This is a genomic window from Pseudomonas sp. GD04091, assembly GCF_029836165.1.
Lineage (GTDB): Bacteria > Pseudomonadota > Gammaproteobacteria > Pseudomonadales > Pseudomonadaceae > Aquipseudomonas.
This window is the reverse complement of sequence record NZ_JAOEBG010000014.1, coordinates 55,900-112,766: the sequence shown is the minus strand read 5'-3', so window position 1 is coordinate 112,766 and position 56,867 is coordinate 55,900. Positions and strand designations below refer to the sequence as shown.

At 65.1% G+C, this 56,867-nt stretch carries 51 protein-coding genes (2 of these 51 only partly in view); 29 read left to right on the top strand and 22 right to left on the bottom strand.

Features of this window, described 5'->3' with window-relative positions; all coding sequences use genetic code 11:
- From N7422_RS17525 to N7422_RS17495, 7 genes are all read left to right on the top strand, one after another.
- A protein-coding gene (locus N7422_RS17525; RefSeq protein WP_279807720.1) for an acyl-CoA dehydrogenase crosses the window boundary here: on the top strand, positions 1-554 show its 3' portion. 334 nt of this gene lie to the left of the window's left edge; only the last 554 of its 888 coding nucleotides appear in the window; its start codon lies beyond the left edge, outside the window; its stop codon occupies positions 552-554.
- Positions 555-621: 67 nt separating this feature from the next.
- Entirely contained in the window at positions 622-1,698 is a 1,077-nt protein-coding gene (locus tag N7422_RS17520) for a serine hydrolase (protein ID WP_279807742.1), read from the top strand.
- Positions 1,695-1,991 carry an amidase gene (locus N7422_RS17515; RefSeq protein ID WP_279807719.1) on the top strand — a complete coding sequence of 99 codons (297 nt, stop codon included), beginning with the start codon at positions 1,695-1,697 and terminating at the stop codon, positions 1,989-1,991. The genes N7422_RS17520 and N7422_RS17515 overlap by 4 nt, the downstream gene beginning before the upstream one ends.
- Before the next feature lie 44 nt (positions 1,992-2,035).
- Positions 2,036-2,617 (top strand): YceI family protein, encoded by a 582-nt coding sequence (locus tag N7422_RS17510; RefSeq protein WP_279807718.1) that lies wholly within the window; start codon positions 2,036-2,038, stop codon positions 2,615-2,617.
- Between the two features lies 1 nt (position 2,618).
- Positions 2,619-3,776 carry a phosphatidylserine/phosphatidylglycerophosphate/cardiolipin synthase family protein gene (locus tag N7422_RS17505; RefSeq protein ID WP_279807717.1) on the top strand — a complete coding sequence of 386 codons (1,158 nt, stop codon included), beginning with the start codon at positions 2,619-2,621 and terminating at the stop codon, positions 3,774-3,776.
- 74 nt (positions 3,777-3,850) lie between these two features.
- Positions 3,851-4,429, top strand: a complete 579-nt coding sequence (locus N7422_RS17500; protein ID WP_279807716.1) for a DJ-1/PfpI family protein — start codon at positions 3,851-3,853, stop codon at positions 4,427-4,429.
- 120 nt (positions 4,430-4,549) lie between these two features.
- Entirely contained in the window at positions 4,550-5,140 is a 591-nt protein-coding gene (locus tag N7422_RS17495; protein ID WP_279807715.1) for a GNAT family N-acetyltransferase, read from the top strand.
- 19 nt (positions 5,141-5,159) lie between these two features.
- Here N7422_RS17495 and N7422_RS17490 read toward each other — a convergent pair whose 3' ends face one another.
- From N7422_RS17490 to N7422_RS17475, 4 genes are all read right to left on the bottom strand, one after another.
- Complete coding sequence (locus N7422_RS17490; protein WP_279807714.1) at positions 5,160-7,577, bottom strand: RHS repeat-associated core domain-containing protein; 2,418 nt, start codon at positions 7,575-7,577, stop codon at positions 5,160-5,162.
- Positions 7,574-10,156: a hypothetical protein gene (locus N7422_RS17485; RefSeq protein WP_279807713.1), complete on the bottom strand. Its 2,583-nt coding sequence runs from the start codon at positions 10,154-10,156 to the stop codon at positions 7,574-7,576. The genes N7422_RS17490 and N7422_RS17485 overlap by 4 nt, the downstream gene beginning before the upstream one ends.
- 38 nt (positions 10,157-10,194) lie before the next feature.
- Positions 10,195-11,157: a hypothetical protein gene (locus N7422_RS17480; RefSeq protein WP_279807712.1), complete on the bottom strand. Its 963-nt coding sequence runs from the start codon at positions 11,155-11,157 to the stop codon at positions 10,195-10,197.
- A gap of 138 nt (positions 11,158-11,295) precedes the next feature.
- Positions 11,296-12,819: a fumarate hydratase gene (locus N7422_RS17475; protein WP_279807711.1), complete on the bottom strand. Its 1,524-nt coding sequence runs from the start codon at positions 12,817-12,819 to the stop codon at positions 11,296-11,298.
- A gap of 272 nt (positions 12,820-13,091) precedes the next feature.
- Here N7422_RS17475 and N7422_RS17470 point away from each other — a divergent pair, with 272 nt between their 5' ends.
- On the top strand, positions 13,092-14,012 hold the full coding sequence (locus N7422_RS17470; protein WP_279807710.1) for an iron-sulfur-binding ferredoxin reductase: 921 nt from the start codon (positions 13,092-13,094) through the stop codon (positions 14,010-14,012).
- Positions 14,013-14,106: 94 nt separating this feature from the next.
- On the opposite strand, the gene pyk is transcribed toward N7422_RS17470, so the two are convergent.
- Positions 14,107-15,561: a pyruvate kinase gene (pyk, locus tag N7422_RS17465; protein ID WP_279807709.1), complete on the bottom strand. Its 1,455-nt coding sequence runs from the start codon at positions 15,559-15,561 to the stop codon at positions 14,107-14,109.
- 182 nt (positions 15,562-15,743) lie between these two features.
- On the opposite strand from pyk, the gene N7422_RS17460 reads away from it, so the two are divergent.
- From N7422_RS17460 to sbcB, 3 genes are all read left to right on the top strand, one after another.
- Positions 15,744-16,130 carry a tetratricopeptide repeat protein gene (locus N7422_RS17460; RefSeq protein ID WP_279807708.1) on the top strand — a complete coding sequence of 129 codons (387 nt, stop codon included), beginning with the start codon at positions 15,744-15,746 and terminating at the stop codon, positions 16,128-16,130.
- Positions 16,131-16,253: 123 nt separating this feature from the next.
- The gene (locus N7422_RS17455) at positions 16,254-16,613 is read left to right on the top strand and encodes a PilZ domain-containing protein (RefSeq protein WP_279807707.1); all 360 of its coding nucleotides are present in this window, start codon (positions 16,254-16,256) and stop codon (positions 16,611-16,613) included.
- Positions 16,614-16,674: 61 nt separating this feature from the next.
- Positions 16,675-18,105 carry an exodeoxyribonuclease I gene (gene sbcB / locus N7422_RS17450; RefSeq protein WP_279807706.1) on the top strand — a complete coding sequence of 477 codons (1,431 nt, stop codon included), beginning with the start codon at positions 16,675-16,677 and terminating at the stop codon, positions 18,103-18,105.
- A 72-nt stretch (positions 18,106-18,177) separates the two neighbouring features.
- On the opposite strand, the gene mvaT is transcribed toward sbcB, so the two are convergent.
- Entirely contained in the window at positions 18,178-18,555 is a 378-nt protein-coding gene (gene mvaT, locus N7422_RS17445) for a histone-like nucleoid-structuring protein MvaT (RefSeq protein ID WP_279807705.1), read from the bottom strand.
- Between the two features lie 297 nt (positions 18,556-18,852).
- On the opposite strand from mvaT, the gene purU reads away from it, so the two are divergent.
- Positions 18,853-19,704: a formyltetrahydrofolate deformylase gene (purU, locus tag N7422_RS17440; protein WP_279807704.1), complete on the top strand. Its 852-nt coding sequence runs from the start codon at positions 18,853-18,855 to the stop codon at positions 19,702-19,704.
- Between the two features lie 15 nt (positions 19,705-19,719).
- Complete coding sequence (locus tag N7422_RS17435) at positions 19,720-19,953, top strand: hypothetical protein (RefSeq protein WP_279807703.1); 234 nt, start codon at positions 19,720-19,722, stop codon at positions 19,951-19,953.
- On the opposite strand, the gene N7422_RS17430 is transcribed toward N7422_RS17435, so the two are convergent.
- The 4 genes from N7422_RS17430 to N7422_RS17415 form a co-directional block, all read right to left on the bottom strand.
- Positions 19,859-20,851, bottom strand: a complete 993-nt coding sequence (locus N7422_RS17430; RefSeq protein ID WP_279807702.1) for a lysylphosphatidylglycerol synthase transmembrane domain-containing protein — start codon at positions 20,849-20,851, stop codon at positions 19,859-19,861. The genes N7422_RS17435 and N7422_RS17430 overlap by 95 nt on opposite strands.
- Positions 20,848-21,612: a polysaccharide deacetylase family protein gene (locus N7422_RS17425; RefSeq protein ID WP_279807701.1), complete on the bottom strand. Its 765-nt coding sequence runs from the start codon at positions 21,610-21,612 to the stop codon at positions 20,848-20,850. Before N7422_RS17425 ends, N7422_RS17430 begins: the two co-directional genes overlap by 4 nt.
- On the bottom strand, positions 21,605-22,726 hold the full coding sequence (locus N7422_RS17420; protein ID WP_279807699.1) for a glycosyltransferase family 1 protein: 1,122 nt from the start codon (positions 22,724-22,726) through the stop codon (positions 21,605-21,607). Before N7422_RS17420 ends, N7422_RS17425 begins: the two co-directional genes overlap by 8 nt.
- Positions 22,727-22,885: 159 nt before the next feature.
- Positions 22,886-24,760: a methyl-accepting chemotaxis protein gene (locus tag N7422_RS17415; protein WP_279807698.1), complete on the bottom strand. Its 1,875-nt coding sequence runs from the start codon at positions 24,758-24,760 to the stop codon at positions 22,886-22,888.
- Positions 24,761-24,935: 175 nt separating this feature from the next.
- On the opposite strand from N7422_RS17415, the gene N7422_RS17410 reads away from it, so the two are divergent.
- On the top strand, positions 24,936-26,411 hold the full coding sequence (locus N7422_RS17410) for a helicase HerA-like domain-containing protein (protein WP_279807697.1): 1,476 nt from the start codon (positions 24,936-24,938) through the stop codon (positions 26,409-26,411).
- Between the two features lie 120 nt (positions 26,412-26,531).
- Here N7422_RS17410 and N7422_RS17405 read toward each other — a convergent pair whose 3' ends face one another.
- Positions 26,532-28,004 (bottom strand): inorganic phosphate transporter, encoded by a 1,473-nt coding sequence (locus N7422_RS17405; protein WP_279807696.1) that lies wholly within the window; start codon positions 28,002-28,004, stop codon positions 26,532-26,534.
- A 312-nt stretch (positions 28,005-28,316) separates the two neighbouring features.
- Positions 28,317-28,517: a hypothetical protein gene (locus N7422_RS17400; protein ID WP_279807695.1), complete on the bottom strand. Its 201-nt coding sequence runs from the start codon at positions 28,515-28,517 to the stop codon at positions 28,317-28,319.
- A 577-nt stretch (positions 28,518-29,094) separates the two neighbouring features.
- On the opposite strand from N7422_RS17400, the gene pcaR reads away from it, so the two are divergent.
- The 9 genes from pcaR to pcaC all read left to right on the top strand — a co-directional run bounded on the left by pcaR (position 29,095) and on the right by pcaC (position 38,789).
- Positions 29,095-29,964, top strand: coding sequence for a pca regulon transcriptional regulator PcaR (pcaR, locus tag N7422_RS17395; RefSeq protein WP_279807694.1), 870 nt, complete (start codon positions 29,095-29,097; stop codon positions 29,962-29,964).
- A gap of 353 nt (positions 29,965-30,317) precedes the next feature.
- Complete coding sequence (locus N7422_RS17390) at positions 30,318-31,664, top strand: MFS transporter (protein ID WP_279807693.1); 1,347 nt, start codon at positions 30,318-30,320, stop codon at positions 31,662-31,664.
- Between the two features lie 201 nt (positions 31,665-31,865).
- Complete coding sequence (locus tag N7422_RS17385) at positions 31,866-32,726, top strand: CoA transferase subunit A (RefSeq protein ID WP_279807692.1); 861 nt, start codon at positions 31,866-31,868, stop codon at positions 32,724-32,726.
- On the top strand, positions 32,723-33,502 hold the full coding sequence (locus tag N7422_RS17380) for a CoA-transferase subunit beta (RefSeq protein WP_279807691.1): 780 nt from the start codon (positions 32,723-32,725) through the stop codon (positions 33,500-33,502). Before N7422_RS17385 ends, N7422_RS17380 begins: the two co-directional genes overlap by 4 nt.
- Entirely contained in the window at positions 33,499-34,704 is a 1,206-nt protein-coding gene (gene pcaF, locus N7422_RS17375; RefSeq protein WP_279807741.1) for a 3-oxoadipyl-CoA thiolase, read from the top strand. The genes N7422_RS17380 and pcaF overlap by 4 nt, the downstream gene beginning before the upstream one ends.
- Before the next feature lie 218 nt (positions 34,705-34,922).
- Positions 34,923-36,212 carry an MFS family transporter gene (locus tag N7422_RS17370; RefSeq protein ID WP_279807690.1) on the top strand — a complete coding sequence of 430 codons (1,290 nt, stop codon included), beginning with the start codon at positions 34,923-34,925 and terminating at the stop codon, positions 36,210-36,212.
- A 9-nt stretch (positions 36,213-36,221) separates the two neighbouring features.
- On the top strand, positions 36,222-37,574 hold the full coding sequence (locus N7422_RS17365; RefSeq protein WP_279807689.1) for a 3-carboxy-cis,cis-muconate cycloisomerase: 1,353 nt from the start codon (positions 36,222-36,224) through the stop codon (positions 37,572-37,574).
- An 11-nt stretch (positions 37,575-37,585) separates the two neighbouring features.
- A complete protein-coding gene (gene pcaD, locus N7422_RS17360; protein WP_279807740.1) occupies positions 37,586-38,377 on the top strand; it encodes a 3-oxoadipate enol-lactonase in 792 nt (263 codons plus the stop codon).
- Between the two features lie 10 nt (positions 38,378-38,387).
- Positions 38,388-38,789, top strand: coding sequence for a 4-carboxymuconolactone decarboxylase (gene pcaC / locus N7422_RS17355; RefSeq protein ID WP_186713129.1), 402 nt, complete (start codon positions 38,388-38,390; stop codon positions 38,787-38,789).
- Positions 38,790-38,912: 123 nt separating this feature from the next.
- On the opposite strand, the gene N7422_RS17350 is transcribed toward pcaC, so the two are convergent.
- A complete protein-coding gene (locus tag N7422_RS17350) occupies positions 38,913-39,437 on the bottom strand; it encodes an Mpo1-like protein (RefSeq protein WP_279807688.1) in 525 nt (174 codons plus the stop codon).
- 91 nt (positions 39,438-39,528) lie between these two features.
- Here N7422_RS17350 and N7422_RS17345 point away from each other — a divergent pair, with 91 nt between their 5' ends.
- A complete protein-coding gene (locus tag N7422_RS17345) occupies positions 39,529-40,215 on the top strand; it encodes a Crp/Fnr family transcriptional regulator (RefSeq protein WP_279807687.1) in 687 nt (228 codons plus the stop codon).
- On the opposite strand, the gene N7422_RS17340 is transcribed toward N7422_RS17345, so the two are convergent.
- From N7422_RS17340 to ttgA, 5 genes are all read right to left on the bottom strand, one after another.
- Positions 40,115-41,098 carry a LysR family transcriptional regulator gene (locus N7422_RS17340; protein WP_279807686.1) on the bottom strand — a complete coding sequence of 328 codons (984 nt, stop codon included), beginning with the start codon at positions 41,096-41,098 and terminating at the stop codon, positions 40,115-40,117. The two genes, N7422_RS17345 and N7422_RS17340, sit on opposite strands and share 101 nt — an antisense overlap.
- A gap of 193 nt (positions 41,099-41,291) precedes the next feature.
- The gene (locus tag N7422_RS17335; RefSeq protein ID WP_279807685.1) at positions 41,292-42,545 is read right to left on the bottom strand and encodes an OprD family porin; all 1,254 of its coding nucleotides are present in this window, start codon (positions 42,543-42,545) and stop codon (positions 41,292-41,294) included.
- A 336-nt stretch (positions 42,546-42,881) separates the two neighbouring features.
- The gene (locus N7422_RS17330) at positions 42,882-44,324 is read right to left on the bottom strand and encodes an AdeC/AdeK/OprM family multidrug efflux complex outer membrane factor (protein WP_279807684.1); all 1,443 of its coding nucleotides are present in this window, start codon (positions 44,322-44,324) and stop codon (positions 42,882-42,884) included.
- The gene (gene ttgB / locus N7422_RS17325) at positions 44,321-47,473 is read right to left on the bottom strand and encodes a multidrug efflux RND transporter permease subunit TtgB (protein ID WP_279807683.1); all 3,153 of its coding nucleotides are present in this window, start codon (positions 47,471-47,473) and stop codon (positions 44,321-44,323) included. The genes N7422_RS17330 and ttgB overlap by 4 nt, the downstream gene beginning before the upstream one ends.
- Positions 47,474-47,476: 3 nt before the next feature.
- Positions 47,477-48,631 (bottom strand): toluene efflux RND transporter periplasmic adaptor subunit TtgA, encoded by a 1,155-nt coding sequence (gene ttgA / locus N7422_RS17320; RefSeq protein ID WP_279807682.1) that lies wholly within the window; start codon positions 48,629-48,631, stop codon positions 47,477-47,479.
- Positions 48,632-48,890: 259 nt separating this feature from the next.
- Here ttgA and N7422_RS17315 point away from each other — a divergent pair, with 259 nt between their 5' ends.
- On the top strand, positions 48,891-49,523 hold the full coding sequence (locus tag N7422_RS17315) for a TetR family transcriptional regulator (RefSeq protein WP_279807681.1): 633 nt from the start codon (positions 48,891-48,893) through the stop codon (positions 49,521-49,523).
- A 99-nt stretch (positions 49,524-49,622) separates the two neighbouring features.
- Here the strand turns inward: N7422_RS17315 and N7422_RS17310 are convergent, their stop codons facing one another.
- A complete protein-coding gene (locus tag N7422_RS17310) occupies positions 49,623-51,074 on the bottom strand; it encodes an MDR family MFS transporter (protein WP_279807680.1) in 1,452 nt (483 codons plus the stop codon).
- 403 nt (positions 51,075-51,477) lie between these two features.
- Here N7422_RS17310 and N7422_RS17305 point away from each other — a divergent pair, with 403 nt between their 5' ends.
- A complete protein-coding gene (locus N7422_RS17305) occupies positions 51,478-52,347 on the top strand; it encodes an oxaloacetate decarboxylase (protein WP_279807679.1) in 870 nt (289 codons plus the stop codon).
- 6 nt (positions 52,348-52,353) lie between these two features.
- On the opposite strand, the gene N7422_RS17300 is transcribed toward N7422_RS17305, so the two are convergent.
- Complete coding sequence (locus N7422_RS17300) at positions 52,354-52,527, bottom strand: hypothetical protein (protein WP_279807678.1); 174 nt, start codon at positions 52,525-52,527, stop codon at positions 52,354-52,356.
- A gap of 69 nt (positions 52,528-52,596) precedes the next feature.
- Complete coding sequence (locus N7422_RS17295) at positions 52,597-53,508, bottom strand: LysR family transcriptional regulator (RefSeq protein WP_279807677.1); 912 nt, start codon at positions 53,506-53,508, stop codon at positions 52,597-52,599.
- A gap of 103 nt (positions 53,509-53,611) precedes the next feature.
- Between N7422_RS17295 and N7422_RS17290 the strand changes: the two genes are divergently transcribed.
- Positions 53,612-54,487 (top strand): MBL fold metallo-hydrolase, encoded by an 876-nt coding sequence (locus tag N7422_RS17290; RefSeq protein ID WP_279807676.1) that lies wholly within the window; start codon positions 53,612-53,614, stop codon positions 54,485-54,487.
- Positions 54,488-54,515: 28 nt separating this feature from the next.
- A complete protein-coding gene (locus N7422_RS17285) occupies positions 54,516-55,130 on the top strand; it encodes an NAD(P)-dependent oxidoreductase (RefSeq protein ID WP_279807675.1) in 615 nt (204 codons plus the stop codon).
- 56 nt (positions 55,131-55,186) lie between these two features.
- On the opposite strand, the gene N7422_RS17280 is transcribed toward N7422_RS17285, so the two are convergent.
- Positions 55,187-56,053, bottom strand: coding sequence for a LysR substrate-binding domain-containing protein (locus tag N7422_RS17280; RefSeq protein ID WP_279807674.1), 867 nt, complete (start codon positions 56,051-56,053; stop codon positions 55,187-55,189).
- 113 nt (positions 56,054-56,166) lie between these two features.
- On the opposite strand from N7422_RS17280, the gene N7422_RS17275 reads away from it, so the two are divergent.
- Positions 56,167-56,867, top strand: partial view of a 5-guanidino-2-oxopentanoate decarboxylase gene (locus N7422_RS17275; RefSeq protein WP_279807673.1) — the start only. Its footprint extends 937 nt past the window's final position; the window shows 701 of its 1,638 coding nt (coding positions 1-701); its start codon is at positions 56,167-56,169; the stop codon falls past the right edge of the window.

Here is a 56,867-nt window from a genome sequence, read left to right as displayed (position 1 = left end):
GGCTGCTGGTGGCGGCACGCAGCGAAGGGCAGGGCGAATCGCCACGGTTGCAGTTGGCGGTGGTCTATCCCGGCGAGCCCGGCGTCACCCTCGAAGCCTTGCCGACCCTGCCGTTGATGCCCGAAGTCGGCCATGGGCGCCTGCTGTTGCAGGAGGCCGCGTGCGAGCTGCTGGCCGGCGATGGTTGGGACGCCTACGTCAAACCGTTCCGCTCCCTGGAAGACCTTTACGTGCTCGCCGCCCTGGTGGCCTGGTTGCACGGTGTCGCCCAGGAGTGCGCCTGGCCGCAGGCATTGCGTCTGCGCCTGATCGGGCTGCTCGGCGGTTGTGCCGAAGGCAGTCGCCAGTGCCCCGACAGTGTGGCCTGCCACCTGCTGCTGGGCGGGCTGTTCGCCGAGTTCCAGAGCCTGCGCGGCGAGATCGATCAGGCGCTGGCGGCAGGCCCGGAGCACTGGGCGCAGCTCTGGCTACGCGATCAGGGTGTGCTGGCGCTGGCTACCGTCGCCCGTGAAAAGCGCCTGACCAAGGCCTGGGTGGCCGCCGGACTGTCATGAAAGCCTGGAAGGCTGGACGATCCTATGAACCCGGGGCTGCACGAACAGCCCCATGCAGGCGATCACCATGAAGGCATTGCTGTTTTTCCTGGCCATGGCTGCCGGAGCAGCCTGGGCCGAGGACTGGCCCACCTCGCAATGGCCGGTCGACGACGCCGCCCTCGACTGGCAAGCCGTCGACACCTACGCCTTCCCAGCGCGCGACGCCGAGCGCGGCGGCATCCGTACCGACGCGCTGCTGATCATCCGCGACGGTCGCATCATTCATGAACGCTACGCGGCGCCGACGCGTGCCAAAACACCCCACCTGACCTGGTCGGTGAGCAAGAGCGTGTTGGCCACGGTCATGGGCGTCGCCTACGGCGAGGGGCGTTTCAGGCTCGACGACCCAGCCGCCCGCTACTACCCGGCACTGCAGGCCCATCCGGCGTTGCGCCTGACCGACCTGTTGCACTGGGCCAGCGGCCTGGCCTGGCAGGAAGACTACGAATACGCGCCGCTGAAGTCGTCGGTGGTCGCCATGCTCTACACCCGAGGCCGGCGCGACATGGCCGGCTACACCGCCGCCATGCCCGCCGCCAGTGAACCCGGCCGGCGTTTCGCCTATTCCAGCGGCGACAGCAACCTGCTGGCCGCGACGTTGCGCGGCATGCTCGAACCTGGCCGCTATGGCGACTACCCCTGGCAGGCCCTGTTCACACCATTGGGTATCGACAGCGCCGTGTGGGAGAGCGACGCCGAAGGCACCTATGTCGGATCTTCCTACCTTTATCTGAGCGCTCGCGATCTGGCGCGTATCGGCCTGCTGATGCAACGTGACGGGCGCTGGCACGGCCAGCAACTGCTGCCGAAGGATTGGGTGGCGTTCAACCGTGCCTTGTTCGTCGCTGCCGAACCCATCCCCGGCGAGGCCAACCCAGGCGGTCACTGGTGGCTGAACCAGCCGTTGCCAGGCCAGCCGACACCCTGGCCGGACGCGCCAATCGATACCTTCGCCGCGCTGGGGCACTGGGGCCAGGCGCTCTATGTGCTGCCCACGCAGAAACTGGTGATCGTGCGTTACGCCGATGACCGCGACGGCCGCTACAGCCACAACGAACTGCTCAGGCGAGTGCTGGCCACCGTCGCCGGGGAGGGCGCATGAAGCGGATCCTGCTGCTGTCGCTGGCGCTGCTGCTGGCCTGGACCTGGCACGAGCGCCAGGCACTGGCGGACTTCCCGGGCATTCTCTCGGCCTATTCGGCCAAGGAGTACTGTTCCTGTCGTTTCGTCATGGGCTTCGATCCGGCGTATTGCCGGGGCTATGTGAAGCAGTATCTGCCGTTGGCGCGGCTCGACGAGGACGGCGCCCGGCGTCTGGTCACCGCCGAGGGCCTGGGCCAGCGCAACCAGGCGGCGTGGCAGGGGACGCGGGAGGGCTGCCGCTTGCTGCCGTGAAACCGTGCGGGTAAGGTTGACGGCCTTGATTTACAGGATTTCACATGTTCAAAGCGTCCCGTCTGCTACCCGCGCTACTGCTCGCCCTGTGCCTGCCCGCCCACGCCAACTGGCATCTGGACGGCGAGTCTTCGCGCCTGTCCTTCGTCACCGGCAAGAATGGCAAGATCGCCGAGGTCAACCGTTTCCTGGTGCTGCACGGCAAGGTGGACCGCAAGGGTGGGGCCGAGGTGAGCATCGAAATGGACTCGATCAGCAGCGGCATCCCGCTGCGTGACGAGCGCATGCGCGATGAGCTGTTCGCGTTCGAGCAGTTCCCCGAAGCCAATGTGCAGGCACAGATCGACCTGCGCCCGATCAACGACCTGGCCAATGGCGCGCAACTGGAGCTGCGCCTGCCGGTGAGCGTCACCCTGCATGGCCAGACCCGCAGCTACAACACCTTGCTGCTGGCCACGCGCCTGGACGAGCGGCGTTTCCAGGTGGTCACGCTGGAGCCGCTGATCCTGCGGGCCGCGGACTTCGGCCTGCTGCCGGGGCTGGAGAAACTGCGCAAGCTGGCCGGGCTCAAGTCGATCAACCCTTCGGTGCCGGTGAGTGCGGTGCTGATCTTCACCGCCCGCTGACATGCCGGGGCCGGTCTTCCCCTGGCGGGACGGCAACCAGTTCGAACTGCTGATCGACGGCCCCGAGTTCTTTCCGCGCATGCTGCTGGCGATCGTGCGCGCCGAGTTCCAGGTAGACCTGGAGTTGTATCTGGTCGAGGGCGGCGCCTGTGCCGAGGCGGTGGTCCAAGCCCTGGAGCAGGCGGCGCGCCGCGGCGTGCGGGTGCGCTGCCTGTTCGACGACTATGGTTCCCTGGCCTTTCCCTTGGCACTGCGCGAGCGGCTGCAGTGCGCCGGGGTCCATCTGCGCTGGTACAACCGCCTGCGCTGGCGCCGGGGCTTGCGCAACCTCTATCGCGACCATCGCAAGTTGCTGCTGGTGGACGAACGCTGGGCCGTGGTGGGCGGGACCGGTGTCACCGATGAGTTCTGGACGCCGGGCCTGGACACCAGCGAATGGCACGAAGTGATGGTGCGCATGGAAGGGCCGATCGTCACCGACTGGCAACTGCTGTTCGACCGCCAGTGGCACGCCAACCAGCGCCGTACCGCCTGGCGCCCGCCCGAAGGCTTCGGCCTGCCGCGCCTGCCCCAGGTGCCGGTCCAGGGCCAGGGCATGGGCCGGGTAGCCTACGCCGACGCCCGCCAGCACAAGGACATCCTGCACGCGCTGGTGCGGGCCCTGAACAGCGGCCAGCGCCGCATCTGGCTGGCCACGCCTTACTTCCTGCCGACCTTCAGCGTGCGTCGCTCGCTGCGCCGCGCCGCGCAGAAAGGCATCGACGTGCGCCTGCTGCTCACCGGGCCGCGCACCGATCACCCGGCGGTACGCTATGCCGGTCACCGTTACTATCCACGGCTGCTGCGCGCCGGGGTGCGGATCTTCGAATTCCAGCCGTGCTTCCTGCACCTGAAGATGGTGCTGGTGGATGACTGGGTCAGCGTGGGCTCGTGCAATTTCGACCACTGGAACCTGCGTTTCAACCTCGAGGCCAACGTCGAGGCGCTCGACCCGCCGCTGACCGCCGCCGTGGCCGCCAGTTTCGAGCGCGACTTCGCCCTCAGCCAGGAGGTCGACCTGGCGCGCTGGCATGCCCGTCCGTTGTGGCGACGGGTGCAGCAACGCCTGTGGGGCTGGCTCGACCGATTGGTGGCCAACCTGCTCGACCGACGCAACTAGCGGCGTATATCGCTGTTCGGCAAAGCGGACTATCGTGCTGGGATTGATCCCATGCAATGGAAGGAGTGGATGCGATGACGGCGAAGAAGATTCTCATGCTGGTGGGCGACTATGTGGAGGACTACGAGGCGATGGTGCCGTTCCAGGCCCTGCGCATGGTCGGCCACACGGTGCATGCGGTGTGTCCGGAGAAGGTCGCGGGGCAGACCGTGCGCACGGCGATTCACGACTTCGAGGGCGAGCAGACCTACAGCGAGAAGCCTGGGCACAACTTTGCCCTGAACTACGACTTCGTCCAGGTCAGGGCCGAAAGCTACGACGCGTTGCTGATCCCGGGCGGGCGTGCGCCGGAGTACCTGCGCTTGAACGACAAGGTGCTGGCGCTGGTCAAGGCTTTCGATCAGGCCGGCAAGCCGATCGCCGCGGTGTGCCATGGGGCGCAGCTGCTGGCGGCGGCCGGGGTGCTCGAAGGGCGCGAATGCAGCGCCTATCCGGCGTGCGCGCCCGAAGTCCGGCTGGCGGGCGGACGCTTCATCGATATCGCCGTGGACCAGGCGCACGTGGACGGCAACCTGGTGACGGCGCCCGCCTGGCCGGCGCACCCGGCGTGGCTGGCGGCGTTTCTCAAGGTGCTGGGCACGCGCATAGCCTGATGCGCGCCGCTTCGGTAGCGGTCATGGAGAAATACCTGTCGCGCAGGGGAAAGGCCCGGGCGCGGCGCGGGTGCTAGGGTTGGCCTTCAGTCATGCACATCGACAGGACGACCGCCCCGCATGGAAATACGCCTGCTCCATGGCGCCGCCATCGCGCCTCACATCGATGACCTCGCGCGCCTGCGTCTGACGCTGTTTCGCGAGTTTCCCTACCTCTGGGACAGCTCCCTGAATCACCAGGCCGATTACCTGGCCAGCTACGCGGACTCCGGGCGCAGCCTGGTGGTGCTGGCGCTGGACGGCGACCAGGTGGTGGGCGCCGCCACCGGGCTGCCGCTGGTGGATGTCGATACCGAGTTGCAACAGCCGTTCATTGCCCAGGGGCGCGACCCGGCCTCGGTCTACTACTTCGGTGAGTCGGTGCTGCTGCCGGCCTATCGCGGCCGGGGGCTCGGCGTGCGTTTCTTCATCGAGCGCGAGTCCTATGCGCACAAGCTCGCCGAGTTCGACTACTGCGCGTTCTGTGCGGTGGAGCGTCCCGCCGGGCATCCGCGGCGCCCGGCGGACTACAAGCCGTTGCAGGGGTTCTGGCGCAACCGTGGCTTCCTCCACGAACCGTCGTTGCGCACCGCCTACCGATGGCGAGACCTTGACGAGCAGGAGCAGTCGGCCAAGATCATGTCGTTCTGGCTCAAGGCGCTGCCGGCGTGATCCGCGCGGGCGGGGCGGCTCAGCGGGGGTAGTAGGTTCTCCCGGTGGCGACCTCGCGTTGGGGATAGAAGGAAAACGGCCCTTTCGCTCCCTGCAGGCGCTGCCAGCGCGAGATGTTCTGCGAAGGCAGGCTGCTGGTGAAGCTGTCGACCCTGAGTGACTGGATGAAGCCCGCGCGGTTGACCCAGATGACCTTGTCGTAGCCATAGACCGGGCGTTGCAGGATATCGGCGATGCGCTGCGCCGCGCCACTCTTGCCGCCATGGCAGGCCAGCAGCACCAGCGGCACGTTCTGCTCGACCCCGGCCAGGCGTGGCGCGATCTCCCTCAGGGCGATACGTGCCGGGTCCTCCATCTGGCCCACGGCGTTCATCAGTTGGCCGCCTTTGCTGCCGTGGGTTTCGAACGCGCGAATACCCTGGCCCCACAGGTTGTAGTGCATGGCGACATCGTTCTGGCCCGGCATTTCGGCGTAGAGGATTTCGCTGCGCTGCTCCCAGTAGGCCGGTCGGGTGAAGCGGGGCTCACGCAGGCGGATGGCGTTGGCCCCACGGGTCAGTTGCGTTGCCCGTGCGGGGGCCGCCGTCATGCGTGCAGCCGCGCCAGTCCCCAGGCTGGCCAGCCCGCTGCCCAGGGAAATCCAGCCGAGCACGCCCGCGCTCTGCTGGTCCCTGCCACTGGCCTCGAGGGCCATGGCGGCGACGCCGGTGGCGAGTGATACGGCATTGAGCGCCGCCGTGCCGATCGCCCAGGCGCCGCTGGCGCTGAGGCTGCCGGCGAACAGGGCGGCGACGGCGGGCATGGCGGTGCCGAGGCTGGCCAGGGCGACCGCGGCGCCCAGCGCCAGCCCGGCACCCGCCAGGGCCCAGCTCACCCAGCTGTGACCGTCCGGGTCGACACGGTTGACCGGATCGCCCGCGCAATAGGCGTAGGGATTGATGCCGCCTCGACCGAACGGGCTTTCGCTGTCGGGGGCGAGAAAGCACATGAGCATCGGGTCGTAGGGGCGATAGCCTGCCGGAATGTACCAACCGCTCAGCGGTTCACGGCGCAGGCCGGCGTAGCCGTAGGGCTGTTCGCCCGTATCCGTCCCGGCGCCGTGGGCGCTGTAGTGGCGACTGTGCATAGGCTCCATGGCCTCCAGGCGTACGCTGCCCTGGGCATCGCAACCGAGCAGGGTGGTCTGGCGTATGCCGTCTGCCACCTTGCTCAGGGCGAACAGGCCGCTGCCATCCCCGATCAGCTCCAGCCGTTGATCGGCCTGTTGTACGTGGGTCAACTGCGCGGCGCTGTGCAAGCTGCGCTCGAGCTCGCCGTCGAGTATCCGGTCGCACAGCTGGCCGCTGGCGTCGTAGCGATAGCGGCAGGTCTGCCCGGCGATGCTGACGCTGGCCAGACGGTCGTCGGTGGTCCAGGTCATGTGACGGCCTAGGCTGTCGCCAATCACCCGGCCGCAGGCGTCGTAATGCAGGTCGATGCGGGTTGGCCAGCTGTCGTGGCTGTGATGGATCGACGTGACCTGGGTGGGGTCGTGTTCGGCGTAGTCGAACCGGGCATGGTCCTGGGTGCCGTCGGCAAAGGTGCTGACCACCTCGCGCAAGCCATCGAGGGCGTTGAAGGTGAAGCGTTGATCGACGATGGGGTTGCCGAATGGGTCCTGCGGCGCGGCCGCGGCGTTGGCGGTGTAGTGCACCAGGCGCCCACGCAGGTCGTAGGCGAAATGCTCTTCACCTTGCCGCTCGCCATCGTGCCAGGTGCGGGAAACGACCTGGTCGAGCGCGGAATAGACCAGCCTCTGGCGCCAGGTACGCGTCTTGCCAGCCTGTTTCACCCTGAAGGTGCGGGTTGCCTCACGGCCCATGCTGTCGTAGCTCAGTTGCTTGACCAGCTGCCGGCCACTGGCCGGGTCGTCGGTGGTGACGGAGGCTGGGCGGGACAAGGCGTCGTAGGTGAACGTCGTGCGCACGCTGCCGACCGACAGCACGCTCAACCGCCCGAACCCATCGTACTGGCGCTGGTGTTCGCCGCCCGCGCTGTCGGTGAAGCCCAGCAGCAGGCCATTGAGCGAATGCCGCCAGTGGGTGCTGTGCTCGATGCCATCGACAGTCCAGGTGTCGCGCAGTGCCTTGCCCGACGGGGTGAAGTGCCATTGCTGCACGCCCAGGGCATTGCTGGCCGAGGCAGGTTTGCCGAAGGTGGCGTGATAGCCCAGCTGTTCGCCTGGCTGGCCTGCAGGCGCGCTGGACAGCAGGGCGTCGTCCAGTTGCGGTTCATAGCTGTAGGCCAGGCGCTCGCCGTCGGCCAGGGTGTTGGCCACGGGCGGCAGCTGGCCGGGGCGGTAATGGTAGTGGGTGGTGCGCCCGGCGATTTGCACGCTGCGCTGGCGTCCCAGGCCATCGAACGTCTGGCGGCCCAGCAGGATGGAAAGGTCGGTCATGGTTGCTGCTCCTGGGCAGGCGTGATCGAGATGGACTCAAGGTGCTGCTCGTCGCTGTGGGGCGCGAAGGTCCAGGCCAGTCGGGTACCGTCGACCAGCTGTTTTTCGATGAGGCGGCCATGGTGGTCATGCCGCAAGCGCGTGGTGATGGCCGAGGCGCCGGGTACTTCGATGCGCTCCTCGATCACGCGGCCCAGCCCGTCGCGCAGGCGCTTGCGGGTGCGCACCAGGCGGCCGTCGGCATCGATGTCCTGGTGTTCGATCGGCTGGCCGGTCAGGTCGCTGAGCACGACCTGCTTCGCTCCGGCCAGGCCGCCGGCCTCCTGCCACTGCTCGCTGCGCAAGGTGACCGGGTCGTGTCGGCTGTGGCTGTGGATGCCGTCGGGGCCGATGTCGAGACACGCCTGGCCCCAGTCGTCATAGGCCGTGGTGGTGGTCAAGGTGAGTGGCGTGGTGGTGGTCGGGCCGAGCCAGTCCTGAGAGGTCCGGCTGATCTGCCGGCCAAGGGCATCGTAGGCATATCGGGCGATTACCCGGAAATGGCCGGGGGCTTCATCGAGGTCTTCCTGTTCCACCTTCACGGTTCGGCCATCGCCATCGAGCCACTGACGCTGGCGGCCGCCGTTGGCGTCGACCTGTTCGAGCATCACCGGATTGACGCTACCGTCCGGCCTGGCGTCGCGTGCCACGGCATCGTCCACGTGGTGGCGCGCGCTGCGCACGGTCTGCCAGGGGCTGTCCGCTGCGCTCAGCGTTTGCACGATGCGGCCGAGGGCATCGTAGCGGTATCGGCGGCAGGCACCGGTCTGGCTGCGCTCCCAGCGGGTCAGTCCGCTCAGCAGCGAATGCCCCTGGCTGTGGCTCGCACGGTTCTCGTCGTCGTGTTCGTAGCCGATGCAGGTGGTTTCGCTGACCAGTTCATCCGCTGTGATCTCATAGCGGTACGCCGTGGTGGTTGCCTTGTCGCCGAGCGTGGTGACGCGCCGGGCTACCCGGCCATGCAGGGGGCCAGGGGCGGTGATGTAATGCTGCTCGGTGCGCTGCAGAACACGGCCGTCACCCACGTCGAACGCTTCTTCGCTGGCCAGCACGGGGTGCGCGGGCTCCCCGGCGATCAGCGAAGGCAAGGCCAGGTAGGTGTAGCGGGTGCCGAGCGTCGGGGCCTCGCCCTTGGCGGGGGCCGGGATCACGGTCGAGCTTTTCAGATGACGGACCCTGCCCAGTGGGTCTGCCGGGCAGCCCTCGGCGCCTTGCGCCGGATAGAACTCGCTGAGCTCCTGGAGACCGTCGGGGTGGATCACCTGGAGGAGGTTGCCGTGCGGATCGTAGCGGTAGCGGGTGGTCTGCGTGCGGGTGGCGCCGTCGCGGGCATGGTCGATGTAGCTGAGGGAAACCTCGTGCGGCAACTGGCAGGCGGCAGGCTGCTGTTCCCAGTTCAGTTGTGGGTCGATGCCGTAGGTGGTGTGGGTATGGGTTTCGCAGTCGCCGCGCCGTGAGGCTTCCAGTATCGGTAGATGAAAGCGGTTCCAGGTCCGGGTGATGGTCTCCAGAGTCCGGCCAGCGCCATCGCTCAAGGTTTCGATGAGCTGGTAGTGATACTCGCTGTCGACCTGGTACAGGTTGTCCCGGCCGCTGTCCCAGGCGAACGCCTGGTCGCTGCCGAAGCCGAGGAAGTTGCTGTCCCCCACCCATTCGTAGGTGCGGTTCAACTCGTTGGCGGCAGTGCCGCAGGTGTGGGTCCAGGACAGTACCCTGGGCAGATAGGGGAACGGCGCGCCAACGGGCAGGCGATGACCTTCGTTGCCCGTCGCCCAGTGAATGATGTCCTTGGCGCCCATGGGGCTGAGCAGGGTACTGGGCAACAGCAGCGTAGCGGCCAGGGTGTAGTCGATCTGAAACGGGGTCGCGATTTCCGGAACATGGATCTGCGTCAGCCGGCCATCGCTCAGCACCAGGCGCAGGGTGGCGGCTTGCGGGCTGGAGGGGTTGAAGGTGATGCGTATTTCATCTTCGCGCCTGTCCAGGCTGAGCAGGGTGCGCAGCTCGTCGCGGACCTGTTCGAGCCGGCAACCGTCATCGCCGAATGGCAGCCAGTCGAAATACAGCCTGCGGCCCTCCGGCGAGCGCAGTTCCTCAAGCACGAACCACGGGCTGGAGGCCTGTTGCCGGAGGATTTCGCTGTGTCCGGACGCGTGCTCCACGCGCAGGCTGCCATCGGCCTGTTGACGCAGTCGCAAGCTGTCGAGTTTCTGGTCGAGAAACGCCAGGTGACTGTCGACGAGGAAACTGGAGCGGTCCAGATCGATGGCGAACCGTTCGCCGGACGAAAGGCTCAGGCGGGTACTGTCCTGGTCAAGGTAGAGCTCCGACAGGCCCAGGCTCCACCCCAGGCCGTAACCCTTGTCCAGGTTCGAGGCCAGGCTGGCGAAGCTGAGGGTGACGGGGAGCGCCGGTCCGCACAGCTGGTTCGCGGGCGGCAGCGGCAGGGCGAGGGCCAGGGTGAACTGGCCGGTGCGGTTGTCCACACCGGTTTTCATGAAGTCCAGGAAGTTGCTGGCCTGGGTATGCAAGGTCGACATGCGGTGAGATCCCGTGGCTGAGGTTGGTCGGCGCGGCGCTAGAAACGAGGGGCGGTCAGCCGAAAGCCCAAGGCCTTGCCTCCTTCGCCGGCGAGAAACTCGACGCCGTAGGCGTTGCCGTGGCGATCCAGCACGGTCCAGCGGCTGGGCGATTCGCTGAGATCGTTGAACCAGCGTCGATAGAAGCGCGAGAAGTGACGGTAGAGCGTCATGTGGTGAGGGCGCTGGGTGAGGGCCTGGCTGGAGTCGGGCAGTTGCAGGCTGAATGGCTGATCCACGGCGTAGGCGGCCACGCGGCAGTGCTGGCTGTAATCGTTGGTGAGTTCGAACGAGATCAGTGCATGGTCCCAGTTGTTGCGCACGTAGAACGGCTCGGCCGAGGGCGTTGCATGGGCATGGCTGGCGACGATCCGGTTGTTCGGGTCGCGAAAGCCGAAGTAGGCCACTTCTTCCTCGATCTCGTCATTCCAGTAGCTGCCGTTGTCGAGCTTGTAGCTGACCTTGTCCTGGGCGGAGAGTTGAAAGCGGGACTCGTGCGGGCTGGGCGGCGCCACGGACTCGATGACCACGCTGGAGCGGAAAGGCGCGGCATCGGTCTCGAAGCTGGTGTGCTCGTCGCGCCAGATACCGGCGTGGATCGTGCTCAGTGAGCCGCCCGGCAGGGTCGAGCTCACGTAGAAGCGTCGGCGAATCGCGCGGGGCGATGGCTGTGTGAGCGCGCCCGGCACGCTAGTGCTTGCGCCATGGTAGTCGAAGCGCTCATCACGCTGGTGATGGGCCCGCAGTTGGTCATCGAGGTCGCGAATATGGCCATCGTCATCGATCAGGATGAGCTGCAGGGTCGACAGCTGCTGCTCGGTGAGGGTCTGGCCTTCACGAGGCTCGAGGGTGATGGTGACTTCTACCTGCTGGCGGCCGTTGGCGTAGAGGCGATTGCTGCTCGAGGTGATGTCGAGACGGAAACGACGAAGCCATTGGTTGGCCTGTAGTGTGTGGTTCATGAGCCTGTCCTGTGTGGGAGAAGGGGCTCATTTAAGTGGGAGGCAGATGCTGGGAGGCGGTAAATACATCTTGAACGTCAGAAACCCAAGGCAAAAAAAACCGCTCCGAAGGGAGCGGTTCTTTCGTTGCAGGGAGGCTTACTTCACTTCCACCGCAAGGCTCTCGGCAATCTTGCCCTGCCACAGTGCGGGACCGGTGATGTGCACCGACTCGCCCTGGCTGTCCACCGCGACGGTGACCGGCATGTCCTTCACGTCGAACTCGTAGATCGCTTCCATGCCCAGCTCGGCGAAGGCCAGGACCTTCGATTTGCGGATGGCCTGGGCCACCAGGTAGGCGGCGCCGCCGACGGCCATCAGGTACACGGCCTTGTTGTCCTTGATCGCCTCGATGGCGGTCGGGCCACGCTCGGACTTGCCGATCATGCCCAGCAAGCCGGTCTGTTCGAGGATCTGGCGGGTGAACTTGTCCATGCGCGTGGCGGTGGTCGGGCCGGCTGGGCCGACCACTTCGTCACCGACCGGGTCGACCGGGCCGACGTAGTAGATGAAGCGGCCCTTGAGGTCCACCGGCAGCTCTTCACCACGGTTGAGCATCTCGACCATGCGCTTGTGCGCGGCGTCGCGACCGGTGAGCATCTTGCCGTTGAGCAGGATGGTCTCGCCCGGTTTCCAGCTGGCGACTTCCTCGGGGGTGATGTCGTCCAGGTTGACGCGGCGGGCGCTCGGGCCGGCTTCCCAGACGATTTCCGGGTAGGCGTCCAGCGACGGCGCTTCCAGCTCGGCCGGGCCGTTGCCATCGAGCACGAAGTGGGCGTGGCGGGTGGCGGCGCAGTTGGGGATCATGCACACCGGCAGCGAGGCGGCGTGGGTCGGGTAGTCCATGATCTTGACGTCGAGGACGGTGGTCAGGCCGCCCAGGCCCTGGGCGCCGATGCCCAGCTGGTTGACCTTGTCGAACAGCTCCAGGCGGATCTCCTCGAGGCGGTTCTGCGGGCCACGGGCCTTGAGCTCATGGATGTCGATGGACTCCATCAGCACTTCCTTGGCCATGACGGCGGCCTTCTCGGCGGTGCCGCCGATGCCGATGCCGAGCATGCCAGGCGGGCACCAGCCGGCGCCCATGGTCGGGACGGTCTTCAGGACCCAGTCGACGATCGAGTCGGACGGGTTGAGCATGGCCATCTTCGACTTGTTCTCCGAGCCGCCGCCCTTGGCCGCGACATCCACTTCGACCTTGTCGCCGGGGACGATCGAGTAGTGGATCACCGCCGGGGTATTGTCCTTGGTGTTCTTGCGAGCACCGGCCGGGTCGGCCAGGATCGAGGCGCGCAGGACGTTCTCGGGCAGGTTGTAGGCGCGACGCACGCCCTCGTTGATCATGTCGTCGACGCTCATGGTCGCGCCGTCCCAGCGCACGTCCATGCCGACGCGGATGAACACGGTGACGATACCGGTGTCCTGGCAGATCGGGCGGTGGCCGGTGGCGCACATGCGCGAGTTGATCAGGATCTGGGCGATCGAGTCACGCGCGGCAGGCGACTCTTCACGCAGGTAGGCCTCGTGCATCGCCTGGATGAAGTCGACGGGGTGGTAGTACGAAATGAATTGCAGGGCGTCGGCGACGCTCTGAATCAGGTCGTCTTGCTTGATCACGGTCATGCAGCGCGCTCCTCTTAAAGACGGGAACATTCGTAAAGGCATTCCGACAGTGCACACCAGTGTGTCAGGAACGCCTGGCAAGGCGCCGGCTGGTCGGGCCGGCACAAAAAGGCGCGGCAGTATACCGCGCCTCTTCGTGCGAAACATCAGCGGGTGGTCTGGACCTTGGTCGGCAGGGCAAGGGCATCCTTTTTGCTGATGACATGCGATGCTGTGGCATCGGCAGCGCTTCACGCCCCAGAAAAACCTTGAATCGAACGAGAATCCTGACCATGCCCGAACTTTACGTGGGCGAGCGCCAATGGGCGGTGCCAAGCGGCAGCAATCTACTGGATGCCCTCAACGAGGCAGGCCTGAATGTGCCCTACAGCTGCCGCGCCGGAAGTTGCCACGCCTGCCTGGTGCGCTGCCTGGACGGCATGCCCGTCGACGCGAAACCCGAGGCGCTGGCTGCGGACAAGCGTTTACAGGGCTGGCGACTGGCCTGCCAGTGCTCGGTCGCCAGCGACTTGCGGGTGGCGCCGTTCGACCCCCGCAGTGATGGCCTGCCGGCCACGGTGGTCGGGCTGGACTGGTTCGTCGATGTGCTGCGCCTGAGGCTGCGAGCGGAGCGGCCACTGCGTTATCAGGCCGGGCAGCATCTGGTGTTGTGGAGCGGCGGTGTTGCCCGGCCTTACTCGTTGGCGAGCCTGCCGGGTGAGGACGACTTTCTGGAATTCCACCTGGATTGCCGCCGTTGCGGCGCGTTCAGCGACCAGGCAAGGCAGATTCGGCTGGGGGATGTACTGAGGCTCGGCGAGCTCAGGGGCGGTGCCTTGCATTACGACCCGGACTGGCAGGCGCGGCCGCTCTGGCTGCTGGCGGCGGGCACCGGGCTGGCGCCGTTGTGGGGCATCCTGCGCGAGGCGCGGCGACAAGGCCATCAGGGCGAGATCAAGGTGATGCACGTGGCCCGCGATATGGCCGGGCATTATCTGGCAGAGGCGTTGGCGCAAATGGCAGGCATCAGCGTAGAGCTGGTACTGACGGATCAGCTGGAGGACGCGTTGGCGGGGTTGCGGCCGTCATCGCGGCAGACGATGGCGCTACTGTGCGGATCACCGGGAAGCGTCGAGCGCTTCGCCCGGCGGCTGTTCATTGCCGGAGTGCCGCGCAACCAGGTGTTGGCGGATGTATTCACCGAGCATGTTTGAAGGCTGAAATGATCGCGGGGCAAGCCCGCTCCCACGCCGAGCCCGTCGGCACTTGTGGGAGCGGGCTTGCCCCGCGATGGCTGTTACTGGCGAATCAACCGACCAGCGGATCACCGACATGCAGGATCTTCATGCCGTTGGTGCCACCGATGGTGTGGTAGCTGTCGCCCTTGGTCAGGATCACCCAGTCACCTTGCTGCACCAGGCCACGCTTGAGCAGCTCGTCCACGGCTGCCTGGCTGACCTTGTCGGCCGGCAGCGAGGCCGGGTCGAAGGCGATCGGGTAGACGCCACGGAACATGTTGGCACGGGCCTGGGTGGCGCGGTGCGGCGACAGGGCGAAGATCGGCACGTGCGAACGCAGGCGCGACATGATCAGCGGGGTGTAGCCACTCTCGGTGAGGGCGATGATCGCCTTGACGCCCGGGAAGTGGTTGGCGGTGTACATGGCCGCCAGGGCGATGCTCTCGTCGCAGCGCTCGAAAGTGGTGTGCAGACGGTGGCTGGACTTCTGGCTGGTCGGGTGCTTTTCGGCGCCCAGGCAGATGCGTGCCATGGCCTGGACCGCTTCGATCGGGTAGGCACCGGCGGCGCTTTCGGCCGAGAGCATCACCGCGTCGGTGTTGTCCAGCACGGCGTTGGCCACGTCGGACACTTCGGCGCGGGTCGGCATCGGGTTCTGGATCATCGACTCCATCATCTGGGTCGCGACGATCACCGCCTTGTTGTTGCGGCGGGCGTGCTGGATGATCTTCTTCTGGATGGCGATCAGCTCGGCGTCGCCGATTTCCACGCCCAGGTCGCCACGGGCGACCATCACCGCGTCGGAGGCGGCGATCAGACCATCGAGGGTCTCGTCGTCGGCCACGGCCTCGGCGCGCTCGATCTTGGCCACCAGCCAGGCGCTGCCGCCGGCTTCGTCGCGCAGCTTGCGGGCGTATTCCATGTCCTTGGCGTCACGCGGGAACGACACGGCCAGGTAGTCCAGGTCCATTTGCGCGGCCAGCTTGATGTCGGCCTTGTCTTTTTCGGTCAGGGCCGGGGCGGTCAGGCCGCCACCCTTGCGGTTGATGCCTTTGTGGTCGGACAGCGGGCCGCCGACGATCACCACGCAATGCAGGGCATCGGCGGTGGCGGTCTCGACGCGCATGACCACGCGGCCGTCGTCGAGCAGCAGTTCGTCACCCACGCCGCAATCCTTGACCAGGTCGGGATAATCGATGCCGACGATGTCCTGGTTGCCTTCGGTGAGCGGGTGAGCGGTGGAGAAGGTGAACGTGTCACCGACTTTCAGTTCGATGCGCTTGTTGGCGAATTTGGCGATGCGGATCTTCGGCCCCTGCAGGTCGCCCAGCAGCGCCACGTGGCGGCCGTTCTTGGCGGCGATCTCGCGGATCAGGCGGGCGCGGGCCTTGTGCTCGTCCGGGGTGCCGTGGGAGAAGTTCAGACGTGCCACGTCCAGGCCGGCGAGGATCAGCTGTTCGATCACCTCCGGCGAGTTGCTGGCGGGGCCAAGGGTGGCGACGATTTTGGTACGGCGGATGGTCATGCACAGACTCCTATAGTGAAGCGCAGCGAAAGGCTACTCCTGAATCTCGCTGTAGTCATTGTTCCGTTGCACTACCGGCACACGAGGCAGGGTTGCGTTTGAACGGCGGGGGTATGCTTGCAAAAGGCTGTGAAGATTTGCCGTGCAAGGCCGATACACTGCCCATCGAAAGGAGAATTCCCATGCGCACCCTGATCGTTTTGACCATGGCGGCCAGTGTCGTCGGCTGCACCCGCTGGTCCATGGACCACCACCTGAACAATGCCTACCGGGCCTACGACCGCGGCGACTGCGCCAAGGTGATGCTGGAACTGTCCCAGGTCGACCGTACCAGCCGCGCTCGCCCGTTCATCCACCCGGAGGTCTCGCTGCTGCGTGGCCAGTGCCTGGAGCGGCAGAAGCTCTATGTCGACGCGGCGCAGACCTACCAGTACCTGATCCAGCAATACCCGCGCAACGAGTACGCCTACCGCGCCCAGGCGCGCTTGCAGACGCTGGAGAAGCTTGGGCACCTGCGCGGCGGCGAAGCGGCAATGGCCACCCCGACGAGCACTACACCTTGGCGTTAATGCCAAGGTGTCGATGATTTCATGTAGTCCGTCCGTCGGCTTGGACTAATCTGTTAAAGCGTTGTAACGATCATCGCCAGTACCTTGTCTTCCTGGCACCGGGTACAGGACATCATTGCGATCATGTTTATCGAGCGACATATCGAACGCCATCAGCTGCCTTGCGTGCTCAAGGTGTTCAACCGCTTCACCGACTTGCAGATCGGCTATCTGGGCAACGCCTCCGAGGCCGGGTTGATGCTGATAAGCCAGTTGCCGGTGCTGGTGGGGCCTGACTTCGAGCTGCAATTGCGCGTGCCGCTGGCCGGAGGCGGGCTGCAGTTCATCAACCTGACCGCCAGTTGCCTGTGGTGCCGTGAGGATGAAACGCCGGGGCACTACGATGCCGGCTTCATGCTGCTGCAGGCCCCCCCGGAATACGATGACTTTGTGCGTTCGCTGCGCGACTTCTTCAGTTTCCGCCCCATGAACGCCTCGGTCTGAGGCTGGTCCGGGGACCGCAAGGGCCGCTAGACTCTGGTCGACCTTGGAACAGGACGACCCCGTGAGCTCCAGCATCTTCTGGCACGACTACGAAACCACCGGCATCAACCCGCGCTGCGACCGCCCGTTGCAGGTGGCCGGTGTGCGCACCGACTTCGATCTCAACGAGATCGAGGCGCCGATCAGCCTCTATTGCCGTCCCTCCGACGACATTCTTCCGCACCCGGCGGCTTGCCTGGTGACCGGCATCACCCCGCAGCAGTTGGCCAGCCAGGGCCTGTGCGAAGCCGAGTTCATGACTCGGGTGCACGACCAATTGGCCCGGCCCGGCACCTGCGGCGCCGGCTACAACACCCTGCGCTTCGATGACGAAGTCACCCGCTACAGCCTCTATCGCAACTTCTTCGACCCCTATGCCCGTGAGTGGCAGGGCGGCAACAGCCGCTGGGACCTCATCGATGTGGTGCGCACGGCCTATGCCCTGCGGCCGGAAGGCATCGTCTGGCCGCAGCAGGAGGGGCGCACCAGTCTGCGCCTGGAACTGCTGAGCAAAGCCAATGGCATCGACCATGGCCATGCCCATGAGGCGCTTTCCGACGTACGGGCGACGATTGCCCTGGCGCGATTGATCCGCGACAGGCAACCCAAGTTGTACGACTGGTTGTTCCAGTTGCGCAGCAAGCACAAGGTGATGGAACAGATTCGTTTGTTGCAGCCTTTGGTGCATGTATCCGGACGTTTCTCGGCACAGCGCAATTATCTGGGAGTGGTGCTGCCGCTGGCGTGGCATCCACGTAACCGCAATGCGTTGATAGTTTGTGACCTGCACCTGGAAACAACACCGCTGCTGCGGGACAGTGCCGAGGCGTTACGCCAGCGTTTATACACACGGCGTGAAGAGATGGGCGAAGGGGAACTACCGGTCCCGTTGAAGTTGGTGCATATCAACCGTTGTCCGGTACTGGCGCCCTTGTCGGTATTGCGCCCGGTTGATCAACAACGGCTGGGCCTCGATATGGCGGCGCTGCAGTCACGGGCAGAACAATTGATCAATCAGCAAGAGGCCTGGCGGGACAAGCTGGGCATCATTTATGAAGAAGAGGCCTTTGCGCCGAGCGAGGATCCGGAGCAACAGTTGTACGACGGATTCCTCGGTGATCGTGACAAGCGTCTGAGCGAACAAGTACGTCAGACAGACCCGGCGAAATTGGCGCAGGGGCATTGGATGTTCGACGATCCACGCATGCCGGAACTTTTGTTCCGTTACCGTGCGCGCAACTTCTTCGACACCCTGAGTGAACAGGAACGTGCGCGCTGGCATGGGTTCTGCCAGCAACGGCTGACGAACCCGGCCCAGGGCGCGCCGAATACCCTCGATGCATTCGAGCAGGCATGGCAGAGCAGCTGGGGCGAGGCGAGCGAGGAGGGGCGGCGGGTACTGGATGCCTGGCAAAGTCATGTCAGGCAGTTGAAAGTGCAGTTCGCGCTTTGAATTGAACGGATACAAAAAACGCCGGCGGTTGCCGGCGTTTTCTTGTTGAAACCGATGCGTGGGTGACGCGAATCAGTCCAGCAGGGTAGCCCAGCTTTCAACGACGTCGCCGCCCCATTTGGCTTTCCACTCTTTCAGCGTCTTGTGGTTGCCGCCTTTGGTTTCAATAATCTCGCCATTGTGCGGATTCTTGTATTGCTTGACCTTGCGCGCACGCTTGGTGGCGGTGGTCTTGACGGCGCCGCGCGGTGCCTTGCTCAGTTTGCTTTCCGGGTCGAGCAGGGCGATCACGTCACGCAGGGACTTGGAGTATTCGCCCATCAGGGCACGCAGCTTGCCTTCGAATTCCAGTTCTTTCTTCAGCTTGTCATCTTGCGACAGGTTGGCCAGGCGGGCTTGAAGTTCCTTGATGGCTTCTTCGGTGGCGCGGTATTCGTTGATCAGGGACATGGTGTGTTCCTTAAATGCATGTTCAGAGAGACAGTGCGGGCAATAATAGACAGGCCAAACTGCCAAGTAAACAATTAAAAAGTCATGAATCAATTAATAGCGCGGGAAGATTTCCTCGCTATTAGGTTAAAAAAATTTACATGTTGGGCGGGGCGGCGGCGATTGCCCCTTGAATCGAAGGGAATTGTACGACCCGATTGCGCCCGCGCCCGGCCAGGCGCGGGCGTAGATGATTACTGCGTTTTTTTTGCCAGGCCGCTAGAATACGCGCCTTTGCGAAGTTCTGGAGTCTCTCTCATGCGCACCTATCGACTGGTGATTGCCTGCCCCGACCGCGTCGGCATCGTGGCGAAAGTCAGTAATTTCCTGGCTCTCTACAATGGCTGGATCAACGAAGCCAGCCACCACTCCGACGAGCAGAGTGGCTGGTTCTTCATGCGCCATGAGATCCGCGCCGAGTCGCTGCCATTCGGTATCGAGGCTTTCCGCGAGGCGTTTGCGCCGATTGCCGAAGAGTTCTCCATGACCTGGCGGATTACCGACTCTGCCCAGAAGAAGCGTGTTGTCCTGATGGCCAGCCGTGAGTCGCACTGCCTGGCCGACCTGCTGCACCGCTGGCACACCGACGAGCTGGATTGCGAAATCCCCTGCGTGATCTCCAATCACAACGACCTGCGTAGCATGGTCGAGTGGCACGGCATTCCGTTCCATCATGTCCCGGTCGATCCGAAGGACAAGCAGCCGGCTTTCGCCGAAGTGTCGCGCCTGGTCGAGGAATACGGCGCCGACGCCGTGGTGCTGGCGCGCTACATGCAGATCCTGCCACCCCAGCTGTGCCAGGCGTACGCCGAGAAAGTCATCAACATTCACCACAGCTTCCTGCCGTCGTTCGTTGGTGCCAAGCCGTATCACCAGGCTGCCTTGCGTGGCGTGAAGCTGATCGGCGCGACCTGCCACTACGTCACCGAAGAGCTGGATGCCGGCCCGATCATCGAACAGGACGTGGTGCGTGTCAGCCACGCCGACAGCATCGAAGACATGGTGCGTTTCGGTCGTGACGTGGAGAAGATGGTGCTGGCCCGCGGCCTGCGCTATCACCTGGAAGACCGCGTGCTGGTCCATGGCAACAAGACCGTGGTGTTCAACTGAGTCGAGGGCCTGCGCATGGCGGATCCACGTGACAAGGCCGGCGCCTCGGCGCCACCGACCTTGGGCGAAGGCTGCCTGGCCCGTTTCGACCCCGACGCGTTGAGCGACGACGACGGCACCGAATTCCCCGGTGCCGCCGAGCTGTGGAAGCGCTTCAATCCGTCTGGCGACGCCAGCGCGCCAGCAGCGGACCTGCCAGCAGGCACAGAAACACCGGCCCGCCAGCGATCAGATAGAAGTAGAACGTGACCGCACGCCAGATCAGGATCGCCGCGGCTGCGGTCGATGATCCTACCAGCGGCGCCAGCAAGGTCGCCGAGGTCACTTCCGCCGCGCCGGCACCTCCCGGCAGCAGGCTGAACTGCCCGGCGCTGAGCGAGAGCATCTGCACCAGAAAGCTCGGTATCCACGCCAGCTCTACCCCCAGCCCCCTCAATACCAGGTACAGCACGCTGTAGCGCAGGCTCCAGTGCGCGCAAGTGAGGGCGAACACCAGCGCCAGGGTAGGCTTGGGCAGGCGCCAGGTGTCGGCCAGGGCATGGAGGAAACGCAGCAGCTTGCGTGCCCAGCGCCGCCGTCGCGCGGGGGGCATGCCCAGGCGCCGCAGCAGGCGGCCGTTGCCACGCATCACCGCGCGCCGACAGCGCAGCAGCACGACGATCACAGCCAGTGCGGCGCACAGCAGCAGGGCGCTACCCAGCAGCATGCTTTCCTGGCTGTGCCCCAGGCTGTGGAACAGGGCATAGGCCGCAATCGCCAGCATCGCGCAAAAGAAGAACACCAAGTCGTTCAACTGGTCCATGGCGAACACCGCGCCGCTGCGTGAGGCGGCGATGCGCTCGCGCGTCAGCAGCGCCATCAGCGTCAGCGGGCCACCGCTGCCACCGGGCGTGCTGCAGATCGCGAACTCGGTGGCCATGACCACGCCGAGGCTGCGGACCGGGCCCAGCTGCGCGCCCTGTTCACCGAGCAACAGGCGCAGGCGGATGGCATTGATGATCCAGCACAGCAGGATCATTCCCAGGAGCAGCAGCATCAGGCTGGGGGCGAAGGATTGCAGGCGTGCCAGCAGTTGACCGCCGCCGAGCAGGGCCGGGACCAGCACCGCCAGCAGCACTGCCAGGGCCAGCCAGCCCAGGCGTTTCATGGGTTGACCTGGCGATCCAGCCAGGCTGACTTGGTCAGTGGCTCGCGGCCCTGTGCCAGCAGGCTGTGCAGGGTGTCGAGCCAGTAGTTGCGCGCGCTTGCATGGCGCATGTCCACCGGATGCAGGCCCAGGCGCAGGGTCTCGGCCTCGCGCCAGCGCCGGCATTGCCAGTCGCTGACGATTCTCGACACGCCGCGACGCCAGGCGCTGCGTGCGCTCCATACCAGGCCGGGAGCATCGATGGCGGTGAAGTCCGGCAGGCGGTACAGGTGTTGCGGCGTACTGGTGTAGCGCAACGGTAGTTGGCGAAGAGCCTGGCGCGTGCCGTCGCTCATCAGCCAGGCCGGGGCGACGAAGCCGGCAACTGGCCAACCTTGCTGGCCGAACAGCGCCAGCCCGGCTTTTAGCCGTTGCAGTGCGCTGGCCTGGTCGAGCCCGTAGAACTCGCCTTCGTGGGTATATAGGCGGCGCATGAAGTATTCGCCCGGACTGCGTGGCGCCGGACCATCGTCGGCATGATAGTAGCCGTGCAGTGCCAGTTCATCGCCGCGGGCCAGGCGTCGCTCGAGCAGGCGGCAGAAGGTCGGCGAGCGCAGCAGCGCGTTACGGTGATGAAAGTCCGGCACCACCAGCCAGGTCATTGGGACGCCGCCCAATTCATCGATGGCCTGCACGAAGGGCTGGTAGTCCGGCCAGGTCTCCGGCGCCACATCGTGCAGCACCAGCATCAGGCTGCGCGGGCCGCTGCGCAGCTCAGCCATGGGCGCGTACCCGAGGCTGGTGGCCGAGCACCGCCTGATAATGCTGCAGCAGGCCGCTGACCACGGTATCCCAACTGTAGTGGCGCTCGACATGGCGGCGGGCCTGGCTGCCGAGAGTGCGTACCCCGGCCTCGAACGCTTCGTGCACCGCCTCGGCCATGGCCGGGCCGTCGTTGGGCCGGCACAGGCGGCCGCACTGTTCGTCGACGATCTCGCCGAAGGCCCCGGCGTGCACCGCCACCACCGGCGTGGCGCTGGCCATGGCTTCGAGAATGACCAGGCCGAAGGTTTCCTGATCGCCGGCATGCACCAGCAGGTCGGCGCTGGCGAGCAGCCGGGCGACTTCCTGGGGCGGGCAGAAATGACCGATCACGCTGACGTTGTCCGGCACATTGGCCGGCATGTTCGAGCCGACCAGCAACAGGTGGTAGTGGCGCCCGAGGGTGCGCATGCAGTCGAGCAGCACGGGCAGGTTCTTCTCCTTGGAGCCGCGGCCGGCGAACACCAGCAGGCGGGCGGTATCGGCGATGCCCAGTTCCGCGCGCAGGCCGGGGTCGCGGCGTTCGGGGTGGAACAGCGCGAGGTCCACGCCCAGGCGCTGCACATGCACATCGTCGATGCCGAGCCTGCGTAGCTTGTCGGCCATCACCTGGCTGGGCGCCAGGACCCGGTCGAAATTGCCGTACAGCTTGCTGACGTAGGCCTCGACATTGGGGGTGAACCAGTTGCCCATGCGGTTGCTCACCAGCAATGGCAGGTCGGAGTGATAGAAGCCGATCACTGGCACGTCGAGTTTGCGCCGTGCCTCCAGTGCGGCCCAGGCGGTGAGGTAGGGATCGCCCACTTCGATCAGGTCGGGCTGCAGCCCGCGCAATACGTTGCACCAGGGCGCCAGGCGCACCGGGAAGCGATAGCCGTTGCCGAACGGCAGTGGTGGGGCGGGGACGTGGTAGACGCCATCGGTATGGCTGGCGCTGGCGCCGGGGATCAGCAGGCTGTGGCGAACGCCGGGCATGGCGTCGAGGCGGCGGTGTTTGGCATCAAGATAGGTTCGCACGCCACCGCTGGCCGGGGCGTAGAACATGGTGATGTCGGCGATGTGCACGATCAGCATCCCTCCGGGATCGTCCTCGGGTGTGTCATCTGGCGGTAATGAACCGACGATGACGCGCCTGAGGGTTGACCTACCTGAAGGATAGTTTGTTCGATCGGGGTTTGGCGGGCTGTTCTGTCGCAGGGCACGCCCGCTCCCACGCAGGGAGCGGGCGGCAGGTCAGATGCGGAAGCTGCCGACCAGCTGCTTGAGGCGCCCGGCCTGCTGTTCGAGGTCCGAGCAGGCGCGCAAGGTGGCCTGCAGGTTCTCGACACCTTCCTGGTTGAGCATGTTGATCTCGTTGATGTCCATGTTGATCGAGTCGACCACGGCGGTCTGCTCTTCGGTGGCGGTGGCCACCGACTGGTTCATGCCGTCGATCTCGCCGATGCGCTGGGTGACGCTGCCCAGGCGTTCGCCGGCCTGGTTGGCGATCTCCATGCTGTCCTGGCTGTGGCGCTGGCTCTGGCCCATGGTGTCGACCGACTCGCGGGCACCGACCTGCAGTTCCTCGATCATGGTCTGTACCTGTTGCGCCGACTCCTGGGTGCGGTGCGCCAGGTTGCGCACCTCGTCGGCGACCACGGCGAAACCACGCCCGGCCTCGCCGGCGCGGGCAGCCTCGATGGCGGCGTTGAGCGCCAGCAGGTTGGTCTGCTGGGAGATGCTGGTGATCACCTCGAGGATCTGGCCAATATTGACGGTCTTGTTGTTGAGGGTCTCGATATGCGCGCTGGAATCGACGATCAGGTCCGACAGGCGGTTCATCGCTTCGATGTTGCGCTGCACCACCTGCTGGCCCTCTTCGGCCAGCAACCGGGCGGAGCTGGCATGCTGTGAAGCCTGGGCGGCGTTGCCGGCGATTTCCTGGGCGGCGGCCCCCAGCTGGTTGATCGCGGCGGCGACGCTGTTGGTGCGGTTGGACTGCTCGTCGGAGTTGGTCATCGACGAGTTCGAGGCGCTGATCACGCGCAAGGCCACTTCGTTGACCTGCTCGGTGGCCGAGGACACTTCGCGGATCGAGCCGTGGATACGCTCGACGAAGCGGTTGAAGGCGGTGCCGAGGATACCGAACTCGTCGTGGTTGTGGATCTCCAGGCGGCGGGTCAGGTCGCCTTCGCCCTCGGCGATGTTCTCCATGGCACGGGTCATGGTGTGCAGCGGTTGCAACAGGACGCGGATCAGCAGGCCAAGCAGCGCGATGATGATCACCACCGCCACCAGCGTGGCGATCACCGCGGAGGTACGGAAGGTACTGAGCATCGAGAAGGCCTTGTCCTTGTCCACCGACAGGCCGATGTACCAGTTGGCCGACGGCAGGCCTTTGACCGGGGTGAAGGTCAGCAGGCGGGTTTCGCCATTGAGCTCGACTTCGGCCAGGTCGCGGGACAGTTTCGGTGTGTTCTGCGGGAACAGGTCGGACAGGGATTTCATCACCAGGTTCTTGTCCGGGTGCACGAGGATCTTGCCTTGGTCGTTGACCAGGAAGGCATAGCCCATGCCGCCGAAGTTCAGCGAGTTGATGATGTCCACCAGACCGTCGAGCGCCAGGTCGCCGCCGACCACCCCCACCGAGCGCGAGGCGGTGCTGATGATCGAGATGACCATCTTGTTGGTGGCAATGTCGATGTAGGGCTCGGTGAGGATCGGGCCGCTGGCGTTCAGGCCGTCCTTGTACCAGGGGCGTACGCGGGGGTCGTAGCCATCGGGCATCCTGGTATCCGGTCGCACGGTGAAGGTGCCGTCGGGCTGGCCCAGGTAAATGGTGAGGAAGCTCGACGTCAGGGCGTTCTGCCCGAGCAGGGTGCCGGTGTTCTGTGGGTACTGGGCCAGGTTCTGGGCGACGTTCTCGACCAGCTTGATGCGCCCTTCGAACAGGTTGCGAATATTGGTGGAGGTGGAGTCGCCCATCTCAGCCAGGTAGTTCTCGAGGTCCGCGCGTATGGCATTACGCTGGAGATAATCGTTGTAGAGGGTGAAAAGACTGAAGGCGAGGATCACGATCAGTGATGCCGCCAGAAGAATCTTGTGGCTGAAACGAAGGCTTTTATTCATAACGTGATCGCGTCCGCTAAGGTTTTTATCGGGTCGTTCGCACAAAGCACGGCTGGAAAACAGTGCAACAATGCCCGTGGGTCCTTTTCGGGTTGTTCCTGTCTTTTTTTCTGGGAAGAATCATTTTGAAATATCGGCCGTTAAGTGGCAGAACTTGAGCAGGGGAAAAAGCAATATGTCGGATTCCTTACGAATGGTCATAGGCGCCGGGCCGGATGGCCAGCCGGTATCCCAGGCCATGCGCCTGGCCAATCGCCATGGACTGGTGGCGGGTGCCACCGGTACTGGCAAGACCGTCACCTTGCAGCATCTGGCCGAGCTGTTCAGCGACGCGGGAGTGGCGGTGTTCGCCGCGGACGTGAAGGGTGACCTGTGTGGTCTTGGCGCGGCTGGCGCGCCCCAGGGCAAGGTGGCCGAGCGGATCGCCGGGATGCCCTGGCTGAACCACAGGCCCCAGGCCTACCCGGTGAGCCTGTGGGACATCGCCGGGCAGTCGGGGCACCCGTTGCGTACCACCTTGAGCGAAATGGGCCCGCTGCTGCTGGGCAACCTGCTGGAACTCACCGACAGCCAGCAGGCCGCCTTGTACGCTGCCTTCAAGGTGGCTGACCGAGAGGGCCTGCTGCTGCTCGACCTCAAGGACCTCAAGGCCTTGCTCGCGCACCTGAAGGACAACCCTCAGCTGCTGGGCGAGGACAGCGCGCTGATGACCAGCGCTTCGACCCAGGCCTTGCTGCGTCGCCTGGCGACGCTGGAGCAACAGGGTGCCGAGGCGCTGTTCGGCGAACCGGCCCTGCAGTTGGAGGATCTGCTGCGCCCGGATGGCGACGGGCGGGGGCGCATCCACCTGTTGGACGCCAGCCGCCTGGTGCACGATGCGCCCAAGGTCTATGCGACCTTCCTGTTGTGGCTGCTGGCAGAGCTGTTCGAACAGTTGCCCGAGCGCGGCGATGCCGACAAGCCGGTGCTGGCGCTGTTCTTCGATGAAGCGCACCTGTTGTTCAATGGCACGCCCAAGGCATTGCAGGATCGCCTGGAGCAGGTGGTACGGCTGATCCGTTCCAAGGGCGTGGGCGTGTATTTCGTGACCCAGTCGCCGGGCGACCTGCCGGACGCGGTCCTGGCGCAACTGGGGTTGCGCATCCAGCACGGGCTGCGGGCGTTCACGGCCAAGGAGCAGAAGTCGCTGCGCGCGGTGGCCGATGGCTTCCGGCCGAACCCGGCGTTCGACAGCCTGGCGGTGCTGACCGAGCTGGGCATTGGCGAGGCCTTGGTTGGCACGCTGGAGGAGAAGGGCACGCCGGCCATGGTCCAGCGTGTGCTGATTGCGCCACCGCAATCGCGGATCGGGCCATTGACGGCGGGTGAGCGTGCCGCGCTGATCACAGCGTCGCCCCTGGCCGGGCGCTACGACAAACCGATCGATCGCGAATCGGCCTATGAGATGCTGACCCAGCGCAAGGGCGAGCCGGTCGAGCCCGTGCCGCAGGCCAAGGCCGATGACGACAGTTTCACCGACAAGGCCGGGGAGTTCCTGCAGAGCGCGGCGGGGCAGGCGATCAAGTCGGCGGTGCGCCAGGCGGCCAATCAATTGGGGCGGCAGCTGGTGCGCGGGTTGATGGGATCGTTGTTGGGAGGGAAGAAACGCTAGACCCGTCGCGGCCCTATCGCGGGGCGCGCTCGCTCCCACGCAGGTGGCGCGGCAAGGCTTGCATGACGGATGTGAAAAAGGCGCCCTGCAAAGGCGCCTTTTTCAGTACTGCATCAGCAATCAGCCGATGGCCTTGGATGCCAGCCAGAACAGGCCGGCCGCCAGGCCCATCGAGGCTGGCAGGGTGAGTACCCAGGCCAGCAGGATGGTCTTCACGGTGCCGCCTTGCAGGCCACTCTTGTTGGCGACCATGGTACCGGCCACGCCCGAGGACAGGACGTGGGTGGTGGACACGGGCAGGCTGAACACGTTGGCCATGCCGATGGCGCACGCCGCGGTGATCTGTGCCGACATGCCCTGGGCGTAGGTCATGCCTTGCTTGCCGATCTTCTCGCCAACGGTCAGCACCACGCGCTTCCAGCCGACCATGGTGCCCAGGCCCAGGGCCAGGGCGACGGCGACGATCACCCAGAACGGCGCGTACTCGGTAGTGGCGGTCAGGTCCTTGCGCAGCTTCTCCAGGTCGGCCTTTTCACGAGCTTCCAGGCCTGGCAGCTTGCCGACCTTCTTCGCCGTGTCATCCAGGCACAGCAGGTAGCGGCGGACTTCGACACGCTTCTCGGCGCTCAGCGCGCGATAGTCGGTCACCCCGGCGAGCGAGGATTGCAGCGCGGCGATAGTCGGTTCGGTCTGCTGCGGGTTGCAGCTGAACTGCTCGGGCAGGTCGCTCGACTTGGCCTTGCCCAGCGCCAGGAATTCGCCGAGGGTCGCGGCGTTGCGCTGGTAGAACTGGCTCAGGTGCAGGGTGGCGTCACGGGTACGCTCGATCTGGTAGGTGGTGCTGTTCAGGTCGAGCACGAACTTGGCCGGTACGATGCCGATCAGCACCAGCATGATCAGGCCGATGCCTTTCTGGCCATCGTTGGAGCCGTGCACGAAGCTCACGCCCATGGCCGAGATCACCAGCACCAGGCGGTTCCAGAACGGCGGGTGCTTCTTGTCGTCGAGCTTGCGACGCTGATCTGGTGTCTTGTGCATCTTCGACAGTGGGCGCCACCATTTCAGGCCGATCAACAGCAGGGCCGCCACGGCGAAGCCGGCCATTGGCGAGAGCACCAGCGACATGGCGATGTCGATCGCCTTCTGCCAGTTGACGCCGTCGCCCAGCGGAATGTCGCTGAGCAGGGCATTGGCCAGGCCCACGCCCAGGATCGAGCCGATCAGGGTGTGCGAGCTGGAGGCCGGGATACCGAAGTACCAGGTGCCCAGGTTCCAGGTGATGGCCGCGGCCAGCAACGAGAAGACCATGGCCAGGCCGTGTCCGGTGTTCACATTGATCAGCAGTTCGACCGGCAGCAGGTGGACGATGGCATAGGCCACCCCGACACCGCCGAGCAGAACCCCGAGGAAATTGAACACACCGGAGAAGAACACGGCCAGGTGTGGCGGCATGGCTTTGGTATAGATGACGGTGGCTACCGCGTTGGCGGTGTCATGAAAGCCATTGATGAACTCGAATGCGAGCACGAAGGTCAGAGCGAGCATCAAGCTCACGACAACCCAGGCATCCAGTCCGCTGAATAAATCGATCATGAAGGTTTTCTGGCGGTCTTAGGGGGGGCGGATTATGCCAGAAAACCATGGCAATCGATGCACCTGCCGCGGACCGATGGCAGCCAGGCATCGGCCAGTCAGGCGCCAATCGCAGCGGGAAAACAGAATAAATCTGTAGGAAATTGTCGCTAATTTTCTTGAAAATCAACGATTTGAACAGGCTGGTGGTGCTTGCTCACGATTCAAACGATCGTATGAAATTTGTGTAATTCCATTTCATACGCAGCAATTCGACAAGGGATCCGGCAGATCCAGGCGCCGACGACCGCGCGCGCGACGAGACCGATCTGGTCAGGTCTCGTCGGTGCGCAGGTCCTTCTCCATCTTTTCCAGTTCCTGGGCAAACGCCTGGTCGAGGAGGCTGGCGCGTTTGCGCCAGGGCTTGCGTTCCGGCTCGGGCTGGGCGGCATAGGTGGTGACTTCGCCACCGTAAACATCCTTGTAACGTTCAGCCTGGCGCTCAAGTTCCGCGCGCAGTTCTTCTTTCGTCACAGTATTACCTGAAGGGCTTGAAGTTGAGCGCGAACACTTCTAATACACATCATGTGTGTGGATATCCGCGCGGATATATCGTTGCAATGACATGACAGGCAAATGTTCACGGCCGTTCGAAACAGTCCGTGACGCTGCATGGGGCAAACCTCGATTCATGCCGTGGGCATGCAGGTCGGGAAGCAACGAAAGTCTGTTGATTGGATCCGTTGTGCGTCTGATGCAACCAACGAGCGGGATTATAGCAACCAGCAACTGGAAGGCTATGGTTCTTTACCGAAGATTGACTCAGGTTGCTAAGTTGCCCTGTGTGGACATTCGCTTTGTCCGATCAGGCGAGAAAGAAGTTCAAATTCCCAGAGTATGAAAGTTCACTTTTCATCGTCAGAAATGAAAACGGCCTCGCGGGTGGGCGAGGCCGTTGCCTGGGACTTCTACGGTGGGTACCTGACCAGTCTCTCCAAAGAAGCCACATGTGGCAGGGGAAAGGTATAAGCAAAAGTGTCAGCGGTCAATTGCGATTATCGGCCGTTCGTTCGATAATCGCACAAAGCGACCGATTTTTTGAGGCAGGCCCATGAGCGAAGAAACCCGCGACCCGCAAGCGAACGAGCCCACGCGCACTACCAGCCCCGCGCTGGCGCCACCAATCGTGGCATCGGCGGCCAAGCGCATCCAAGCCTTCACTGGCGACCCGGATTTCATGACCTCTCTGGCCCGAGGCCTGGCGGTGATCCAGGCTTTTCAGGAGCGCAAGCGGCACCTGACCATCGCTCAGATCAGCCACCGTACGGAAATTCCCCGGGCCGCGGTGCGCCGATGCCTGCACACCCTGATGAAGCTGGGGTACGCGACCACCGACGGGCGTACTTACTCGCTGTTGCCCAAGGTCCTGACCCTTGGCCATGCCTACTTGTCGTCCACGCCGTTGGCCGTGTCGGCCCAGCCCTATCTGGACCGGATCAGTGACCAGCTGCACGAGGCGGCCAACATGGCCACGCTGGAAGGCGACGACATCCTTTATATAGCGCGGTCGGCCACGGTCGAGCGGCTGATCTCGGTCGACTTGTCGGTTGGCGGGCGGCTGCCGGCCTATTGCACCTCGATGGGGCGCATCCTCCTGGCGGCGCTGGACGACGCCAGCCTGCACGAGTACCTGGATCGCGCCGACCTCAAGGCCCGTACCAGCCGTACCCTGCATGACCCGGAATCGCTGTTCGCCTGCATCCAGCAGGTGCGCGAACAGGGCTGGTGCGTGGTCGACCAGGAGCTCGAGCAGGGCTTGCGTTCGATTGCCGTGCCCATCTATGACGCCTCGGGCCAGGTGCTGGCGGCGCTGAACGTCAGTACGCATGTCGGGCGGGTCAGCCGTAGTGAGCTGGAGCAGCGGTTTCTGCCGATCCTGCTGGCGGCGAGCAGGGACCTGTGCCACCAACTGTTTGGCTGAAAAAGGGCCGGGGGCGCCTTGCGCCCCATCGACGGCAATACAGGGCCGCGAGCCCTGCAGGTCGAACACCCGATACCGTTTCCTGTTCGATAAACGCACAGAGTCGTTCCCGACGAATTGCACGGCCCCCGCCCGCTGATTAATGTCTGTCACAGCCGTCGGCTACGCCGACCGGACAATAACAACAGGCCCGAGGGCATCCCATGCATACCATCCCTTCGCTGTCGCGGCCGCACCCGCGCGCAGTGCTGCTGCACTCCGGCTGAGTCAAGGCCGTCGTATCCGCTGTTTCCTGTTCCTGCGCGTCAACGATGCGCGGTAGCCTGCCTGTGCCCAACTCCCGGATAACAACAATGAACAATCCCCAATCCGCTGTCGGCAACTGCCTCGATGTCCAGTCCTTCATCAATGACCAGCCGCTGTCCCGCTACCAATGGCGGGTGGTGATCCTGTGCTTTCTGATCGTCTTTCTCGACGGCCTGGATACCGCCGCCATGGGCTTCATCGCGCCGGCACTGTCCCAGGAATGGGGCATCGATCGTGCCAGCCTGGGCCCGGTGATGAGCGCCGCGCTGATCGGCATGGTGTTCGGCGCACTGGGTTCCGGCCCGCTGGCTGACCGTTTCGGACGCAAGGGCGTGCTGGTAGGGGCGGTGCTGGTGTTCGGTGGTTTCAGCCTGGCCTCGGCCTACGCGACCAACGTCGATGAACTGCTGGTACTGCGCTTCCTGACCGGCCTGGGCCTGGGCGCCGGCATGCCCAATGCCACCACCTTGCTGTCCGAGTACACGCCGGAACGCCTGAAGTCGTTGCTGGTGACCAGCATGTTCTGTGGTTTCAACCTCGGCATGGCCGGTGGTGGCTTCATCTCGGCCAAGCTGATCCCGGCCTACGGCTGGCACAGCTTGCTGGTGATCGGTGGTGTGTTGCCACTGCTGCTGGCACTGGTGCTGCTGGCTTGGCTGCCGGAATCGGCGCGCTTTCTGGTGGTGCGCAACCGTGGCACCGACAAGGTACGCAAGACCTTGGCGCCAATCGCACCGACGCTGGTGGCCCAGGCCGCGAGCTTCAGTGTGCCGGAACAGAAGGCGGTGGCGGCACGCAACGTGTTCGCGGTGATCTTCTCCGGCACCTATGGCCTGGGCACCGGGTTGCTGTGGCTGACCTACTTCATGGGGCTGGTGATCGTCTACCTGCTGACCAGCTGGCTGCCTACCCTGATGCGCGACAGTGGCGCGAGCATGGAACAGGCCGCCTTCATCGGCGCGTTGTTCCAGTTCGGTGGCGTGCTCAGCGCGGTGGCCGTGGGCTGGGCGATGGACCGTTTCAATCCGCACAAGGTGATCGGCATCTTCTACCTGTTGGCAGGCGTGTTCGCCTATGCGGTGGGGCAGAGCCTGGGCAACATCACGCTGCTGGCCACACTGGTGCTGATCGCTGGCATGTGCGTGAACGGCGCGCAATCGGCCATGCCGTCGCTGGCGGCACGTTTCTATCCGACCCAGGGGCGCGCCACCGGCGTGTCGTGGATGCTCGGGATCGGTCGCTTCGGCGCGATCCTCGGTGCATGGAGCGGCGCTACCTTGCTGGGGTTGGGTTGGAATTTCGAGCAGGTGCTGACGGCGCTGCTGGTGCCGGCGGCATTGGCGGCAGTGGGGGTGGTGGTCAAGGGGCTGGTGAGTCACGCCGACGCGACTTGATCGGTAGCCTCTGCGGGAGGGCGCAGCTGCTCCCGCAGGGCAGGCAGATATGAATAGCAGGGTAACAAATGGTTCGATAACCGAACAAAAGTGCGATTATCGGATTGTAACGCCCCCGCCAGCCTCCGTAATCTGGGCCCATCGCAGCGACGCAACGGCCCGCTGCTCACTGACCCGACTCGTCCTGACCAGGAGTCTCCAATGGCAGCAATCCTCTCGCTTCACGAGGCCGTGAAGCAGTTCATCCAGGATGGCGACAGCGTCGCCCTCGAAGGCTTCACCCACCTGATCCCGACCGCCGCCGGTCACGAGATCATCCGCCAGGGCAAGCGTGACCTGACCCTGGTGCGCATGACTCCGGACCTGATCTACGACCAGCTGATCGGGGCCGGTTGCGCTCGCAAGCTGATCTTCTCCTGGGGCGGCAACCCCGGTGTCGGTTCGCTGCACCGCCTGCGCGACGCAGTGGAGAAGCAGTGGCCGCATGCCATCGAGATCGAGGAGCACAGCCACGCCGACCTGGCCAACGCCTACGTCGCGGGCGCCTCCGGCCTGCCGTTCGCGGTGCTGCGCGCCTATGCCGGTTCCGACCTGCCCAAGGTCAACCCGCTGATCAAGAGCGTCACCTGTCCGTTCACCGGTGAAGTGCTCGCCGCCGTGCCATCGGTGCGCCCGGACGTCACCGTGATCCATGCGCAGAAGGCCGATCGCAAGGGCAACGTGCTGTTGTGGGGCATCCTCGGCGTGCAGAAGGAGGCGGCCCTGGCGGCCAAGCGCTGCATCGTCACTGTCGAGGAAATCGTCGATGACCTGAACGCGCCGATGAATGCCTGCGTGCTGCCGACCTGGGCGCTCAGCGCGGTCTGTCTGGTGCCCGGCGGCGCCCATCCGTCCTATGCCCACGGCTACTACGAGCGCGACAACCGCTTCTACCAGGCCTGGGATCCGATCGCCCGCAATCGTGAGTCGTTCACCACCTGGATCGACACTTTCATCCGTGGCACCCGGGACTTCACCGAATTCCAGGCCAAGCTGGCCAGCACCGCGGAGGCCGCGCAATGAGCTACTCCACTTCCGAAATGATGACCGTCGCCGCCGCCCGTCGCCTGCGCAACGGCGCCGTGTGCTTCGTCGGCATCGGCCTGCCGTCGAAGGCCGCCAACCTGGCGCGCCTGACCTCGTCGCCCGATGTCGTGCTGATCTACGAATCCGGCCCGATCGGCGCCAAGCCCAGCGTGCTGCCGCTGTCCATCGGTGATGGCGAGCTGGCCGAAACCGCCGACACCGTGGTGCCGACCGGCGAGATCTTCCGCTACTGGCTGCAGGGCGGGCGCATCGATGTCGGTTTCCTCGGCGCCGCCCAGGTCGACCGCTTCGGCAATATCAACACCACCGTGGTCGGCGACTACCATGCACCGAAGACCCGCCTGCCGGGCGCCGGCGGAGCGCCGGAAATCGCCGGCTCCGCCAAGCAGGTGCTGATCATCCTCAAGCAGTCGCCGCGCGCCTTCGTCGACAAGCTCGATTTCATCACCTCGGTCGGTCACGGCGAAGGCGGTGATTCGCGCAAGCGTCTGGGCCTGCCCGGTGAGGGGCCGGTCGGCATCATCACCGACCTGTGCATCATGGAACCGGAAGCGGGCACCCATGAGTTCGTGGTCACTTCGATCCACCCGGGCGTCACCCGCGAGCAGATCATCGCCGCCACCGGCTGGGCGATCCGTTTCGCCGACGACGTGCAGGAAACTGCCGCGCCGAGCGACGTCGAACTGACCGCCCTGCGCGACCTCGAAGCCCGCACCGCCGCTGCCCACGGCCAGACGGCAGGAGAAGCCTGATGCGTGACGTATTCATCTGCGACGCCATCCGCACCCCCATCGGCCGCTTCGGCGGCGCCCTGGCCGGCGTGCGCGCCGACGACCTGGCGGCGGTGCCGCTCAAGGCGCTGATCGAGCGCAACCCGACAGTGCGATGGGACCAGCTCGACGAAGTGTTCTTCGGCTGCGCCAACCAGGCCGGCGAAGACAACCGCAACGTGGCGCGCATGGCGCTGCTGCTGGCCGGCCTGCCGCAAAATGTCGCGGGGGTGACCCTCAACCGCTTGTGTGCCTCGGGCATGGACGCCATCGGCACTGCCTTCCGCGCCATCGCCAGCGGCGAGATGGAGTTGGCCATTGCCGGCGGCGTCGAGTCGATGTCCCGCGCACCGTTCGTGATGGGCAAGGCCGAGAGCGGCTATTCGCGCAACATGAAGCTCGAGGACACCACCATCGGCTGGCGTTTCGTCAACCCGTCGATGAAGGCGCAGTACGGCGTCGACTCGATGCCCGAGACCGCCGACAACGTCGCCGACGATTACCAGGTGTCGCGTGCCGACCAGGACGCCTTCGCCCTGCGCAGCCAGCAGAAGGCCGCCGCCGCGCAGGCCGCAGGCTTTTTCGCCGAAGAGATCGTGCCGGTGCGTATCGTCCACAAGAAGGGCGAGACCGTGGTCGAGCGTGACGAGCACTTGCGCCCGGAGACCACCCTGGAGGCACTGAACAAGCTCAAGCCGGTCAACGGTCCGGACAAGACGGTCACCGCGGGCAATGCCTCGGGTGTCAACGACGGCGCGGCGGCTCTGATCCTGGCCTCGGCCGAGGCGGTGAAGCAGCACGGTCTGACCCCGCGTGCCCGGGTGCTGGGCATGGCCAGCGCTGGTGTCGCACCTCGGCTGATGGGCATTGGCCCGGTGCCGGCGGTGCGCAAGTTGACTGAGCGGCTGGGGCTAGCGGTGGCGGATTTCGATGTCATCGAGCTCAATGAAGCCTTCGCCAGCCAAGGGCTGGCGGTACTGCGCGAGCTGGGCGTGGCGGACGATGCACCGCAGGTGAATCCCAATGGCGGTGCGATTGCCCTGGGGCATCCGCTGGGCATGAGCGGGGCGCGGCTGGTGCTGACGGCGTTGCATCAGCTGGAGAGGAGCGGTGGACGCAAGGGGCTGGCGACCATGTGCGTGGGTGTCGGGCAAGGGTTGGCGCTGGCCATCGAGCGGGTCTGATCGCAGGCATGACGTGATTGTCTGTAGGAGCGGCCTTGTGTCGCGAAAGGGCCGCAGAGCGGCCCCAAGACCTTTGTTCCAACGCGAAAGTCGCCGGGGCTGCTACGCAGCCCCTTCGCGACACAAGGCCGCTCCTACAGGGAACCGTGTCCGGCAGGGAACGAGATTGTTACTGGGTATGTCTAGACTTTGCAGTGACCCCCAGGAGTGAAAACACCATGACTTCCAGCTATTACACCGGCGAAGAACGCAGCAAGCGCATCTTCGCCATCGTCGGCGCCTCGTCGGGCAACCTGGTGGAATGGTTCGACTTCTATGTCTATGCCTTCTGTGCCATCTACTTCGCCCCGGCCTTCTTCCCCTCCGACGACCCCACGGTCCAGCTGCTCAACACCGCCGGGGTATTCGCCGCCGGCTTCCTGATGCGCCCCATCGGCGGCTGGATCTTCGGCCGCCTGGCCGACCGCCACGGGCGCAAGAATTCGCTGATGATCTCGGTGCTGATGATGTGCGGCGGATCGCTGATCATCGCCTGCCTGCCCACCTACGCCAGCATCGGCACCTGGGCGCCGGCCCTGCTGCTGGTGGCGCGGCTGATCCAGGGCCTGTCGGTGGGCGGCGAGTACGGCACCACCGCCACCTACATGAGCGAAGTGGCCCTGCGTGGCCAGCGCGGCTTCTTCGCCTCGTTCCAGTACGTCACCCTGATCGGCGGCCAGCTCCTGGCGGTGCTGGTGGTGGTGATCCTGCAGCAACTGCTCACGGAAGAAGAACTGCGCGCCTATGGCTGGCGCATCCCATTCGTGGTCGGCGCGATCGCCGCGCTGATCTCGCTGATGCTGCGCCGCTCGCTGAAGGAGACCAGCAGCGCCGAGACCCGCCAGGACAAGGACGCCGGCAGCATCAGCGGGCTGTTTCGCAACCATGCCGCCGCCTTCATCACCGTGCTGGGCTACACCGCGGGTGGTTCGCTGATCTTCTACACCTTCACCACCTACATGCAGAAGTACCTGGTCAACACCGCGGGGATGAATGCCAAGAGCGCCAGTTTCGTGATGACCGGCGCGCTGTTCCTGTTCATGATCCTGCAGCCGGTGTTCGGCATGCTGTCCGACCGGATCGGGCGGCGCAATTCGATGCTGCTGTTCGGCGCCCTGGGGACGATCTTCACCGTTCCGCTGCTGATGGCGCTGAAGACCGTGAGCAGTCCGTTCATGGCCTTCGTGCTGGTGACCCTGGCGCTGTGCATCGTCAGTTTCTACACCTCCATCAGCGGCCTGGTTAAGGCCGAGATGTTCCCGCCGCAGGTCCGGGCGCTGGGTGTCGGGCTGGCCTATGCCGTGGCCAACGCGGTGTTCGGCGGCTCGGCCGAATACGTGGCCCTGGGCTTGAAAGCCATGGGCATGGAGAACACCTTCTACTGGTACGTGACCGCCATGATGGCGGTGGCCTTCCTGTTCAGCCTGCGTCTGCCGAAGCAGGCGGCGTACCTGCACCATGACCATTGAGGACGTTGCATGAGCAACCAGCTGTTCGATGCCTACTTCACCGCGCCGGCCATGCGCGAGGTCTTTTCCGACCGTGGCCGGTTGCAGGGCATGCTCGACTTCGAGGCAGCGCTGGCGCGTGCCGAGGCGGCTGCCGGGCTGGTGCCGCACACGGCGGTGGTGGCCATCGAGGCGGCCTGCAAGGCCGAGCGCTATGAGGTCGGTGCCCTGGCCGAGGCCATTGCCACTGCCGGCAACTCGGCCATCCCGCTGGTCAAGGCGCTGGGCAAGGTGGTCGCCAGTGGCGTGCCCGAGGCCGAGCGCTACGTGCACCTCGGGGCGACGAGCCAGGATGCGATGGACAGCGGCTTGGTGCTGCAACTGCGCGATGCCTTGGCCTTGATCGAGCGCGACCTCGGCAAGCTGGCCGATACCCTTGCACGTCAGGCGCTGCACCATGCCGACACGCCCCTGGTGGGGCGTACCTGGCTGCAGCACGCAACGCCGGTGACTCTCGGGATGAAGCTGGCCGGCGTACTGGGTGCGTTGACCCGGCATCGCGAACGCCTCAAGGAGCTGCGCCCGCGTCTGCTGGTGCTGCAGTTCGGTGGGGCGTCGGGCAGCCTGGCGGCGCTGGGCAGCAAGGCGTTGCCGGTAGCCGAGGCACTGGCCGAGCAGTTGCAGCTGAGCTTGCCCGAGCAGCCCTGGCACACCCAGCGCGATCGCCTGGTGGAATTCGCTTCGGTGCTGGGCCTCATTGCCGGCAGCCTGGGCAAGTTCGGCCGCGATGTCAGCCTGCTGATGCAGACCGAGGCGGGCGAACTGTTCGAGCCTGCGGCGCCCGGCAAGGGCGGGTCCTCGACCATGCCGCACAAGCGCAACCCGGTAGGCGCGGCGGTGCTGATCGGCGCCGCCACCCGCGTGCCGGGGCTGCTGTCGACGCTGTTCGCCGCCATGCCCCAGGAGCACGAGCGCAGCCTTGGGCTGTGGCACGCCGAATGGGAAACCCTGCCGGATATCTGCTGCCTGGTCTCCGGCGCCTTGCGCCAGGCCCAGGTGATCGCCGAGGGCATGCAGGTGGACGCCGCGCGCATGCGCCGCAACCTCGACCTTACCCAAGGCCTGGTGCTGGCCGAGGCGGTCAGCATCGTGCTTGCCCAGCGTCTTGGCCGCGACCGTGCCCATCACCTGCTGGAGCAATGCTGTCAGCGCGCCGTGGCCGAGGGGCGGCACCTGCGTGCCGTGCTGGGTGACGAGCCGCAGGTCGCTGCCGAACTGTCCAGCGACGAACTCGACCGCCTGCTCGATCCGACCCACTACCTCGGCCAGGCCCGTGTGTGGGTGGCGCGGGCGGTGGCCGAACATCAACGATTCACTGCTTGAAGGAGACCGCTGTGGCGCACGTGCAACTGGCCGATGGCGAACTGCATTACCAACTCGACGGTCCGGCCGATGCGCCGGTGCTGGTGCTGTCCAACTCGCTGGGCACCGATCTGCACATGTGGGATATCCAGATCCCGGTGTGGGCCGAACATTTGCGCGTGCTGCGCTACGACACCCGTGGCCATGGTGCATCGCTGGTCACCGAGGGGCCTTACAGCATCGACCAGCTGGGTGAAGACGTACTGGCGCTGCTCGATGCACTGGATATCGAAAAGGCCCACTTCGTCGGCCTGTCCATGGGTGGCCTGATCGGTCAGTGGCTGGGCATCAATGCCGGCAGCCGCCTGCTCAGCCTGACCCTGTGCAACACCGCGGCGAAAATCGCCAACGACGAGGTGTGGAACAGCCGCATCGATACCGTGCTCAAGGGCGGCCAGCAGGCCATGCGCGATCTGCGCGATGCGTCCACCGCCCGCTGGTTCACCCCGGCCTTCGCCGCTGCCGAGGCGGACCAGGCCCAGCGCATCTGCCAGATGCTGGCGCAGACCTCGCCCGAGGGCTACGCGGCCAACTGCGGCGCGGTCCGCGATGCCGACTTCCGGGACCAGCTCAACCGCATCCAAGTGCCGGCCCTGATCGTCGCCGGCACCGCCGACGCGGTCACCACCCCCGAGCACGGCCGCTTCATGCAGGCCGGCATCCTCGGTGCCGCTTATGTAGAGTTCCCTGCCGCGCACCTGTCCAATGTCGAGATCGGCGCGCCGTTCAGCCGCCGGGTGCTCGACTTCCTGCTGGCCCGTTAAGGAGCATCCGATGGACGAGAAACAACGCTACGAGGCGGGCATGCAGGTGCGCCGCGCGGTGCTGGGCGATGCCCATGTCGACCGCAGCCTGGAAAAACTCAATGACTTCAATGGCGAGTTCCAGGAGATGATCACCCGGCATGCCTGGGGCGATATCTGGACGCGCCCGGGATTGCCACGGCACACCCGCAGCCTGATCACCATCGCCATGCTGATCGGCATGAACCGCAACGAAGAACTCAAGCTGCACCTGCGCGCGGCGGCCAACAATGGCGTGACGCGGGAAGAGATCAAGGAGGTGATCATGCAGAGCGCGATCTACTGCGGGATTCCAGCGGCCAATGCCACCTTCCACCTGGCCGAGTCGGTGTGGGATGAGCTGGGGGTGGAGTCGCGCACTCAGGTGACTTGAGAGATTGCCGGGGCTGCTGCGCAGCCCATCGCGACACAAGGCCGCTCCCACAGGCCTGTGCAAACCCCTGTGGGAGCGGCCTTGTGTCGCGATGGGGCGCGCAGCGGCCCCTGACTCTTCTGGTTAGATCGCCGCTTTCTTCTGGCGGATGGCCACCGGCCCGGCATTGGCCTCCACGGCCTTTTTCAACTCAGGGCACAGCCCGGCCATGAACGCCAGCTCCGCCACCACGAACAGCGGCCCGATGATCAGCCCGCTGAGGTCATCGACGAATGCTGGCTTGCGCCCTTCGTACCAGTGCCCGACGAACTGGATGATCCAGCCGACCACGAACGCGCCCAGTCCGGCGCTCAACCACACGCCGGTGCCCTGGACGGCCAGCGCCTGTCCGGCCCACAGGCACAACCCCAGCAGCAGGCCCATCACCAGCCCGAAGCGCAGGTCCAGGCGCAGGTAGAACCACGCCGACCAGCCCGCCAGCAGCAGCGCCGGTGACAGCCAGAGACCCGCCACGTCCCAACCGGGACGCGACAGCAGGATGGTCACCGCCAGCACGATCAGCGGAATACCGATGAAGTGGGTGGCGATGTTGCGTGGATCGCGGTGATAGGCCGCGTATTGACTCAGGTGTTCGACGAGGTTTTTCATTGTTGTTCCTCCATCAGGGGTGAGCGCAGCTTGCCCCGTTCTTCCATCGTCGTCTGTCGCCTGGCCGACAGAGTCCGCTTTGCGAGGCACCATGCTCGACCCGCGTACCCAGCTTGTGCATGGCCAGTGGTTCCGGCAATTGCCCGTTACCGTTCAGGATAGCCTGCTGGCCTTGGCTCGTCCGCGTGAGCTGGCGCCAGGGCAATGCCTGTTCCAGCGCGGCGATGCGCCTTGCGGCCTGTACGCGGTGCTCGAAGGGGCGATGCGTGTCGGTGCGGTCAGCAGCGAGGGCAAGGAGGCATTGCTGACGCTGGTCGAGTCGCCGCACTGGTTCGGCGAGATCAGTCTGTTCGATGGCCAGCCGCGCACCCATGACGCTTTCGCCGAGGGCGCGACGCGGTTGCTGTGGATCCCCCAGGCGCCGCTTCTCGAGTGGCTGGCAGGCGAGCCCCGCCATTGGCGCGACCTGGCCCTTTTGATGAGCCAAAAACTGCGCTGGGTGTTCGTCGCCCTGGAGCAGCAGAGCCTGCTGGCCGCCGCGCCGCGGGTGGCGCAGCGTTTGTTGCAGATGGCCGAAGGCTACGGCGAACGCGATGTCGCCCAGTGGCGGCTGCAGGTCTCTCAGGAGCAGCTGGCGCTGATGCTGTCGCTGTCACGTCAGACCATCAACCAGATCCTCAGGAACCTCGAGCAGTCCGGCGTGGTGCGCCTGGGCTATGGCGAGGTGGAGATTGTCGACGCGCCGCGTCTGCGGGCGATGGGGCGGCATCCAGGCTGACCAGGGTATCGATCATCGCCCGAGCCGCCGGCGACAGGCGATAGCCGCTGCGGCTGATCACCCCGCATCGCACGCTCAGCACTTCCAGGCCCGGGGGCAGGTTGCGCCAGTGCAGGCGTACCAGGTGGCCGGTGGCCAGGTCCTCGCTCACGGCTTCTTCGCTGGCGGTGCCGATGGCGTCGCTGGCCAGCACCACGCTGCGCAGCACGGCAAGATGCTCGGTCTGCAGGTGCGGAGTGAAATCGCTGCGCCCGCTGAGGTTGGCCAGGCGCTTGCGCACGCCCGGGGCGAGCAGGGCGCTGGCCAGCGGATAGGCGAACAGGTCGTTGGTCGACAGGCTGTCCTTGGCCAACAGCGGATGGCCGGGACGGCAGAAGAACAAGCCGGGACGTGGGGTCAATGGTTCGGTGTGGAAATTCGGGTCGGCCTCGAAGGGGCGCACGTCATCGACGAAGAACTCGATCTGCTCGCGGCGCAGGGCTTGGCCCAGGCGTTCGGCATTGTCCACCAGCAAGGCGCTGCGAATACCCGGGTGAGTCGCGATGAAGTGCTGCAGGGCCTGGGGCACCAGGCGCACGGCCAGGGCCGGACCGCAACCGAAGTGCAGTTCGCCGGCATCGAGCTTGGTCATCTGCAGGACCTCATTGTTCAACTGCGCGGCGCCCTGCACCAGGCGGCGGGCGTGCTGCAGCACCACCTGGCCCTCGGGTGTCGGCGGCAGTGCCTTGTTGGCGCGATCGACCAGCGCGCAGCCGAAGGTCTGCTCGAGGTTCTGGATGGCGCGGCTGAACGCGGGCTGGGTGATGCCCATGGCTTCGGCGGCGCGGACGAAACTGCGGTATTCGGTGAGGGCGATGAAATAGCGCAGTTGGCGGAGGTCCATGCTCGGGCTCTGGTGCGGGGATCAGGGCTCGGTTTTAGCGGGTTGTTACATATAGCGTCAAAGAATGTTATTTGATTTAAATATTCACTTTAGTTATTTGCTGGGCGGCTGGCCTGATCGCGAGGCGGGCCCGCTCCCACGCCGCGTGCACAACGTAGGAGCGGCGTGGGAGCAGGCTCGCCCCGCGCTGGAGTCAAAGGAGATTGAACGGATAACTGACGATCAACCGGTTCTCGTCAAACGCATTGGTGCTGAAGTCCCGGCGCATGGTCGAGTTGCGCCATTTCACCGACAGGTCCTTGAACGTCCCCGATTGCACGACATAGGCCAGTTCGCTCTCCCGCGCCCATTCCTTGCCATTGTTCGCACCGCCGGCATGCACGTTGTCGCCCTTGATATAGCGGTTCATCAAGGTCAACCCGGGAATGCCCACGGTGACGAAATTGAAGTCATGGCGTACCTGCCACGAGCGCTCCCCGGCATTGTCGAAGCTGGCGTTGTAGCTGTCGTTGGCCAGGGTGCCGCCGCTGGTGCCATTGACCCGCATCCAGGCATCGTCGCCGCTGACCTTCTGCAGGCCGACGTAGAAGGTATGGCCCTGGTAGCGCGCCGAGAGCATCGCCGAGGCGGTGCGGTTGTCCAGGTCGCCCGCGCGGGCGCTGCCATCCTCCTTGCCGAGGAAATAGCCCAGGTTGGCGCCGAGGGTCCAGTCGCCCAGCGGCTGGCTGTGCACCAGGTTCAGGTACTGCTGGCGGTAGATGTCTTTCAGTCGGGCATCCCACAGGCCGACCAGGGTGCGCTTGTCGTTGAAGGTGTACTCGCCGCCGGCGAAGTTGAAGCGATCGGAGGTGATACCCGCGCGGCCCTGCATGAACATGTCTTCCATGCTCGCGTCGTTGCGTGGGCTGTTGCCACGGAACTGGCCGGCATAGACGGTCAGGCCGTCGATCTCCTTCGAGGTGAGCTGGCCGCCGCGGAAGGTCTGCGGCAGCGAGCGACCATCGTCCGAGCGCAGAATCGGCAGTACCGGCATCCATTCGCCGACCTTCAGTTCGGTCTGCGCCAGGCGAGTCTTGAACGCCACGCCCAGGCGGCCGAAGTCATCCGCCGGGCGGCCATCGTCGTGCACCGGCAGCAGGTGGGTGCCGGCCGTGCCCTTGCCACCGTCCAGCTTGATCGAGTACAGCCCGAGCACATCGACACCGAAGCCCAGGGTGCCCTGGGTGAAGCCGGAGCGGGCGTCGAGGATGAAGTTCTGGGTCCATTCCTCGGCCTTGCCCTGGGGGTTGGCCGGGTCGACGAAGTTGCGGTTGATATAGAAGTTGCGCAGGTTGAGGCTGGCCTTGGCGTCCTCCAGGAAGCCACCTTCGGCGGCCAGGACGGGCAGGGCGCAGGACAGGGCCAACAGGCCCGGCAGCAGCTGGCGTGCGGGTTGCAAAGTGCTCATCTGTCGTGGATCTCTTGTTTTTATTGGGCGAGCCGGTGCGCTGCGGGTGCGGGCCGCAGGGTTGGCGTCTTTAGAGAGAACTTGTGCAACGTTGCGTGGGTGATGGTGCGGGGGAGGGTGGGCGCGAGGCAATTCGTCGCAAGTGGAAGGGGGCGATTATCGAACGAATTGTTTGGGCATCGGGCCTCATCGCCGGCAAGCCGGCGCTCCCAGGGTTCGCGCTGATCTCATGGCTTGCGCTGTACCTGTGAGAGCCGGCTTGTCGGCGAGAGGCCGGTAGAAGCTCCAAACAAAAAGCCCACCGCGAGGGTGGGCTTGATGCTGTTGCTGGAGCAATCAGCCTTTTGGCGTCTGGATCGAAGCCTGCTGCTGGGTCTGCTCGTACCAGCCGCCGCCGAGGGCCTTGTACAGGTTGACCTCGCTGACCAGTTGCGACAGGCGGTCGCTGATCAGTGCCTGCTGGGCGCTGAACAGGTTGCGCTGGGCATCGAGGAAGGTCAGGTTGCTGTCGATCCCGATGCGGTAGCGGCGCTCGGCCAGGCGGTAGTAGTCCTGGTTCGCGGCCACCAGGTCGCGCTGGGCCTGCAACTGCTCCTCGAAGGTCTTGCGCGCGGCCAGGCCGTCCGAGACTTCCTGGAAGGCGGTCTGGATGGTCTTTTCGTAGCGGGCGACGTTGATGTCCTTCTGGATCTTCGAGTAGTCCAGGCTCGCTCTCAGGCTGCCGGCGTTGAAGATCGGCAGGTTGATCTGCGGCTGGAACAGCCAGGTGCCCGAACCACCCTTGAACAGCCCGTCCATGTCCGGGCTCAGGGTCCCGGCGTTGGCGGTCAGGCTGATGCTTGGGAAGAACGCTGCGCGGGCCGCACCGATGTTGGCGTTGGCGGCCTTGAGCAGGTGCTCGGCTTCCTGGATGTCAGGACGGCGCTGCAGGATGTCGGACGGCAGGCCGGCCGGTACTTCGGCCAGCTGGTCGGCATTGAGCTCCAGCGGTTTGGGCAGGGTGCCCACTCCGGTCCCTACCAGCACGGTCAGGCTGTTCAGGTCCTGGGCGACCTGGCGCTGATACTGCGACAGCCGGACTCGAGCGCCTTCCACGGCGGTACGCGCCTGGCTCAGGTCGAGCGCCGAAGCCACGCCTACCTCATTGCTGCGACGGGTAAGGTTGTAGCTTTCTTCGTACGTCTTCAGCGTTTCCTCGGTCAGCTTCAGCAGGGCCTGGTCGGCCTGCCAGGTGTAGTAGGCGTTGGCCACGCTGGCCACCAGGCTGATCTGCGTGGAGCGGCGTGCCTGCTCGCTGGACAGGTAGGTCTCCAGGGCCTGTTGCGTCAGGCTGCGCACCCGGCCGAACAGGTCCAGCTCATAGGCGCTGACGCCGAGGGTGGCCGAGTACTGGCTGGTGATGCCCGCCTCGCCGGTCTGCGACATGTTCGCCGGCGTCCGCTGGCGGCTGCCGCTGCCATTGGCCGTAACGGCCGGGAACAGGTCGGCGCGCTGGATGCGGTACTGGGCGCGGTAGGCGTCGATGTTCAGCGCCGCGACGCGCAGGTCGCGGTTGTTTTCCAGCGAGGTCTGGATCAGCTGCTGCAGCGCCTGGTCGTGGAAGAACTGGCGCCAGCCCTGTTCGGCTGCAGCGACGTTGGCCGACTCGGTCGGCGAGTACGCCGGGCCTTGTGGCCACTGCGCGGCCACCGGGGATTCCGGCGCCTGGTAGTCGGGGATCAGCGAGCAGCCGCCGAGGATGAAGGCGGTGACCGCCAGGGATAACAAAGACTTGGTCATTGCCCAGCCTCATAACGTGGAGTTTCAGGGGTGGCGTCTTCTTTCGGCTCTTTGCTGCCGAACAGCGACGACACTGCGACGAAGAACAGCGGTACCCAGAAGATGGCCAGTACGGTCGCACTGATCATGCCGCCGATTACACCGGTACCGATGGCGTGCTGGCTGCCCGCACCGGCGCCGCTGGCGATGGTCAACGGTACCACGCCGAGGATGAACGCCAGCGAGGTCATGATGATCGGGCGCAGACGCATGCGGCAGGCCTCGACGGCCGCGTCGTACAGGCTGCGGCCCTGCTCGTGCAGCTCCTTGGCGAACTCGACGATGAGGATCGCGTTCTTCGCTGCCAGGCCGATGGTGGTCAGCAGGCCGACGAGGAAGTACACGTCGTTGGACAGCCCGCGCAGGCTGGTGGCGATCAGCGCACCGATGATACCCAGTGGCACCACCAGCACGACGGCGATCGGGATCGACCAGCTTTCGTACAGGGCCGCCAGGCAGAGGAACACGAACAGCACCGAGAGGGCGAACAGCGCCGGCATCTGCGAGCCGGAGAGTTTTTCCTCGTAGGACATGCCGGTCCAGGAGTAGCCGATACCGCTTGGCAGTTCACCGGCGATGCGCTCGACTTCGGCCATGGCCTCACCGGTACTGTAGCCAGGGGCCGGGGTACCGAGGATCTCCACCGCTTCGACGCCGTTGTAGCGCGACAGCTTCGGCGAGCCGTAGCTCCATTCGCCCTTGGCGAAGGAGGAGAACGGCACCATCTCGCCCGCGCCGTTGCGCACGTACCACTTCTGCAGGTCTTCCGGGCTCATCCGCGAGTTCGGCTCGCCCTGGATGTACACCTTCTTGACCCGGCCACGGTCGATGAAGTCGTTGACGTAGCTGCCGCCGAGGGCGATCGACAGGGTGTTGTTGATATCGGCGATGGTCACGCCCAGGGCACTGGCGCGCTCGTCGTCGATGGTCAGCTGGTACTGCGGCTCGTCGTTCAGGCCGTTCGGGCGCACGGCGCTGAGGATCTTGCTCTGCGCGGCCTTGGCCAGGAACTGGTTGCGCGCTTCCATCAGCTTCGCGTGACCGACACCGGCGCGGTCCTGGAGGAACACGTCGAAGCCGGTGGCGTTACCCAGTTCGAGCACCGCGGGCGGAGCGAAGGCGAACACCATCGCATCGCGGAAGCCGAAGAAGTGCATCTGCGCGCGCTGGGCGAGGGCGAACACGCTGTTCTCCTTCGAGCGCTCGCCCCATGGCTTGAGCATGATGAACGCCATGCCCGAGCTCTGGCCACGACCGGCGAAGTTGAAACCGTTCACGGTGAACACCGACGACACGGTATCGGCTTCTTCCTTGAGCAGGTACTCGCGCATCTGGTCGACCACCACCTGGGTGCGCTCGGCACTGGAGCCGGCCGGGGTCTGCACCTGGGCGAACAGCACGCCCTGGTCTTCCTCGGGCAGGAACGCGGTGGGAATGCGGGCGAACAGCCAAATCATGCCGACCACGATCAGCGCGTAGGCGAGCAGGAACGGAATCTTGTTGCGCAGGATAGTGCCAACGCTACGCTCGTAGCCCACGACGCTGCGGTCGAAGTTGCGGTTGAACCAGCCGAAGAAGCCGCGCTTGGCCACATGATGCTCGCCCTTCTTCAGCGGCTTGAGCATGGTGGCGCACAGGGCCGGGGTGAAGATCAGCGCCACCAGCACCGACAGGCCCATGGCCGAGACGATGGTGATGGAGAACTGGCGGTAGATCACACCGGTGGAGCCGCCGAAGAACGCCATGGGCAGCAGTACTGCCGACAGCACCAAGGCGATACCGACCAGGGCACCCTGGATCTGCTCCATGGAGCGCTTGGTCGCCTCCTTCGGTGGCAGGCCCTCCTCGGACATCACCCGCTCGACGTTCTCCACCACGACGATGGCGTCGTCCACCAGCAGGCCGATGGCCAGGACCATGGCGAACATGGTCAGGGTGTTGATGCTGAAGCCGGCGGCGGCGAGGATGCCGAAGGTACCCAGCAACACCACCGGAACGGTCATGGTGGTGATGATGGTGGCGCGGAAGTTCTGCAGGAACAGGTACATCACCAGGAACACCAGGACCACGGCTTCGATCAGGGTGTGGATCACCCCGCTGATCGACTCGGTGACCACTGGCGTGGTGTCGTACGGGAACACCGCCTTGACACCCGGCGGGAAGAACGGCTCCAGGTCGGCGATGGTCTGGCGCAGCGCCTTGGCAGTGTCCAGGGCATTCGCGCCGGTGGCCAGCTTGACCGCCAGGCCCGAGGCCGGCAAACCGTTGTATTGGGCGCTGACCGCGTAGTTCTCGCCACCCAGGCCGACCGTGGCGACATCGCCCAGGCGCACCTGGGAGCCGTCGGCGTTGACCTTGAGCAGGATCTTCTCGAACTGCTCTGCGGTCTGCAGGCGGGTCTTGCCGATGATGGTGGCGTTGAGCTGGGTACCCGGCAGCGCCGGCAGGCCGCCGAGCTGGCCGGAAGACACCTGCACGTTCTGCGCGGAGACCGCGGTGCGTACATCCACAGGCGTCAGTTGGAACTTGTTCAGCTTGGCCGGATCGAGCCAGATACGCATGGCGTACTGAGCACCGAACACCTGGAAGTCACCCACGCCAGCGGTACGCGAGATCGGGTCCTGCATGTTGGAGACGATGTAGTTGGCCAGGTCGTCCTTGGTCATGCTGCCGTCTTCGGACACCAGGCCGATCACCAGCAGGAAGTTCTTCACTGCCTTGGTGACGCGGATACCTTGCTGCTGCACTTCCTGCGGCAGCAGCGGGGTGGCCAGGTTCAGCTTGTTCTGCACCTGGACCTGGGCGGTATCGGCGTTGGTGCCCTGTTCGAAGGTAGCGGTGATGGTCATGCTGCCGTCGGAGTTGCTTTCCGACGACACGTAACGCAGGTTGTCGATACCGTTGAGCTGCTGCTCGATCACCTGCACCACGGTGTCCTGCACCGTCTGCGCCGAGGCGCCCGGGTAGGTCACGGCGATGGCGATGGCCGGCGGCGCGATGCTGGGGTATTGGTTGATCGGCAGCTTCAGGATCGACAGAGCGCCGACCAGCATGATCACCAATGCGATCACCCAGGCGAAGATCGGGCGATCGATAAAGAACTTCGACATGGTTTACTCCGCTTTGGCGTCTGCTTTCGCTGCGCTGGCCTGATCGGGGCCGCCCGGCTTCTTGACGTTGGTGGCTTCGCTGACCTTGACCTCGACGCCTGGGCGCACGAACTGCAGGCCTTCGGTAATCAGGCGGTCACCCGGATTCAGGCCTTCCTCGATCAGCCAGTCGCTGCCCAGGGTACGGCTGGCCTTGAGCTGGCGCAGTTCGACCTTGTTCTCCTGGTTGACCACCAGTGCGGTGGGCGAGCCCTTGAGGTCGCGGGTCACGCCCTGTTGCGGCGCCAGGATGGCGTTGGCGTTGACCCCGGCCTTCAGCCGCGCATGCACGAACATGCCGGGCAGCAGGGTGTGCTCGGGGTTGGGGAAGATGGCGCGCAGGGTGACCGAACCGGTGGTCTCGTCGACCGCGACTTCGGAGAATTCCAGGCGACCCTGTTGCTTGAACAGGCTGCCATCTTCGAGCACCAGCTGGACCTGGGCGGCGTTCTCGCCGGCCTTCTGCAACTGGCCGCTTTCCAGGTCACGACGCAGCTTCAGCAGCTCGGCGGTGGACTGGGTGACGTCGACGTAGATCGGATCGAGCTGCTGGATGGTGGCCATGGCGTTGGCCTGACCGTTGCTTACCAGTGCGCCCTCGGTGACCGACGAGCGGCCGATGCGACCGCTGATCGGTGCCAGGACCTTGGTGTAGCGCAGGTCGATCTGGGCGCTCTTGAGCGAGGCATCGGCTTGCAATCGTTTGGCATTGGCGTCGTCGTATTCCTGTTTGGACACGGCCTGCTCGTCGATCAGCTGCTTGTAGCGCTCGGCCAGCGAGCGGGTCGCCTGCAGGTTGGCCTGGGCGTTGGCCAGGTTGGCCTCGTAGACGGCGGGGTCGATCTGGTAGAGCTGCTGCCCTTCCTTGACGTCGCTGCCTTCCTTGAACAGGCGCTTGAGAATGATGCCATTGACCTGTGGTCGGACCTCGGCCACCCGGTAGGCGCTGGTGCGCCCCGGCAGTTCCGAGGTCAGGGTGAAGGCTTGGGGTTGCAGGGTCACGACGCCGACCTGAGGAGCCTGCGGCGCTGGCGCTGCTTCCTCTTTCTTACAGCCACTGAGCAGGGTTGCCAGGGCCACGGCGGAAACCAGGGCGGTTACGGCTGGCTTGAATTGCATGAGGATCCTCGGGTCGCAGGAGCAGGGGAGCTCAAGAATATAGTGGAAGAGTCTTGTAGGAAAAACGCTATCCGGTGGATAAATAGCTTGCTAAGGAATATACTTGCATTCATGGTTGTTTGTAAATAGCGCAGGTGAGTCGTGGATCTTTCGCCACGGATCGCCCAAATACACCCGGGAGCGGCCTTGAAAAGAGCTTGCCCCGGCCTGATTCCCGCCCGCCAAGCGAGCGTGCGGGGCCTGACGAGGTTGTACTGCCATGGTCCGTCGAACCAAAGAAGAAGCCCAGGAAACCCGCGCCCAGATCATCGAGGCGGCGGAAAAGGCCTTCTACAAGCGCGGGGTTGCGCGAACCACCCTGGCCGACATCGCCGAGCTCGCGGGGGTGACCCGCGGCGCGATCTACTGGCACTTCAGCAACAAGGCCGATCTGGTACAGGCGCTGCTCGACAGCCTGCACGAGACGCATGACCACCTGGCCCGGGCCAGTGAAAGCGAAGATGAGCTGGATCCGCTCGGCTGCATGCGCAAGTTGCTTCTGCAAGTGTTCAGCGAGCTGGTGCTCGATGCCCGTACCCGGCGTATCAATGAAATCCTGCATCACAAGTGCGAGTTCACCGACGACATGTGTGAGATTCGCCAGCAGCGCCAGGGGGCGGTGCTGGACTGCCACCAGAGTATTGCCCTGACCCTGGCCAACGCCGTGCGACGTGGCCAGCTACCGGCCGATCTCGACCCCGAACGGGCGGCCATTGCGACATTTGCCTATGTGGATGGCCTGATTGGGCGCTGGTTGCTGCTACCGGACAGCTTCGACCTGCTGGGTGACGTTGAAAAATGGGTCGACACCGGGCTGGACATGCTGCGCTTGAGCCCGGGCCTGCGCAAATGACACTTTGTGAATGATTGTGATGAAGTGTTTCCCCCATACATTAAGGGGGGATTAATACTTTGTCATGACCGGATTTGCTCCCTGCAGGGCGCGGGGCTTTCAACGCCCGCGCAATTGCCGGTCCGGCAACGCCAGCGCGGCCAACAGCCCGATCAGAGAGGCCGCGGCACTGGCCAGCAACAGATGGCGGAAGGTCTCCAGCAGGCGTGCCTGGGTCAGTGGGTCCGCCTCGCCCATCTTGAGGCTGCCCAGCAACGGGTTGCCCATCATCTCTAAGCCTCCCTGATGCAGCAGCGCCAGCAGCAGGCTGGACATGCAAGCGACGCCCATGGCCCCGCCGAGCGAACGGAACAGGTTGGTGGTGCTGGTGGCCACGCCGATATCCTTCATCTCCACCGCGCTCTGTGTACCGACCAGAGAGGTGGGGAACTGCAGGCCACAGGCGATCCCGGTCAGCAGCATGAACAGCGCGCTGAGCAGCCCCGATTGCGGCGGCGTCAGGGCCATGGCGGCGATGGCCACGGGCATCAGCAGTGCGCCCGTGAGGATCTGTGGCTTGTAACGGCCGGTCAAGCTGGTGATGCGCCCGCCCGTGAAGGCGCCGATGGGCAGGCCCATGGCCAACGGCAGCAGGTGCAGCGCGGCGCTGTCCGCCCCGGCTCCGGTGATGCCCTGGAAACGCAAAGGCATGAGCATGGTCAGCGAGATCGACTGGAAACTGGCGAAGAAGATCACGCACCAGCACAGCACCGCGACCCGATTGCCGAATAGCCCCAGCGGCAACAATGGTTCACGACAGCGCCGTTCATGAATGACGAACACCAGCACGCCGAGCACCGCGCAGCCAAGCAGCGCCAGCACTGGCGTCGAAAGCCAGGCATGGCCCTGGCCGACCAGGGTGATGCCCAGCAGCAGACCGCCCAGGCCGATGATCATCAGCAGCGCGCCGAGATAGTCCACCTGCGCTTCGCGGCGTTGTACCGGCAATCCATCCAGCGCACGGTGGATCACCCACAAGGCCGCCAGCCCCAGCGGCAGGTTGATCCAGAACACCCAGCGCCAGGACAGGTACTCGGTCAGCCAGCCGCCAAGCACCGGCCCGGCCACGCTGGCCAGGGCGTACATGCTGCTGAAGTAGCCCTGGTAGCGGCCGCGTTCGCGCGGCGGCACGAAGTCACCGATGATCGCCTGGCTCACCGACACCATGCCGCCGGCGCCGATGCCCTGGATGACGCGCGCCAGCACCAGCTGCGGCATGTCCTGGGCCAGCCCGCAGGCGATCGAGGCCAGGGTGAACAACGCGGTGCCGGTGAGGATCATCCGCCGCCGTCCATAGAGGTCGCCCAGCTTGCCGTAGATCGGCACGGCGATGGTCATGGCCACCATGTAGCCGGAGATGACCCAGGCCAGCAGGCCGACATCGTTGAACTGAGCGGAGATCGCCGGCATGGACACGGCGACGATGGTCTGATCGAGGGCGCCAAGGAAGATCGCCAGCATCAGGGCGGTCAGGACGCTACGCAGGGCGGTAGGGGGCAGGGCGGCGGTCACGGGTGTACCTTGTTGTCGGTGTTGGCGCAATCGCGAGGCATCGTCGGAGCCAGTTCGCCCCGCGATGGGCTCATTTCAGGGTGGGAATTGTAACCTGAGTTACATAGCTACCTATGTACTACCTGCATCCCCTATGCAAGATCGGCATTGGCGCATTCATCCAGTGCTGCTTGGCCGCGTGATATCGTGGCCGGGCCGCAGAGGCTGAAATCCGGGGCCTGCACCAGCGTGGTGCGGCCGTTTGCCGCAGGGTTTCGCGTCACTGTATGTCCACACCTTCTATTCCTCTGCCTGCATGTCGAGCATGACCGCCCAGATGGCGACGGTTGGAACAGTCAGGTAGACCCGGTACAGGGGTCGGTTGTCAGCCGTTCACAATTTTCTCATTACAAGCGGAGTGATCATGCCCAAGGCTTCCCACCACGATCTGCGTTTTGCCTTCCGCGAACTGCTTGCTTCAGGTTCGTGCTATCACACCGCCTCGGTCTTCGACCCGATGTCCGCGCGCATCGCCGCGGACCTGGGCTTCGAAGTCGGCATTCTCGGCGGCTCGGTCGCCTCGCTGCAGGTCCTGGCCGCGCCGGACTTCGCCCTCATCACCCTCAGTGAGTTCGTTGAGCAGGCCACGCGCATTGGCCGGGTCGCGCAACTGCCGGTGCTGGCCGACGCCGACCACGGCTATGGCAACGCCCTCAACGTGATGCGCACGGTGATCGAACTGGAGCGTGCCGGCGTGGCCGCCCTGACCATCGAGGACACACTGTTGCCGGCCCAGTTCGGCCGCAAGTCCACCGACCTGATTCCGGTCGATGAGGGCGTGGGCAAGATTCGTGCGGCGCTGGAAGCGCGTGTGGATTCGGCGCTGGCGATCATCGCCCGTACCAACGCCGGCGTGCTGACCACCGAAGAAATCATCGTGCGCACCCAGAGCTACCAGAAGGCCGGTGCCGATGGCATCTGCATGGTGGGTGTGAAGGACTTCGAGCAGTTGGAACAGATTGCCGAGCACCTCAGCGTGCCGCTGATGCTGGTCACCTACGGCAACCCGAACCTGCGCGACGACGAGCGCCTGGCACGCCTGGGCGTGCGTATCGTGGTCGACGGCCATGCGGCCTATTTCGCCGCCATCAAGGCCACCTATGACTGTCTGCGCCAACAGCGTGGCCAGCAGCACAAGTCGCACAGCCTCAGCGCCACCGAGCTATCGCACACCTACACCCAGCCGGAGGATTACATCCGTTGGGCCAAGGAGTACATGAGCGTCGAGGAATGATCCCCGTTACCTGACGGCGCTCAACGTGGCAGTGTGGGGGACGCAGTGCTCGTGGACGCAACTGGCGGCGGCATTGGGTTGGCTGCGTAGCAGCTCGACCCGCCAGCAGGCGGAGCCGTAGAGCCCTGCCACCGCGACGAGGGCGAGGACGATGGCGCAATACCGGGTTCTGATGCTCATGGTGCGGACCTCCTGCTGATGCAACAGGTGATACCTCAAGCATAGGCCTGCCTGGCTGATCTGCACGAGTTACAGACCCAGTCCTTGATCCCACTCCGGCTCGTCCCTGAATCGCTGCGCGAGAAAGTCCAGCATGCTGCGCAGGGTCGCTGGCATGTGCTTGCGTGAGGTGTACACGGCATTGAGCGTCAGCTCCCTGGGCCTGGCCTCTGGCAGCAGGCGCACCAGCTCGCCACTGCGCAGCGCGGCTGCCGCCTGATAGGTGGGCAGCATGGCGATTCCGGCGTTGGCCAGCGCGGCCTTCTGCAAGGTCATGGCTTCGTTGGCGCTGAGGTTGCCCTGCACCGGTACGGCGACGTTCTGCCCATCCACCTCGAAATGCCACAGGCTGTGGCCGAAATAGGCATGGGTCAGGCAATTGTGTCGGCTCAGCTCTTCCACCTGCCGCGGCGTGCCGTGCTCGCGCAGGTAGGCGGGGCTGGCGCAGATCACCGAACGGCACACGCTCAGGCGCCGGGCGATCAGGTTGGGGTCGACATCGTTGCTGGTGCGGATTGCCAGGTCGATGCGTTCGTCCACCAGGTTGACGGTGCGGTCGAGCATCTGCAGCTCCACCTTCACGCCGGGATAGCGTTTGACGTAGGCGGCCAAGGCATCCACCAGCTGGGCCTGGCCAAACGACGTGCTGACACTGATGCGCAGCTCGCCGCGCGGTGCGTCGTCCGGCTGACGCACGGCGTTCTGCAGGTCGCCGGCCAGTTCCAGCAACTGGCGGCAGCGTGGCAGGGTTTCCTGCCCGGCGGCAGTCAGGCTGAGCTTGCGCGTGGTGCGCTGCATCAGCCGTGCGCCGACCCAGTCCTCCAGCTCGGCCAGGTAGCGCGAGACGACCGGCCTCGAAAGTTCCAGATGATCCGCCGCGGCCGATTGGCTACCCAGGTCGACGACGGTGACAAAGACGCGCATGGCGTTGAGACGGTCCATGATCTGCCCGATTTCAGAAACAAACTATGTTGCAGCATCGCATTTTTTGTATTGGATCGGGCAACTAAGCTTGTTTCCATCGTCCCGTACACAGGAATGCCCCATGTCGCTCTTCACCCCTCTGCGTGGCCTGCTCCTGGCCTGCTTGACCCTGGCCGGCCCGGCCATGGCCGCCGAACCGCTCAAGCTCGATGTCTACAACCCCGGCCATGACGCCATCTTCCCGGTCAGCTCGGTGATCGTCAGTGGCGAGCACGATGCCATCCTGGTCGACGCCCAGTTCGGCAAGGCCCAGGCCCAACAGGTGGTCGAACGCCTGCGCAAGAGTGGCAAACAGCTGACCACCATCTATGTCAGCCACGGCGACCCGGACTACTACTTCGGCCTGGACACGCTCGTTCAGGCGTTCCCCAAGGCGCGGGTGGTGGCCTCGGCCGCGACCGTCGAGCATATCCGCAAGACCATGGACGCCAAGCTTGCCTACTGGGGCCCGCAGATGGGCGCCGACAAACCGGCGAAGCTGGTGGTGCCGGAGGTCCTCGAGGGCAATCGCCTGGAGCTGGAAGGCAACGCGCTGGAGGTGGTCGGCCTCGACGGGCCGCAGCCGGATCGCAGCTTCGTCTGGATCCCTTCGATCAAGGCCGTGGTCGGTGGCGTGGTGGTGTCCGAACATATCCATGTGTGGATGGCCGACACCCAGACTGCGCAATCCCATGCCGACTGGCTGAGCACCCTGGCGCACATCGAAAAGCTCGCGCCGCGTACCGTGATCCCGGGTCACTACCTGGGCGACAGCAGCCGTTCGCTGGCGGCGGTGCGCTTCACCGCCGGCTACATTCGTGACTTCGACGCCGAGGCCGCCAAGGCTGCCAACGCCGCCGCGCTGATCGCGGCGATGAAGCAGCGCTACCCGAACCTTGCCGACGAGAGCTCCCTGGAACTGGGCGCCAAGGTCGCCAAAGGCGAGATGAAGTGGTAACCCCTTTCAACCAACTGGAGTGTTTTCCATGAGCAAGATCGCAATCATCGGCGCCACCGGGCGCGCTGGCAGTCAGTTGCTGGAGGAGGCGCTGCGTCGTGGCCACAGTGTGGTGGCCATCGCTCGCGACCCAGGCGCGCTGCAAGGCCGTGAAGGTGTGACGGTCAAGGCGCTGGATGCCAAGGACAGCGCCGCCTTGCAGGCGGCGGTCACAGGCTGCGACGCCGTCCTGAGCGCGGCGCATTTCTCCACTCTCGAACCCCACGCGATCATCGAGCCGGTCAAGCGTGCCGGCGTCAAGCGCCTGCTGGTGGTCGGCGGTGCCGGCAGTCTGCTGCTGCCCTCCGGGCACCGGGTGATCGACAGTCCGGACTTCCCCGAAGCCTACAAGGCCGAGGCCAGCGCCGGGGTGCGCTTCCTCGATGTGCTGCGTCAGGAACCGTCGCTGGACTGGACCTTCCTGTCGCCGTCGGCGGAGTTCGTCGAAGGTGAGCGCAGCGGGCGTTACACGCTGGGCAAGGATCACCTGCTGATCGGCGCCGATGGCAAGAGCTGGATCACCTTCGCCGACTATGCGATCGCGATGATCGATGAGCTGGAGAAACCGGCGCACTCCCGGGCCCGGTTCACGGTCGGATACTGAGCCGTCTTCATCGCTGGTGACAGCGGCGAGCCTGCTGTGGGAGCGGGGCTGCCTGATTATCGAGCAGCACGCTCGCACAGCCACTCCATCAGCTCGGCCAGCCCTGCGGGCAGGGTCTTCGATGGGGTCACCAGGTAATACCCTTTCCCGGTTGTCACCTTCAGCTCGAACGGCATGCATAACCGCCCGGCGCGCAGATCATCGCCGATCAGTGAAAAATCGCCGATGGCAACCCCAGTCCCCTGCGCCGCCATCGCCATCGCCATGTCCAGCGTCTCGAAATGCTGCTTCGGCCCCTGCGGCTCGAATCCGGCTCCGGCCGCCTGCAACCACAGCCGCCAGTCATGCTCGTCCCGCGATGGATGCAGCAGCATGTGCCGGGTCAGGTCCTGCAATTGCAATGGACCGTCCGACAGGGATGGCGCACAGACTGGCGTCAGTTGCTCGTCGAACAGCTTGCACACCTGCAGTCCCTGGTTGGGTTCGGCGCCATAGACCACCGCCGCATCGAAGCCCTCCCGGCGAAAATCCACGCCATGCTGCACGGTGGTGGTCAGCTCCACCGGTACGTCAGGGCGCAGGGCTTGCCACTCCATCAGGCGTGGCAGCAGCCAACGCATCACGCAAGTGGGGGCCTTGAGTTGCAGTGTCGAACTGCGCCCGCCGACCTCGCGTACGCCTTGCTCGAGCAGGGCGAAGAGCTGCTGCACCCTGGGCAGCCAATCCTGGCCTTCGCGCGTCAGGGCCAGGCCGCGTGCCTGGCGCTGGAACAGCGGGTAACCCAGGTGCTCTTCCAACCCGGCGATCTGTCGGCTGACCGCACCCTGAGTGATATGCAACTGCTGCGCCGCGCGGGTGAAGTTGCAGTGCTGGGCGGTCACCAGGAAGGTATGCAAGGCGGGGAGGGGCGGTAGGCGTTTCATCACAGGTGAGCCATGAGGTCAAGTCATGGCTAGTATGTGTTTTTTTGCATTGTGGCGGTAGCCACCACTTGCTTCCATGAACACCGATCTCAACAAGAATCGGGTATTCGACGATGGCAACCTGTGGCGAAGTGCTGGTAAAACTCCTCGAAGGCTATGGCGTTGACCATGTCTTTGGCATTCCTGGCGTGCATACCGTGGAACTCTACCGTGGCCTGGCGGCGTCCTCGATCCGCCATGTCACTCCGCGCCATGAACAGGGCGCCGGTTTCATGGCCGACGGCTACTCACGCACGCGTGGCAAGCCAGGGGTGTGCTTCATCATCACCGGCCCGGGCATGACCAACATCACCACCGCCATGGGCCAGGCCTATGCCGACTCGATCCCCATGCTGGTCATCTCCAGCGTGCAGTCCCGCGACCAGCTCGGCGGCGGGCGTGGCAAGCTGCACGAGCTGCCCAACCAGTCCGGCCTGGTCGCTGGCGTGGCGGCATTCTCGCAGACACTGATGAGCGCAGACGACCTGCCCCAGGTCCTGGCCCGTGCCTTTGCCGTGTTCGACGGTGCCCGGCCGCGCCCGGTGCATATCGAGATTCCACTGGATGTGCTGGTCGAGCCGGCCGATCACCTGTTACCGGCGCGCCCGGTCCGCACCGCCCGCGCCGGTGCCGCGCCGTTGGCGGTGCAGCAGATGGCCACGCGCCTGGCCAAGGCCCGACGGCCGCTCATCCTTGCGGGTGGCGGCGCCCTGGGGGCTGGCGATGCGCTCACCCGCCTGGCCGAGCACCTGCAGGCGCCGGTGGCGCTGACCAT

Bases quoted from the DNA above. Each gene is read 5' to 3' on its own strand.
- N7422_RS17520 (WP_279807742.1), top strand. From the start codon at position 622: ATGAAGGCATTGCTGTTTTTCCTGGCCATGGCTGCCGGAGCAGCCTGG.
- N7422_RS17515 (WP_279807719.1), top strand. From the start codon at position 1,695: ATGAAGCGGATCCTGCTGCTGTCGCTGGCGCTGCTGCTGGCCTGGACC.
- N7422_RS17510 (WP_279807718.1), top strand. From the start codon at position 2,036: ATGTTCAAAGCGTCCCGTCTGCTACCCGCGCTACTGCTCGCCCTGTGC.
- N7422_RS17505 (WP_279807717.1), top strand. From the start codon at position 2,619: ATGCCGGGGCCGGTCTTCCCCTGGCGGGACGGCAACCAGTTCGAACTG.
- N7422_RS17500 (WP_279807716.1), top strand. From the start codon at position 3,851: ATGACGGCGAAGAAGATTCTCATGCTGGTGGGCGACTATGTGGAGGAC.
- N7422_RS17495 (WP_279807715.1), top strand. From the start codon at position 4,550: ATGGAAATACGCCTGCTCCATGGCGCCGCCATCGCGCCTCACATCGAT.
- N7422_RS17490 (WP_279807714.1), bottom strand. From the start codon at position 7,577: ATGACCGACCTTTCCATCCTGCTGGGCCGCCAGACGTTCGATGGCCTG.
- N7422_RS17485 (WP_279807713.1), bottom strand. From the start codon at position 10,156: ATGTCGACCTTGCATACCCAGGCCAGCAACTTCCTGGACTTCATGAAA.
- N7422_RS17480 (WP_279807712.1), bottom strand. From the start codon at position 11,157: ATGAACCACACACTACAGGCCAACCAATGGCTTCGTCGTTTCCGTCTC.
- N7422_RS17475 (WP_279807711.1), bottom strand. From the start codon at position 12,819: ATGACCGTGATCAAGCAAGACGACCTGATTCAGAGCGTCGCCGACGCC.
- N7422_RS17470 (WP_279807710.1), top strand. From the start codon at position 13,092: ATGCCCGAACTTTACGTGGGCGAGCGCCAATGGGCGGTGCCAAGCGGC.
- pyk (WP_279807709.1), bottom strand. From the start codon at position 15,561: ATGACCATCCGCCGTACCAAAATCGTCGCCACCCTTGGCCCCGCCAGC.
- N7422_RS17460 (WP_279807708.1), top strand. From the start codon at position 15,744: ATGCGCACCCTGATCGTTTTGACCATGGCGGCCAGTGTCGTCGGCTGC.
- N7422_RS17455 (WP_279807707.1), top strand. From the start codon at position 16,254: ATGTTTATCGAGCGACATATCGAACGCCATCAGCTGCCTTGCGTGCTC.
- mvaT (WP_279807705.1), bottom strand. From the start codon at position 18,555: ATGTCCCTGATCAACGAATACCGCGCCACCGAAGAAGCCATCAAGGAA.
- purU (WP_279807704.1), top strand. From the start codon at position 18,853: ATGCGCACCTATCGACTGGTGATTGCCTGCCCCGACCGCGTCGGCATC.
- N7422_RS17435 (WP_279807703.1), top strand. From the start codon at position 19,720: ATGGCGGATCCACGTGACAAGGCCGGCGCCTCGGCGCCACCGACCTTG.
- N7422_RS17430 (WP_279807702.1), bottom strand. From the start codon at position 20,851: ATGAAACGCCTGGGCTGGCTGGCCCTGGCAGTGCTGCTGGCGGTGCTG.
- N7422_RS17425 (WP_279807701.1), bottom strand. From the start codon at position 21,612: ATGGCTGAGCTGCGCAGCGGCCCGCGCAGCCTGATGCTGGTGCTGCAC.
- N7422_RS17420 (WP_279807699.1), bottom strand. From the start codon at position 22,726: ATGCTGATCGTGCACATCGCCGACATCACCATGTTCTACGCCCCGGCC.
- N7422_RS17415 (WP_279807698.1), bottom strand. From the start codon at position 24,760: ATGAATAAAAGCCTTCGTTTCAGCCACAAGATTCTTCTGGCGGCATCA.
- N7422_RS17410 (WP_279807697.1), top strand. From the start codon at position 24,936: ATGTCGGATTCCTTACGAATGGTCATAGGCGCCGGGCCGGATGGCCAG.
- N7422_RS17405 (WP_279807696.1), bottom strand. From the start codon at position 28,004: ATGATCGATTTATTCAGCGGACTGGATGCCTGGGTTGTCGTGAGCTTG.
- pcaR (WP_279807694.1), top strand. From the start codon at position 29,095: ATGAGCGAAGAAACCCGCGACCCGCAAGCGAACGAGCCCACGCGCACT.
- N7422_RS17390 (WP_279807693.1), top strand. From the start codon at position 30,318: ATGAACAATCCCCAATCCGCTGTCGGCAACTGCCTCGATGTCCAGTCC.
- N7422_RS17385 (WP_279807692.1), top strand. From the start codon at position 31,866: ATGGCAGCAATCCTCTCGCTTCACGAGGCCGTGAAGCAGTTCATCCAG.
- N7422_RS17380 (WP_279807691.1), top strand. From the start codon at position 32,723: ATGAGCTACTCCACTTCCGAAATGATGACCGTCGCCGCCGCCCGTCGC.
- N7422_RS17370 (WP_279807690.1), top strand. From the start codon at position 34,923: ATGACTTCCAGCTATTACACCGGCGAAGAACGCAGCAAGCGCATCTTC.
- N7422_RS17365 (WP_279807689.1), top strand. From the start codon at position 36,222: ATGAGCAACCAGCTGTTCGATGCCTACTTCACCGCGCCGGCCATGCGC.
- pcaC (WP_186713129.1), top strand. From the start codon at position 38,388: ATGGACGAGAAACAACGCTACGAGGCGGGCATGCAGGTGCGCCGCGCG.
- N7422_RS17350 (WP_279807688.1), bottom strand. From the start codon at position 39,437: ATGAAAAACCTCGTCGAACACCTGAGTCAATACGCGGCCTATCACCGC.
- N7422_RS17345 (WP_279807687.1), top strand. From the start codon at position 39,529: ATGCTCGACCCGCGTACCCAGCTTGTGCATGGCCAGTGGTTCCGGCAA.
- N7422_RS17340 (WP_279807686.1), bottom strand. From the start codon at position 41,098: ATGGACCTCCGCCAACTGCGCTATTTCATCGCCCTCACCGAATACCGC.
- N7422_RS17335 (WP_279807685.1), bottom strand. From the start codon at position 42,545: ATGAGCACTTTGCAACCCGCACGCCAGCTGCTGCCGGGCCTGTTGGCC.
- N7422_RS17330 (WP_279807684.1), bottom strand. From the start codon at position 44,324: ATGACCAAGTCTTTGTTATCCCTGGCGGTCACCGCCTTCATCCTCGGC.
- ttgB (WP_279807683.1), bottom strand. From the start codon at position 47,473: ATGTCGAAGTTCTTTATCGATCGCCCGATCTTCGCCTGGGTGATCGCA.
- ttgA (WP_279807682.1), bottom strand. From the start codon at position 48,631: ATGCAATTCAAGCCAGCCGTAACCGCCCTGGTTTCCGCCGTGGCCCTG.
- N7422_RS17315 (WP_279807681.1), top strand. From the start codon at position 48,891: ATGGTCCGTCGAACCAAAGAAGAAGCCCAGGAAACCCGCGCCCAGATC.
- N7422_RS17305 (WP_279807679.1), top strand. From the start codon at position 51,478: ATGCCCAAGGCTTCCCACCACGATCTGCGTTTTGCCTTCCGCGAACTG.
- N7422_RS17300 (WP_279807678.1), bottom strand. From the start codon at position 52,527: ATGAGCATCAGAACCCGGTATTGCGCCATCGTCCTCGCCCTCGTCGCG.
- N7422_RS17295 (WP_279807677.1), bottom strand. From the start codon at position 53,508: ATGGACCGTCTCAACGCCATGCGCGTCTTTGTCACCGTCGTCGACCTG.
- N7422_RS17290 (WP_279807676.1), top strand. From the start codon at position 53,612: ATGTCGCTCTTCACCCCTCTGCGTGGCCTGCTCCTGGCCTGCTTGACC.
- N7422_RS17285 (WP_279807675.1), top strand. From the start codon at position 54,516: ATGAGCAAGATCGCAATCATCGGCGCCACCGGGCGCGCTGGCAGTCAG.
- N7422_RS17280 (WP_279807674.1), bottom strand. From the start codon at position 56,053: ATGAAACGCCTACCGCCCCTCCCCGCCTTGCATACCTTCCTGGTGACC.